This window comes from Citricoccus sp. SGAir0253, from assembly GCF_005877055.1.
GTDB lineage: Bacteria > Actinomycetota > Actinomycetes > Actinomycetales > Micrococcaceae > Citricoccus.
The window spans coordinates 2,621,640-2,679,310 of record NZ_CP039424.1; the positions used below are offsets into that span (position 1 = coordinate 2,621,640).

The 57,671-nt window shown below is 74.6% G+C and carries 45 protein-coding genes (2 of these 45 cut by a window edge); 22 read left to right on the plus strand and 23 right to left on the minus strand.

What is annotated here, in order from left to right:
• Together E7744_RS11500 and E7744_RS11505 are read left to right on the plus strand one after the other, a co-directional pair.
• On the plus strand, positions 1-1,086 hold the 3' portion of the coding sequence (locus E7744_RS11500; RefSeq protein ID WP_168199810.1) for an MFS transporter. 237 nt of this gene lie to the left of the window's left edge; only the last 1,086 of its 1,323 coding nucleotides appear in the window; its start codon lies off the left edge, out of view; it ends in the stop codon at positions 1,084-1,086.
• Entirely contained in the window at positions 1,083-2,672 is a 1,590-nt protein-coding gene (locus tag E7744_RS11505; RefSeq protein ID WP_168199701.1) for an MFS transporter, read from the plus strand. The genes E7744_RS11500 and E7744_RS11505 overlap by 4 nt, the downstream gene beginning before the upstream one ends.
• A 41-nt stretch (positions 2,673-2,713) precedes the next feature.
• Here the strand turns inward: E7744_RS11505 and E7744_RS16605 are convergent, their stop codons facing one another.
• Positions 2,714-4,603 carry an ABC transporter permease gene (locus E7744_RS16605; RefSeq protein WP_137774234.1) on the minus strand — a complete coding sequence of 630 codons (1,890 nt, stop codon included), beginning with the start codon at positions 4,601-4,603 and terminating at the stop codon, positions 2,714-2,716.
• On the minus strand, positions 4,596-5,762 hold the full coding sequence (locus E7744_RS11515) for an ABC transporter ATP-binding protein (RefSeq protein ID WP_246858425.1): 1,167 nt from the start codon (positions 5,760-5,762) through the stop codon (positions 4,596-4,598). Before E7744_RS11515 ends, E7744_RS16605 begins: the two co-directional genes overlap by 8 nt.
• Positions 5,763-5,904: 142 nt before the next feature.
• Here E7744_RS11515 and E7744_RS11520 point away from each other — a divergent pair, with 142 nt between their 5' ends.
• The gene (locus tag E7744_RS11520) at positions 5,905-7,311 is read left to right on the plus strand and encodes an MFS transporter (protein ID WP_137774235.1); all 1,407 of its coding nucleotides are present in this window, start codon (positions 5,905-5,907) and stop codon (positions 7,309-7,311) included.
• Positions 7,312-7,443: 132 nt separating this feature from the next.
• On the opposite strand, the gene E7744_RS11525 is transcribed toward E7744_RS11520, so the two are convergent.
• Both E7744_RS11525 and glyA read right to left on the minus strand, forming a co-directional pair.
• Complete coding sequence (locus E7744_RS11525; protein ID WP_137774236.1) at positions 7,444-8,343, minus strand: bifunctional methylenetetrahydrofolate dehydrogenase/methenyltetrahydrofolate cyclohydrolase; 900 nt, start codon at positions 8,341-8,343, stop codon at positions 7,444-7,446.
• A 69-nt stretch (positions 8,344-8,412) separates the two neighbouring features.
• Complete coding sequence (glyA, locus tag E7744_RS11530; protein WP_137774237.1) at positions 8,413-9,708, minus strand: serine hydroxymethyltransferase; 1,296 nt, start codon at positions 9,706-9,708, stop codon at positions 8,413-8,415.
• A gap of 214 nt (positions 9,709-9,922) precedes the next feature.
• Between glyA and E7744_RS11535 the strand changes: the two genes are divergently transcribed.
• The 3 genes from E7744_RS11535 (at position 9,923) to E7744_RS11545 (ending at position 13,460) form a co-directional block, all read left to right on the plus strand.
• Complete coding sequence (locus E7744_RS11535; RefSeq protein ID WP_246858426.1) at positions 9,923-11,170, plus strand: NAD(P)/FAD-dependent oxidoreductase; 1,248 nt, start codon at positions 9,923-9,925, stop codon at positions 11,168-11,170.
• 200 nt (positions 11,171-11,370) lie between these two features.
• Positions 11,371-11,901, plus strand: a complete 531-nt coding sequence (locus tag E7744_RS11540; protein WP_137774239.1) for a Fur family transcriptional regulator — start codon at positions 11,371-11,373, stop codon at positions 11,899-11,901.
• Positions 11,902-11,939: 38 nt separating this feature from the next.
• Entirely contained in the window at positions 11,940-13,460 is a 1,521-nt protein-coding gene (locus E7744_RS11545) for a catalase (protein WP_137774240.1), read from the plus strand.
• A gap of 101 nt (positions 13,461-13,561) precedes the next feature.
• Here E7744_RS11545 and E7744_RS11550 read toward each other — a convergent pair whose 3' ends face one another.
• Positions 13,562-14,491 carry a hypothetical protein gene (locus tag E7744_RS11550; protein WP_137774241.1) on the minus strand — a complete coding sequence of 310 codons (930 nt, stop codon included), beginning with the start codon at positions 14,489-14,491 and terminating at the stop codon, positions 13,562-13,564.
• 208 nt (positions 14,492-14,699) lie between these two features.
• On the opposite strand from E7744_RS11550, the gene purU reads away from it, so the two are divergent.
• Both purU and E7744_RS11560 read left to right on the plus strand, forming a co-directional pair.
• On the plus strand, positions 14,700-15,584 hold the full coding sequence (gene purU, locus E7744_RS11555) for a formyltetrahydrofolate deformylase (RefSeq protein ID WP_137774242.1): 885 nt from the start codon (positions 14,700-14,702) through the stop codon (positions 15,582-15,584).
• 158 nt (positions 15,585-15,742) lie between these two features.
• The gene (locus tag E7744_RS11560; RefSeq protein ID WP_137774243.1) at positions 15,743-16,261 is read left to right on the plus strand and encodes a gamma carbonic anhydrase family protein; all 519 of its coding nucleotides are present in this window, start codon (positions 15,743-15,745) and stop codon (positions 16,259-16,261) included.
• A 136-nt stretch (positions 16,262-16,397) separates the two neighbouring features.
• Here E7744_RS11560 and E7744_RS11565 read toward each other — a convergent pair whose 3' ends face one another.
• From E7744_RS11565 to E7744_RS11580, 4 genes are read right to left on the minus strand one after another with little or no spacing between them, the layout of a single operon-like run.
• Positions 16,398-17,666, minus strand: coding sequence for an ABC transporter ATP-binding protein (locus tag E7744_RS11565; protein WP_137774244.1), 1,269 nt, complete (start codon positions 17,664-17,666; stop codon positions 16,398-16,400).
• Positions 17,667-17,700: 34 nt separating this feature from the next.
• The gene (locus tag E7744_RS11570) at positions 17,701-18,645 is read right to left on the minus strand and encodes a carbohydrate ABC transporter permease (protein ID WP_246858427.1); all 945 of its coding nucleotides are present in this window, start codon (positions 18,643-18,645) and stop codon (positions 17,701-17,703) included.
• Positions 18,642-19,631: a carbohydrate ABC transporter permease gene (locus E7744_RS11575; protein ID WP_371415342.1), complete on the minus strand. Its 990-nt coding sequence runs from the start codon at positions 19,629-19,631 to the stop codon at positions 18,642-18,644. Before E7744_RS11575 ends, E7744_RS11570 begins: the two co-directional genes overlap by 4 nt.
• On the minus strand, positions 19,628-20,938 hold the full coding sequence (locus E7744_RS11580; protein WP_137774245.1) for an extracellular solute-binding protein: 1,311 nt from the start codon (positions 20,936-20,938) through the stop codon (positions 19,628-19,630). The genes E7744_RS11575 and E7744_RS11580 overlap by 4 nt, the downstream gene beginning before the upstream one ends.
• A gap of 208 nt (positions 20,939-21,146) precedes the next feature.
• Here E7744_RS11580 and E7744_RS11585 point away from each other — a divergent pair, with 208 nt between their 5' ends.
• A complete protein-coding gene (locus tag E7744_RS11585; protein WP_137774246.1) occupies positions 21,147-22,655 on the plus strand; it encodes a glutamate--cysteine ligase in 1,509 nt (502 codons plus the stop codon).
• Between the two features lie 87 nt (positions 22,656-22,742).
• On the opposite strand, the gene E7744_RS11590 is transcribed toward E7744_RS11585, so the two are convergent.
• Positions 22,743-23,585 (minus strand): PhzF family phenazine biosynthesis protein, encoded by an 843-nt coding sequence (locus E7744_RS11590; RefSeq protein ID WP_137774247.1) that lies wholly within the window; start codon positions 23,583-23,585, stop codon positions 22,743-22,745.
• Positions 23,586-23,624: 39 nt separating this feature from the next.
• Here E7744_RS11590 and E7744_RS11595 point away from each other — a divergent pair, with 39 nt between their 5' ends.
• Positions 23,625-24,146 carry a GNAT family N-acetyltransferase gene (locus E7744_RS11595; protein WP_137774248.1) on the plus strand — a complete coding sequence of 174 codons (522 nt, stop codon included), beginning with the start codon at positions 23,625-23,627 and terminating at the stop codon, positions 24,144-24,146.
• Between the two features lie 3 nt (positions 24,147-24,149).
• On the opposite strand, the gene E7744_RS11600 is transcribed toward E7744_RS11595, so the two are convergent.
• The 3 genes from E7744_RS11600 to E7744_RS11610 all read right to left on the minus strand — a co-directional run bounded on the left by E7744_RS11600 (position 24,150) and on the right by E7744_RS11610 (position 29,151).
• Positions 24,150-25,124, minus strand: coding sequence for an NAD(P)/FAD-dependent oxidoreductase (locus E7744_RS11600; RefSeq protein WP_137774249.1), 975 nt, complete (start codon positions 25,122-25,124; stop codon positions 24,150-24,152).
• A gap of 32 nt (positions 25,125-25,156) precedes the next feature.
• Entirely contained in the window at positions 25,157-28,153 is a 2,997-nt protein-coding gene (hrpB, locus tag E7744_RS11605; protein ID WP_137774250.1) for an ATP-dependent helicase HrpB, read from the minus strand.
• A 68-nt stretch (positions 28,154-28,221) separates the two neighbouring features.
• Positions 28,222-29,151 (minus strand): SDR family oxidoreductase, encoded by a 930-nt coding sequence (locus tag E7744_RS11610; protein WP_137774251.1) that lies wholly within the window; start codon positions 29,149-29,151, stop codon positions 28,222-28,224.
• A 71-nt stretch (positions 29,152-29,222) separates the two neighbouring features.
• On the opposite strand from E7744_RS11610, the gene E7744_RS16515 reads away from it, so the two are divergent.
• Both E7744_RS16515 and glsA read left to right on the plus strand, forming a co-directional pair.
• Positions 29,223-30,209: an NAD(P)-dependent oxidoreductase gene (locus E7744_RS16515; RefSeq protein ID WP_137774252.1), complete on the plus strand. Its 987-nt coding sequence runs from the start codon at positions 29,223-29,225 to the stop codon at positions 30,207-30,209.
• Positions 30,210-30,286: 77 nt separating this feature from the next.
• Complete coding sequence (gene glsA / locus E7744_RS11620) at positions 30,287-32,185, plus strand: glutaminase A (RefSeq protein WP_137774253.1); 1,899 nt, start codon at positions 30,287-30,289, stop codon at positions 32,183-32,185.
• Positions 32,186-32,199: 14 nt separating this feature from the next.
• Here glsA and E7744_RS11625 read toward each other — a convergent pair whose 3' ends face one another.
• Positions 32,200-34,131 (minus strand): heavy metal translocating P-type ATPase, encoded by a 1,932-nt coding sequence (locus E7744_RS11625; protein ID WP_137774254.1) that lies wholly within the window; start codon positions 34,129-34,131, stop codon positions 32,200-32,202.
• 322 nt (positions 34,132-34,453) lie between these two features.
• Between E7744_RS11625 and E7744_RS11630 the strand changes: the two genes are divergently transcribed.
• The gene (locus E7744_RS11630; RefSeq protein WP_137775022.1) at positions 34,454-34,948 is read left to right on the plus strand and encodes an Hsp20/alpha crystallin family protein; all 495 of its coding nucleotides are present in this window, start codon (positions 34,454-34,456) and stop codon (positions 34,946-34,948) included.
• Between the two features lie 152 nt (positions 34,949-35,100).
• Here the strand turns inward: E7744_RS11630 and E7744_RS11635 are convergent, their stop codons facing one another.
• From E7744_RS11635 to E7744_RS11650, 4 genes are all read right to left on the minus strand, one after another.
• Complete coding sequence (locus E7744_RS11635; protein ID WP_137774255.1) at positions 35,101-37,335, minus strand: NADP-dependent isocitrate dehydrogenase; 2,235 nt, start codon at positions 37,333-37,335, stop codon at positions 35,101-35,103.
• Positions 37,336-37,404: 69 nt separating this feature from the next.
• Positions 37,405-38,778 (minus strand): wax ester/triacylglycerol synthase domain-containing protein, encoded by a 1,374-nt coding sequence (locus E7744_RS11640; protein WP_137774256.1) that lies wholly within the window; start codon positions 38,776-38,778, stop codon positions 37,405-37,407.
• A gap of 100 nt (positions 38,779-38,878) precedes the next feature.
• Positions 38,879-40,657, minus strand: coding sequence for a bifunctional phosphoribosylaminoimidazolecarboxamide formyltransferase/IMP cyclohydrolase (gene purH / locus E7744_RS11645; RefSeq protein WP_137774257.1), 1,779 nt, complete (start codon positions 40,655-40,657; stop codon positions 38,879-38,881).
• 140 nt (positions 40,658-40,797) lie between these two features.
• On the minus strand, positions 40,798-42,528 hold the full coding sequence (locus E7744_RS11650; RefSeq protein WP_168199811.1) for a CYTH and CHAD domain-containing protein: 1,731 nt from the start codon (positions 42,526-42,528) through the stop codon (positions 40,798-40,800).
• 43 nt (positions 42,529-42,571) lie between these two features.
• Here E7744_RS11650 and E7744_RS11655 point away from each other — a divergent pair, with 43 nt between their 5' ends.
• The 3 genes from E7744_RS11655 to E7744_RS11665 all read left to right on the plus strand — a co-directional run bounded on the left by E7744_RS11655 (position 42,572) and on the right by E7744_RS11665 (position 46,758).
• Entirely contained in the window at positions 42,572-43,963 is a 1,392-nt protein-coding gene (locus tag E7744_RS11655; RefSeq protein ID WP_137774259.1) for an MFS transporter, read from the plus strand.
• Positions 43,964-44,246: 283 nt separating this feature from the next.
• Positions 44,247-46,109: a calcineurin-like phosphoesterase family protein gene (locus E7744_RS11660; RefSeq protein ID WP_137774260.1), complete on the plus strand. Its 1,863-nt coding sequence runs from the start codon at positions 44,247-44,249 to the stop codon at positions 46,107-46,109.
• Between the two features lie 289 nt (positions 46,110-46,398).
• Positions 46,399-46,758, plus strand: coding sequence for a universal stress protein (locus tag E7744_RS11665; protein ID WP_137774261.1), 360 nt, complete (start codon positions 46,399-46,401; stop codon positions 46,756-46,758).
• Here the strand turns inward: E7744_RS11665 and E7744_RS11670 are convergent, their stop codons facing one another.
• Both E7744_RS11670 and E7744_RS11675 read right to left on the minus strand, forming a co-directional pair.
• Complete coding sequence (locus E7744_RS11670) at positions 46,759-47,610, minus strand: SDR family oxidoreductase (protein WP_137774262.1); 852 nt, start codon at positions 47,608-47,610, stop codon at positions 46,759-46,761.
• Between the two features lie 81 nt (positions 47,611-47,691).
• Positions 47,692-48,351, minus strand: coding sequence for a metalloregulator ArsR/SmtB family transcription factor (locus E7744_RS11675; protein WP_137774263.1), 660 nt, complete (start codon positions 48,349-48,351; stop codon positions 47,692-47,694).
• 89 nt (positions 48,352-48,440) lie between these two features.
• On the opposite strand from E7744_RS11675, the gene E7744_RS11680 reads away from it, so the two are divergent.
• Together E7744_RS11680 and E7744_RS11685 are read left to right on the plus strand one after the other, a co-directional pair.
• Positions 48,441-48,887, plus strand: a complete 447-nt coding sequence (locus tag E7744_RS11680) for a hypothetical protein (protein ID WP_137774264.1) — start codon at positions 48,441-48,443, stop codon at positions 48,885-48,887.
• 113 nt (positions 48,888-49,000) lie between these two features.
• Positions 49,001-49,666, plus strand: coding sequence for an alpha/beta family hydrolase (locus tag E7744_RS11685; protein WP_137774265.1), 666 nt, complete (start codon positions 49,001-49,003; stop codon positions 49,664-49,666).
• Between the two features lie 43 nt (positions 49,667-49,709).
• Here the strand turns inward: E7744_RS11685 and E7744_RS11690 are convergent, their stop codons facing one another.
• Together E7744_RS11690 and E7744_RS11695 are read right to left on the minus strand one after the other, a co-directional pair.
• On the minus strand, positions 49,710-50,942 hold the full coding sequence (locus tag E7744_RS11690; protein ID WP_168199812.1) for a DUF418 domain-containing protein: 1,233 nt from the start codon (positions 50,940-50,942) through the stop codon (positions 49,710-49,712).
• Between the two features lie 5 nt (positions 50,943-50,947).
• The gene (locus E7744_RS11695) at positions 50,948-52,738 is read right to left on the minus strand and encodes a gamma-glutamyltransferase family protein (RefSeq protein ID WP_137774267.1); all 1,791 of its coding nucleotides are present in this window, start codon (positions 52,736-52,738) and stop codon (positions 50,948-50,950) included.
• 254 nt (positions 52,739-52,992) lie between these two features.
• Here E7744_RS11695 and E7744_RS11700 point away from each other — a divergent pair, with 254 nt between their 5' ends.
• From E7744_RS11700 to E7744_RS11710, 3 genes are all read left to right on the plus strand, one after another.
• Positions 52,993-54,972: a metallophosphoesterase family protein gene (locus E7744_RS11700; protein WP_246858430.1), complete on the plus strand. Its 1,980-nt coding sequence runs from the start codon at positions 52,993-52,995 to the stop codon at positions 54,970-54,972.
• 170 nt (positions 54,973-55,142) lie between these two features.
• On the plus strand, positions 55,143-55,589 hold the full coding sequence (locus E7744_RS11705; RefSeq protein ID WP_137774268.1) for an iron chaperone: 447 nt from the start codon (positions 55,143-55,145) through the stop codon (positions 55,587-55,589).
• A gap of 67 nt (positions 55,590-55,656) precedes the next feature.
• Positions 55,657-56,247: a cysteine hydrolase family protein gene (locus tag E7744_RS11710; RefSeq protein WP_137774269.1), complete on the plus strand. Its 591-nt coding sequence runs from the start codon at positions 55,657-55,659 to the stop codon at positions 56,245-56,247.
• 51 nt (positions 56,248-56,298) lie between these two features.
• Here E7744_RS11710 and E7744_RS11715 read toward each other — a convergent pair whose 3' ends face one another.
• Positions 56,299-57,195, minus strand: coding sequence for a LysR family transcriptional regulator (locus E7744_RS11715; protein WP_137774270.1), 897 nt, complete (start codon positions 57,193-57,195; stop codon positions 56,299-56,301).
• Positions 57,196-57,245: 50 nt separating this feature from the next.
• Between E7744_RS11715 and E7744_RS11720 the strand changes: the two genes are divergently transcribed.
• Positions 57,246-57,671 carry the 5' end (the start) of an MBL fold metallo-hydrolase gene (locus E7744_RS11720; RefSeq protein ID WP_246858431.1) on the plus strand. It continues 657 nt past the right edge of the window, so only the first 426 of its 1,083 coding nucleotides appear in the window; the start codon lies at positions 57,246-57,248; the stop codon falls past the right edge of the window.

Consider the following 57,671-nt stretch of genomic DNA (forward strand, 5'->3'; position numbering starts at 1 on the left):
TTCGCCGGCCCGCTCATCGAGCGCTTCGGGGCCCGGGCCCTGCTGCTCGTGGCCTTCGCGGCCTTCGTGGTGGCCCCGCTGCTGTACTGGGCCTCGGGCTCGGCGTGGACGCTGCTCGCGCTGCGGGCCGTGCACGGCATGGCCTTCGGCCTGGGCTCCACCGTCATCGTGGGCGCGGCCGTCGCCGGCCTGCCCGGCAGCCGGATCTCGGAGGGCACCAGCCACTACGCCTCCTCCACCCTCATCGGCGTCGCGGCGGGACCGCTGGTCGGCCTGGCCCTGTCCGGGACGGACTTCGGCGTCATCGCCGTCACGGCCTCGGCGGTCTCCCTGCTGGGCCTCGTGATCGCGCTGGCCCTGGACCTGCGCGCCCCGGGCCCGGTCCGGGCCCCCGGGCCCGCCGCGGGGGCCGCACCGGACCCCGGCGCCGCGGCGGGTGCCGTGCCGGGCACCTCGACGCGTGGCGTGCCGGGCGCCGCGCCGCGCCGCCGGGGGTGGGCGCGGTTCGTGGAGCCGACGGCGGTGCCCACGGCCGTCATCGGCCTGCTGTACTCCATCGGCTACGCGGGCATCGTCACGTTCCTGGCCGCCCTCGTGCTGGAGCGCGGCTTCGGCGCCGCGGCGGGCCTGTTCTTCGCCGTCTACGCCGCCACGGTGCTGCTGTCCCGGCTGGCCACCGGGACGCTCATGGACCGCCGCGGCGCCAACGTGGTGATGCTGCCGGCCTTCGTGCTCTTCGCGGCGGGCCTGGCCGCGATCGCCGCGGCCCCGGACGTGACGGTGCTGCTCGTGGCCGCCGTGCTGGTGGGCCTCGGCTACGGGCAGCTGCAGTCCGGCGGACAGGTCATCAGCGTCACGCGGGTCCCCCGCGAGCGCGCGGGCATGGGCGCCTCCACCTACTTCCTGGGCATCGACGCCGGCATGGGCCTGGGACCGCTGCTGGCCGGGGTGCTCGTCCAGGCCCACGGCACGGCCGTCCTGTACTGGTCCCTCGCCGGGTTCCTGCTCGCCCTCGTGCCGGTGTACTGGCTCGTCCAGGGCCGCGCGCTGCGCCGGGCCCCCGCGCGCGCCGGGGCGGCCGCGTGAGCCCGGCCCCGGCGCCGGGTCCCGCGAGCGCCGCCGGCTTCCCGCCCGGCGGGGCCCGCGTGCTCACCGTGCTGCTGGTGCCCCTGTTCCTGTCCCTCATGAGCGTGAGCATCGTCAACGTGGCGCTGCCCGCCATCCAGGCGGGCCTCGAGGCCACCTCCGCCGACCTCCAGTGGGTCCTGGCCGGCTACACGCTGTCCTTCGGCGTGGTCCTCGTGGCCGCGGGCCGGGCCGGGGACCTGTGGGGGCGCAAGGCGTTCTTCGTGGCCGGGATCCTGCTGTTCACCCTCGGGTCCCTCGTCTCCGGGCTGGCCGGCACCCCGCTGGTGCTCAACCTCGCCCGGCTGCTGACGGGCCTCGGCTCCGGGCTGCTGAACCCGCAGATCGTGGGGATCATCCAGAACGTCTTCCAGGGCCGGGCCCGGGGCCGGGCCTACGGGCTGTTCGGCACGGTCATCGGGCTCGGCGTGGCGGTCGGTCCCCTGCTGGGCGGCCTGCTGCTGGCCGGGATCGGCCCCGAGTGGGGCTGGCGGTGGACGTTCCTCATCAACGTCCCCATCGGGCTGCTGGCCGCCGTCCTGGCCGTGCGGTGGCTGCGCCCGCCGCGGCGGGACCCCGCCCGGGACACCCCCCGGTCGCTGGCCGCCCTGGACCTGGGCGGCGCGGGGCTGCTCGCGGCGGGCGTGCTGGCCGTCATGGTGCCGTTCATCGTGCCGGGGACGTGGCTGCTGCTGCTGCCCGCGGCGCTGGTGCTGTGGGCGTGGTGGCGCTGGGAGCGCCGCGTCAAGGAGCGCTCGGTCCCCCACGGTCCCGGCCCCATGGTGGACCCGGACCTGTTCCGGATCCCCTCGTTCACGTTCGGCACGGTCGTCTCCGCCCTGTTCCTGGCCACGATGCCCGGCGTGTGGGTCATCCAGGCGGTGTTCACGCAGCAGGGCCTCGGGCTGTCCGCCCTGGCGGCCGGGCTCGCCTCCCTGCCCTCCGCCGTGCTGGTCACCGTCCTGTCCCCGATCGCCGGGGCCCGGGTCCACCGCCGCGGACCGGTCTTCCTGGTGTGGGGCGCCGCGCTCTCCCTCGTGGCCCTGGCCGCGGTCGGCGTGAGCCTGGAGCTCATCGCCCGCGAGGACTGGCCTTTCTGGACGCTGGCCGCGGCCCTGGGACTGCTGGGCCCGGCGCAGGCCCTGCTGATGACCAGCGCCCAGGTGCTCACCATGCACGACGTCCCGGTGCGGGCGGCCGGGACCGCCGGTGGCGTGTCCCAGACCGCCCAGCGCGTGCTCACGGCCATCGGGCTCGCGGCCGTCACGGGGGTCTTCTACGGGGTCGTCGCCGGCGCTCCCGACGGCGACCGGGGCGCCGCCGCCGGGCCCGCCGGTGCGGGTGCCGGGGTGCAGGGCCCCGGCGGGGCAGGCCCGGCCGCGGTGCCCGGGGCGGGCGTGGACCAGCTCGGCCACCAGCTGGCCTACGCGAACGCGGCGCACGTCGCGCTCATCGTGGTGGCGGCGTCCTGGCTGCTCATGCTCTCGGCCGCCCTGCTCGACCTCCGCCGCCGCCACCGCGGCGGCTCGCTCACGCTCGAGGACTGAGGTCCCGGCCCGGCCCACCCCGGGTCGGGAGCCGGACCGGCTCAGCGCAGGAACAGCGCCCGGAGCCGGTGGGCGGTGAACAGCAACCCCAGCACGGTCATCACCGCGAAGTACAGCACGTGCACCGCCGTCCCCGCCGTGAACACCCCTGCCCCGACCTGCCGCAGCAGCTCCACGCCGTGCCACAGCGGCAGCGCCTGGATCACCCACTGCACCGGACCGGGGTACACGGACAACGGGTAGAAGGTCGCCGAGAACAGGAACATCGGCATCAGCACGAGCATGATCCAGTCCATCTGCTGGAACCGGTCCAGGTAGCTGGTGACGGCCATGCCCAGGGCCGCGAAGGCGAAGGCGATGAGCACCGCGGCCGGGACCAGCAGCACCGCCCACCAGCTCGTCACCAGCCCGAGCGCGGCGGTGACGGCCAGGAACGCCACCGCGTACAGTCCCCCGCGCATCAGCGCGAGCGTGATCTCGCCCAGCGCCACGTCCAGCGGCCCGAGCGAGGTGTTGAGCATGGACTGGTACACCTTGGACAGCTTCATCTTGAAGAACACGTTCCAGGTGGAGTCGTACACCGCGCCGTTCATCGCGGAGACGGCCAGCAGCGCCGGGGCGATGTACTCGCCGTAGCCCACCGGCCCCGCGGGGCCCTCCACCGTGCCCACGAGCGCGCCGAGGCCCAGGCCGAGGCTCATCAGGTACAGCACCGGCTCGAAGAAGCCGGACACGAACACGGCCCAGTTCGAGGTCCTCAGGGCCCGCAGACCGCGCTCGACGACCATCCGCACGCGGCCCGCGTACATCCCCGCCGCCACGCCCGTCCGGACGGTCACCGGGGGCATCGGCGGCACGACGGCGGCCGGTGCCGGCCCGGCGCCCGTCCCCGCGCCCGTCCCCGCAGCCCCCTCGTCCGGGGCCCCGGGACCGCGCCGCCGTCGGGCCCCGCGCCCGGCGGGCACCACGGCGTCCCGGTCCGGGGACCCGGGCACCCAGCCCAGGCGCCGCGTGTAGGCGCGCCGCGCGAGCGCCCAGCCCACGGCGGCCAGCACGGCGAGGTAGCCGACGTGCACCGCGGTCAGCCACGCGGGGTTCGCCATGCCGTAGGAGGCCACCCGGCCCAGCTGGGCGGCGTGCCACTGCGGGGAGATCCACCCGATCCAGTGCAGCCCGGCGGGCAGGGCGTCGAGGGGGTAGAACGTGGCCGAGAACAGGAACAGCGGCATGATGAGGAACCGCTGCAGCAGCGCGAACTGGCCCGCCTCGCGGCGCACGGTCGCCGCGAAGGCCATCACGGGCAGGCCGATGGCCAGCCCGCCGAGCGTGGCCGTGACGACCTGCAGCCACGCCCACGGGCTGGAGACGGCGCCGAAGGCGACCATGATGCCCAGGAACAGCGCCGACTGCACCACGAAGCGCAGGGTCACCGCCAGCACGTGCCCGCCCGCGACCTGGTGCGGCTGCAACGGGCTGGCCTGGGGCCCGTAGTAGATCCGGTGCCACTTGAACCCGTCCATCACCGGGTAGGTGAACTCCATCGAGGCGGCCATGAGCGTGCCGGCGGCCAGCAGGGCCGGGGCCACGAAGGCGAGGTAGTCCACGCCGAGGGCCTCCGGGCCGGCGTCGATCAGGGTGGCCAGCCCGAGGCCCATGGCGAGCAGGTAGACGAGCGGCTCGCCCACGGCGCCGACGACGATCACGGGGCCGTACCGGCGCATGCTGCGCAGGTAGTGCTCGGCGTAGTACCACGTGCCGTGCCGGCGGGCCCGGGCCGCCGCGACGGCCGGCGGGAACGGCACGGGCAGCCCCGGGGCCGCCTCCCCCGGCGCGGCGTCGGCGGGGCTGGCGGTGTCCACGGGCGCCTGCCCGGCGCCGCGCGCGCCCGGGGCGCCGGGGCCGTCGCCGGGACGGGCGTGTCCGTCAGTCAATGAGGCTCCGGCCCGTGAGGGTGAGGAACACGTCCTCCAGGGAGGACCGGCGCACGAGCGAGGTGATCGGCTGCAGGCCCAGGCCCGTGACCGCCTCGAGCGCGGCCTCGCCGTCCCCGGCGTAGACCAGCACGCGGTCCGGCAGTGCCTCGATCCGCTCGGCCAGCGGGGCCCCGGCGCCCGTGGTCCGCCCCGCGAGCTCCCGCTCGAGGCGGGCGGCCACGGCGGCGTTGCGGTCCGCGCCGAAGCGCACCTCGAGCACCTCCCGGCTGGAGTGCCGGCGGATCAGCTGCGCCGGGGACCCCTCCGCCATGATCCGGCCGCGGTCCACCACGATCAGCCGGTCGCACAGCTGCTCGGCCTCGTCCATGTAGTGGGTGGTCAGCACGAGCGTGGTGCCGCGCTCCTTGAGCCGGAACAGCCGGTCCCAGAGGATGTGCCGCGCCTGGGGGTCCAGCCCGGTCGTCGGCTCGTCCAGCATGAGGATGCCCGGGTCGTTGATGAGCGCCCGGGCGATCACCAGCCGGCGCTTCATGCCGCCGGAGAGGTCGTCCACCTTGGCGTCGGCCTTCTCGGTGAGCTGCGCGAACTCCAGCAGCTCGAGCGACTTGGGCCGCAGGTAGGAGAACGGCAGGCCGAAGTAGCGGCCGTAGACGATGAGGTTGTCCCGGACCGTGAGCTCCTCGTCCAGGTTGTCCTGCTGCGGCACCACGCCCAGGTGCGCGCGGACCTCGGGGCCGTGGCGCTCCGGGTCCAGGCCCATGATGGACAGCTGCCCCGCCGTGCGCTGGGAGACACCGCCGATCATCCGCATCGTGGTGGACTTGCCCGCGCCGTTCGGCCCGAGCAGGCCGAAGGACTCCCCCGGCCGCACCGCGAAGTCGATGCCGTCCACGGCCGCGAACTCCCCGTAGCGCTTGGTCAGCCCCCGGGCCTCGATGACCGGCGGCCCGGGCTCCCGACGGCGGCCGGCCGGCCGGCCGGAGGCGCCGGGGACGGGCGCCGGGGCGCCGTCGGGGACGGGGGCGCGACCGTCCGCGGCGGGGAGCCGCTCCCCCGCGCACACGTGATCCGTCCCACTGGAGTCCACCGGCGTGAGCCTAGTCCAGCCGCGGCGCCGCAGGTAGTCCCGGGGCAGCCCCGAGGTGACGGACGTCATGTGGTGGGCGTCTCAGCAGGGGCGGGAGAAATCATATACGATCCATGGAGCGGTGCGCTGGGTCACACGAGGCCCCCGCCGCGGGCCCCCGGCCCCACCGGACAGAACCGATCCCCCGACGACCCCGTAGAGGTACCCAGACGTGACGACACCCAGTACGACAGCCACGACGACAGCCAGGACGACGCAGGGCTCCCGGGCCAACCAGCGGCGCGTCGCCGCGGCCACCCTCGTGGGCACCACCATCGAGTGGTACGACTTCTTCATCTACGCCACGATCGCCGGGCTCGTGTTCCGCGACCTCTTCTTCGCCCCCGCCGGCGCGGGCTTCGCGCAGGTCGTCACCTTCGCCTCGGTCGGCATCTCCTTCCTGTTCCGCCCCCTCGGCGCGTTCCTCGCCGGTCACTACGGGGACAAGCTCGGCCGCCGCGTCATCCTCGTCGTCACGCTGGTGATGATGGGCGGGGCCACCACGCTCATCGGCGTGCTGCCCACCCACCAGTCGATCGGCCTCGCCGCCCCGCTGCTGCTGCTGGTGCTGCGCGTGCTGCAGGGCATCTCCGCCGGCGGCGAGTGGGGCGGCGCGGTGCTGATGGCCGTGGAGCACGCCGAGCCGCGCCGCCGCGGCCTGGCCGGCGCCTTCCCGCAGCTCGGCGTGCCGCTGGGCATGCTGCTGGCCACGGGCGTCACCGCCCTGATGACCGGCATCGTCTCCCCGGGCGAGGCCTTCGTCGAGTGGGGCTGGCGCGTGCCGTTCCTCGGCTCCATCGTGCTGATCGTCCTCGGCTACCTCGTGCGCATCGCCGTGGACGAGTCGCCGATCTTCCAGGAGATCGCCGAGGCCAAGGAGCGCGAGTCCGTCCCCGTGGTGGAGCTGTTCCGCAGGTACTGGGCGCTCGTCGTCCTGGCCGCCCTGGTCTTCGTGGGCAACAACGCGGTGGGCTACATGTCCACGGGCGGCTTCATCCCCGCCTACGCCACCGGCGAGGGGGTCGGCATGGAGCCGACCGCCGTGCTGGTGGCCATGACCTTCGGCGCGGCCGTGTGGTTCTGCTCCACGCTGGGCGCGGGCATCCTCTCGGACCGGATCGGCCGCAAGCCCACCTACCAGATCGGCTACGCGTGGCTCGCGCTGACCGTGTTCCCGCTGTTCTGGCTGATCGACACGGGCGAGATCGGCATGCTCTACCTCGCCCTGTTCCTCGTGTGCATCGGCACCGGGCTGACCTACGGCCCGCAGGCGGCGCTGTACTCGGAGCTGTTCCCGGCCTCCGTGCGCTTCTCCGGGGTCTCCATCTCCTACGCCATCGGGGCCATCCTGGGCGGTGCCTTCGCCCCGATGATCGCCCAGGCCCTGCTGGAGCGCACCGGTGGGTCCACGGCCATCTCGGCCTACCTGCTGGTCACGGTCGTCCTCGCGTTCGCGGCCGTCAGCCTGGTGCGGGACCGCCGCGGCATCGACCTGTCCATCCGCAACCAGGCCGAGCAGGAGACCGGCGCCACGGTGTTCGGCCCCGCCCGCCCGCGGCACGAGCGGGTCTCCGCCTGACCCCGACGCCCGGGCGTGCGCCTCGCTCCCGGCCGGGCGCCCGGGCAGGCTCCCCCTACGGCAGGAGGCCGGTCCACCCCGCGGGGTGGACCGGCCTCCTGCCGTTCCGTGCCGGGTGCGCCGGCGGGACGCTCAGGCCTGGGCGGCCTGGCGTCCGGCGGCCTGGCGCTCGGCGGCCTCGACGACGTTGGCCAGCAGCATGACGCGGGTCATGGGGCCCACGCCGCCCGGGTTCGGGGCCATCCAGGCGGCCTTCTCGGCCACCGCGGGGTCCACGTCGCCGGTGATGCGCGCCTTGCCGTCGGCGCCCTCCACGCGGGAGACGCCGACGTCGAGGACGACCACGCCCTCCTTGACGTCCTCCGGGGAGACCATGTGCGCCACGCCGGCCGCGGCGATGATGACGTCGGCCCGGGCCAGCTCGGCCTTGAGGTCCTTCGTCCCGGTGTGGGCCAGCACCACGGTGGCGTTGACGTCCCGGCGGGTCAGCACGAGCCCGGCCGGGCGGCCGATGGTCACGCCGCGGCCGATGACGAGGACGAGCTTGCCGTCGAGGTCGATCCCGTAGTGCCTCAGCAGCTCCACGCAGCCCTTGGGCGTGCACGGCAGCGGGGAGTCGAGCTCGCCGCCCACCGAGGCCACGAGGCGGCCCAGGTTCATCGGGTGCAGGCCGTCGGCGTCCTTGTCGGGGTCGATCGCCTCCAGCACGCGGTCCGTGTCGATGTGCTTGGGCAGCGGCAGCTGCACGATGTAGCCGGTGCAGGCCTCGTCCCGGTTGAGCTCGTCGATCACGGCGAGCAGCTCCTCCTCCGTGGTGGAGGCCGGCAGGTCCTTGCGGATCGAGGCGACGCCCACCTCGGCGCAGTCGCGGTGCTTGCCCGCCACGTACGACTGCGAGCCGGGGTCCTCGCCCACGAGGATGGTGCCGAGGCCGGGCACGATGCCCTGCCCGCGCAGCACCTCCACCCGGCGGGCGAGGTCCTGCTTGATGTCCGCGGCCGTGGCGCGGCCGTCGAGGGTCTGTGCGGTCATGGGGCGATCACGCTTCCTTGCGGGGGTGGGCGGGGAGGGTACCGGTCGTCGTGGGGGCCGCGGGCGCGGTCACCACTGCTCGAGGCCGTCGTAGAGCGGGAAGTCCTCGGCGAGCCTCTGCACGCGGGCCTTGAGGGCGTCCGCGTCCGGGGAGGGCTTCAGCGCGGTGGCGATGATGTCCGCCACCTCGGCGAACTCCGTGGCGCCGAAGCCGCGGGTGGCCAGCGCGGGGGTGCCGATGCGCAGGCCGGAGGTCGTCATCGGCGGGCGCGGGTCCCACGGGATGGAGTTGCGGTTCACCGTGATGCCGATCTCGTGCAGCAGGTCCTCGGCCTGGCGGCCGTCCAGCTCGGCGTTGCGCAGGTCCACCAGGATCAGGTGCACGTCCGTGCCGCCGGTCAGCACGGACACCCCGTGCTCGGCCACGTCCGCCGCGGTCAGCCGCTCGGCCAGGAGCTGGGCGCCCTCCACGGTGCGGCGCTGGCGCTCGGCGAACTCCTCGGAGGCGGCGATCCTGAACGCCACGGCCTTGCCCGCGATCGCGTGCATGAGGGGCCCGCCCTGCTGGCCGGGGAACACCGCCGAGTCGATCTTCTTGCGGTACTCGTCCTTGGAGAGGATGAAGCCCGAGCGCGGACCGGCGAGGGTCTTGTGCACGGTGGAGGTCACCACGTCGGCGTGCGGCACCGGGTTCGGGTGCAGCCCGGCGGCCACGAGGCCGGCGAAGTGCGCCATATCCACCCACAGCTTGGCGCCGACCTCGTCGGCGATCGAGCGGAAGGCGGCGAAGTCGAGCTGGCGGGTGTAGGCGGACCAGCCGGCCACGATGACGGCGGGCCGCTCCGCGAGGGCCTTCTCGCGGACCTTGTCCATGTCGATCCGGTAGGTGTCCGGCTCCACCTCGTAGGCAGCGATGTTGTAGGTCTTGCCGGAGAAGTTGAGCTTCATGCCGTGCGTCAGGTGCCCGCCGTGCGCCAGGGACAGGCCCATGAGGGTGTCGCCCGGCTGCATCAGGGCGGTCATCAGGGCCACGTTGGCCTGGGCGCCGGCGTGCGGCTGGACGTTGGCGTGCTCGGCGCCGAACAGGGACTTGGCGCGCTCGATGGCGAGGTTCTCCGCCACGTCCACGTACTCGCAGCCGCCGTAGTACCGCCGGCCCGGGTACCCCTCGGCGTACTTGTTGGTCAGCACGGAGCCCTGGGTCTCCAGGATGGCGCGCGGCACGAAGTTCTCCGAGGCGATCATCTCCAGGGTCCCCCGCTGGCGTCCGAGCTCCTGCTCGAGGACGGCGGCGATCTCCGGGTCGACATCGGCGAGCGGACGCACGTTGATGTTCTGGGACGTCGTGCTGGTGGGCTGGGTCACGGTGGCTCCTGCTGGCGTGGTCACGGATTCTTCACTGGCGGCCGGACCCAGGCGGACGGTCCGGCCACCGCCGGGCCGGTGCTGCCCGTGCCCGGGGGCGCCGCTTCCCGGTGGTGGTCCACCTGCGCCAGTCGCGGCCTGCGCCCATCGTAGCGCGGCGCCCGATGCCGCCCGTCACATGTTCCGGGACCGCCACGACTGCCATACTGCGGGCGTGAGCACCCCGCCGGACAGCGCCTCCTCCCCCGACCCCGCCGGGCCGCTGCTCGACGTCGTGGTGGTGGGGGCCGGCCAGGCCGGTCTCAGCGCGGCCGGGCAGCTGCTCCGCAAGGGACTGCCGCCCGGGTCCGGCTTCGTGGTGCTGGACGCCAATGACGGTCCCGGCGGGGCCTGGCGCCACCGCTGGGACTCCCTGACCTTCGACGCCGCCCACGGCATCCACGACCTGCCGGGTCTGCCCCTCGGTGCCCCCGACCCGGCCGAGCCCGCCAGCCGCGTGGTGTCCCGGTACTACGGGGAGTACGAGCGCCGGCTCGGGCTGCCGGTCGTGCGCCCGGTCGCCGTGGCGGCCGTGGACCACCGCGAGGGCGGCTTCACCGTCACCGCCGCGGACGGCCGGACATGGCGCGCCCGGGCCGTCATCAACGCCACCGGGACGTGGGACAGCCCGTACGTCCCCTACTACCCGGGCATCGCCGACTTCACCGGCCGGCAACTGCACACGCGGGGCTTCACCGCGGCGGGGGACTTCGCCGGCGAGCGCGTGCTCGTGGTCGGCGGCGGCACCTCGGCGCTGCAGTTCCTGCTGCAACTGCACGAGGCCGGCGCCCGCACCGTGTGGAGCACGCGCCGGGCCCCGGACTGGACGGACCGCTTCTTCGACGCCTCGTGGGGCGTGGACGTGGAGGCCTCCGTGTCCGCGCGCACCACCATGGGCCTGCCGCCCCTGTCCGTCGTGGCCGCCACGGGCCTGCCGGTCACGGAGCAGTACCTCGCCGGGCTGGTCTCCGGGATCCTCGTCAGCCGCGGCCCGCTGCGCCGCGTCACCCCCACGGGCGCGGTCCTGGACGGCCCCGGCCCCGACGGCGGCTCGGTCCCCTCCCAGGGGCACGTGGCCGACCGGCTCCTGGGCCCGGGCGGGCGGGCCGACGGCGGGCTGGAGCGGGTCCCCGCCCTGCCGGGGCGGGCGTGCACGGCGGTCTCCGCCGAGGACCCCCTGACCACGTGGGAGACGCCGCTGGACACCATCCTGTGGGCCACCGGCTTCCGCGCCTCGCTGGACCACCTCGCGCCGCTGCACGTGCGCGAGCGCGGCGGCGGGGTGCGGATGGACCGCGACGGGGTCGGCGTGGTGCGGATGCCCGGGCTGTTCCTCGTGGGCTACGGCGCCTCCGCCTCCACGATCGGGGCCACCCGGGCCGGTCGCCGGGCCGCCGTGCGGGCCGCGCAGTACGTGGCCTGAGGGTCCCCGGCCGGGAGCCGCCGCGGGGCCGCGCGCCGGGCGTCCTCGGGCCGGATCCGGGCGTCCTCGGGCCGGATCCGGACGTCACCGGGCTGGATCCGCTCCCTGCGGTGCCGGTCGCCGCCCCGCCCGGCACCGTTCACGCGCCGTTCCCCGGGGGGCTTGTTTTGAGTAACTCAGAATATGGCATACTGGCGAGCATGACCCACGTCACCGGCCCCGGGCCGGACCCCGAGCAGGAGCACGCGCCCGGCGCCGCCTCCCTGCCCTGGGCCGCCCGCCTGCGCGGCGCGGGACTGCGGGTCACCCGGCAGCGGCTGGCGGTGCTGGACGCCCTGGACCACTCCCCCCACGCCACCGCGGACCAGGTCCTGGAGCACGTCCGCCGCTCCCTGCCGGAGATCACGGTGCAGTCCGTCTACACCGTGCTGCACTCCCTCACGGACGCCGGACTGCTGCGCCAGCTGGACCTGGCCAACTCCCCCGCCCGGTACGAGACGCGCGTGGAGGACAACCACCACCACGCCGTCTGCACGGCCTGCGGCCGCATCGAGGACGTGGCCTGCGCCGTCGGGCACGCGCCCTGCCTGACCCCCGCGGAGACGCACGGGATGACCATCCGGGTCGCCGACGTCGTCTACCAGGGACTCTGCGCGGACTGCGCCCGCCGGCAGGCCGGGGACCACCCCGGCCCCGGCGCCCCCAGCCCCCGGGACGCCCACCAGGGCTGACCGGACCTTCCACCCCACCCCCGACCAAGGAGAACGTGATGACGGAAACCACTCCGCACGCCACCGGTTCGACCACGCAGGCCGGCATCCCGGCCGTCAGCGACCGCAACTCGCTGACCGTGGGCAACAACGGCCCCATCGTGCTGCACGACCACCACCTGGTGGAGACGCTGGCGCACTTCAACCGGATGAACGTCCCGGAGCGCCGTCCGCACGCCAAGGGCTCCGGCGCCTTCGGCACCTTCGAGGTCACCGAGGACATCTCGCAGTACACCAAGGCCGACTTCCTGCAGCCGGGCAAGAAGACCGACCTGCTGGCCCGCTTCTCCACCGTGGCCGGCGAGCTCGGCTCCCCGGACACCTGGCGGGACGTGCGCGGCTTCGCGCTGAAGTTCTACACCGAGGAGGGCAACTTCGACCTCGTCGGCAACAACACCCCGGTGTTCTTCGTGCGCGACCCCATGAAGTTCCCGCACTTCATCCGCTCGCAGAAGCGCCTGCCGGACTCCGGCCTGCGTGACGCCACCATGCAGTGGGACTTCTGGACCCAGAACCCCGAGTCCGCGCACCAGGTGACCTACCTGATGGGCCCGCGCGGCCTGCCGAAGACCTGGCGCCACATGAACGGCTACTCCTCCCACACCTACTCCCTGGTCAACGCCGAGGGCGAGCGGTTCTGGGTCAAGTGGGCCTTCAAGTCCCGGCAGGGCGTCGAGTTCCTCTCCAACGAGGAGGCCCAGGAGCTGGCCGGCGCCAACGCCGAGTACCACCGCCAGGACCTGTTCGAGGCCATCGGCCGCGGCGAGTTCCCGGTCTGGGACGCCTACCTGCAGGTCATGCCGTACGAGGAGGCCAAGACCTACCGGTTCAACCCCTTCGACCTGACCAAGGTCTGGTCCAAGAAGGACTACCCGCGCATCAAGGTCGGCACCATGACCCTGAACCGCAACCCGGAGAACTTCTTCGCCGAGATCGAGCAGTCCGCCTTCTCCCCGGCCAACATGGTCCCGGGCACCGGCAACTCCCCGGACAAGATGCTGCTGGGCCGCAACTTCGCCTACGCGGACGCCCAGCGCTACCGCATCGGCACCAACTTCCAGCAGCTGCCGGTCAACAAGCCGATCAACGAGGTGCACACCTACAACTTCGAGGGCAACATGTGGTACGAGCACACCGGTGCCCGCTCCGTGTACGCCCCGAACTCCTTCGGTGACTCCTGGTCGGACCAGACCGGCCCGGTGGACAACGGCTGGGAGGCCGACGGCGAGCTGGTCCGCAGCTCCTACGACCTGCACGCCGAGGACGACGACTTCGGCCAGGCCGGCACCCTCGTGCGCGAGGTGTTCTCGGACGCCCAGCGCGACGAGTTCGTGCGGACCGTCGCCGGCGCCCTGGACGGCGTCAAGGAGCCGGTGCTGTCCCGCGCCTTCCAGTACTGGAAGAACGTGGACGCCACCATCGGCCAGCGCATCGAGGACGCCGTGAAGTCCGCCGCCGAGGGCGCCTCCGTGCCCGGCATGGGCGCGGACGAGGGCGAGACCGTCGGCGTGGGCCGCTGATCGCCTGAGGTCCTGACGACGGGGCCCGCACCTGCCGACGGCAGGTGCGGGCCCCGTCCCGTTCCCGGGCGGCGCCGGGCCGGACCGGCCCAGGCGCCCCCTCAGGCGCCCCGGTGGCTGCCCGTCGGGCCGTCCTCGTCCGCCGGCCGGTCGACGACGGTCTCGCCGTCGCCCGCGGTCCACGAGTCCACGTCCTGCACCACGTCCGGCTGCGCCTGGGTCGGGCGCTCCCCCGCCACCGGTGCCGCGTGGCGGCCGCGCGGGCCGCGGTCGTCGGGCCCGCCGAGGCCGTCCGCGTCCGTCCGGTCGCCCCGGAGGTCCCCGGCCAGGCCGCTCGCGCGCCGGTCCCCGCGGTCCTCGCGGCGGTCCGGCACGCCGTCGCCGTCGCGGTCCCGTTCCGTCCAGTCCTCGTCCTCCGGGGCACCCTCCCGGCGGTCGGCGACGCCGTCGCCGTCGCGGTCGCGCCCGGTCCACCCGTTCCCCGTCGAGGTCCCCTCGCGGCGGTCCGGCACGCCGTCGCCGTCGCGGTCCCGTTCCGTCCAGTCCTCGTCCTCCGGGGCACCCTCCCGGCGGTCGGCGACGCCGTCGCCGTCCCGGTCGCGCACCCCGGCGCCGGCGACGCCGTGGCGGCGGTCCTCCTGGAGGGTCTCCAGCGGGTCGGAGCCGTCCCGGCGCCGCCCGTCCCGGTCCGTGTCCACGGTGGGATCCTTGCGGTCGGCCTCGCGCAGCTGCGCCTCCAGGGCACTGGCCGAGGTCTGGGCCTCCTGCCGCCGGCCCTCCGCGGCGGCGCGGAGCTGGCGGGCCCGCTCCTCGGCGGCGGCGGCCTCCTGCTGGGCGGCCGCGGCGGCCCGGGACTCGGCCTCCAGGCGCTCCTGCTGCCGGGCCGCGTCCTGGCGCAGGCGCTCGGCCTCGAGGCGGTCCGCCTCCCGCCGGCGGGCCCGACGACGGCTGCCGACGACGAGGGCGATCACCACCAGGATGACGATCACCACGATCGCGATGATGAGCCAGAGGATCTGCTGGTCGGTCATGACGTGTCCTTTGCGGTTGCCGGGTCCACGCCGGGCCGCTGGCCGCCCCGGCGGGCGCCGCCGCGGTGGGTACCGGCGGCGACCTCACGTCGCCCACTGTGCCACAGGGAGCACGCCCGTCCCATGGCTGGGAGCGCTCCCGTCACCCGGGCGGCCACATTACGGTCATGATGTACGTCACTATGGCCAGAGATATAGGATCGCCCCCATGAGCGCTTCCCCGTCGACCGCGAACCAGACCAAGATGGTCCTGTCCCTGTCCTGCACCAATGCCCGTGGGATCGTCCACGCCGTCTCGGGCGCCCTCCTGTCCGTGGAGGGGGACATCACCGAGTCCAAGCAGTTCGACTCCCCCGAGTCGGGCAACTTCTTCATGCGGGTGGAGTTCGTGACCCCGCAGCCGCTGGAGCGCGTCCGCGAGGCGCTGGAGCCGGTGGAGGAGGAGTTCGGCATGGAGATCGGCCTGTGGGAGGCCTCCCGCAAGACCCGGGCCCTGATCATGTGCTCCAAGGACGGACGCACCCTGAACGACCTGCTGTTCCAGCAGCGCGCCGGCACCCTGCCCATCGACATCCCCGTCATCGTCTCCAACCACCTCGAGCTGCAGCCGATGGCCTACTTCTACGGCATCCCCTTCGTGCACATCCCCCTGATCAAGCGCCCCGACGGCACCGACAACAAGGCCGAGGCCGAGGCCCGGCTGATGGAACTGGTCAACGAGTACGACATCGAACTGGTCGTGCTGGCCCGCTACATGCAGGTCCTCTCCGATGACCTGTGCCGCAAGCTCGGGGGCCGGGCCATCAACATCCACCACTCCTTCCTACCCTCCTTCAAGGGCGCCAAGCCCTACCACCAGGCCCACGAGCGCGGGGTCAAGCTCATCGGCGCCACCGCCCACTACGTCACCCCGGACCTGGACGAGGGCCCGATCATCGACCAGACCGTCCAGCGCGTCACCCACGCCCAGTCCGCCCGGGACTTCGTCAACATGGGCCGCGAGGTCGAGGGCTCCACCCTGTGCCGGGCCGTGCGCTGGCACGCCGAGCACCGGGTGCTGCTCGACGGCAACCGCACCGTCGTCTTCGACTGACCCACCACCCCCCCTCGCGCGCACGCAGCGCGCGCACCAGGGCCCGGCCGGCCCCGGACCCCCGCCCCCCGGCGGGGCCCGGACCCGGCCGGGCCCCGCCGCGTCCACCCCCCGGCCGGCCACTGGGCGCCGGTCCGCCGCGCCCCTAGTCTGGTGACATGGCACACCTGATCACCATCGCCGGCGCCACGCCGTCCGTCCACGAGTCCGTCTTCCTGGCCCCCACCGCGACCCTGTCCGGGGATGTCGCGCTCGGCGCCGAGTCCTCCGCGTTCTACGGCGTCTCCGTGCGCGGGGACAGCGCCCCCATCCGGGTCGGGGAGCGCACGAACCTCCAGGACAACGTCGTCCTCCACGCCGATGCGGGCTTCCCCTGCACGCTGGGGCAGGACATCTCGGTGGGCCACTCCGCCGTGGTCCACGGCGCCACGGTGGAGGACGGCTGCCTCGTGGGCATGTCCGCCACGATCATGAACGGGTCGGTCATCGGCGCCCGGTCGCTCGTCGCCGCCGGGGCGCTGGTGCTCGAGGGCACCGTCGTCCCGCCGCGCTCCCTCGTCGCCGGGGTCCCCGCCAAGGTGCGCCGGGAGCTCACCGACGAGGAGGTCGCCTCCCTCGCCAGCAACTCCTCGCACTACGTGGAACTGGCCGCCGCGCACCGCGCCGCCACCTCCTGAGCCGGGGTCGGGCGCCGGCACGCCGCCGACCCCGGCCCCTCTACGGGCCGGCGCCCTGCGGGCCGGACGGTCGATGCCGTCCCGCCCGCAGGGCGCCGTGTCCGACCGACTGCCGGGCCGGAGCGGCCAGTGGCGGTCAGGCGCGCTGGGTGTCCCGCTCCCGCGCGACCGCCAGTTCCCGCTCACGTTCCTCGGCGGCCATCCGGGTCAGTTCGGCGCCGGCCTCCGCATCCCGCGTGAGGTTCTCCCCCGACTCGGGATCGAAGATGTGGATCCGCGAGGTGTCCACCCACAGGTCCACCGGTTGGCCCGGACGCACGCGGGACTCGGCCGAGAGCGTGGTGACGACCTGGGGCCGCAGCTCGTCGGCGTCCATCTCCGCGGCCAGTGTCGAGAGCAGGCCACGGGTCCGCTCGTCCGGCTCGAACTCGATGTAGCCGTACTGCTCGTGGCCCAGCCACTCCAGGTGCGAGAGCTGGGCGCTGAAGACCGAGCCCTTGGAGCGCTTGGACTCGTCCACGAGGGAGGCGTCCTCGAAGAACTCCGGACGCAGGCCGACGAACACCAGGTCCTTGCCCCGCGCCACGGCAGCGCGCTCGGCCGGGACCGGGATGTCCCCGATCGGAGAGGACAGCACGGCCCCGCCCCCGTCCTCCCGCAGGTGGGCCGGCAGGAAGTTCATGGACGGGGAGCCGATGAAGCCGGCCACGAACAGGTTGACGGGCTGTTCGTAGAGCTCCCGGGGGCTGGCCACCTGCTGCAGGATCCCCTTCTTGAGCACCGCCACCCGGTCCCCGAGGGTCATGGCCTCGGTCTGGTCGTGGGTGACGTAGACGCTGGTGACCCCGAGCCGGCGCTGGAGCTGGGCGATCTCCGCGCGCATCTGGCCGCGCAGCTTGGCGTCCAGGTTGGACAGGGGCTCGTCGAAGAGGAACGCGTCCGCGTGGCGGACGATCGCCCGGCCCATGGCCACGCGCTGGCGCTGGCCGCCGGAGAGGTTGGCCGGCTTGCGGTCCAGGTGCTCCGTCAGCTCGAGCAGCCGGGCGGCGTTCTGCACCTTCTCGTCCACCGAGCCGTTGCCGCCGCCGTCCTTGGCCAGCCGCAGGGGGAAGGCGATGTTCTCGTACACCGTCAGGTGCGGGTACAGCGCGTAGTTCTGGAACACCATCGCCAGGTTGCGGTCCTTGGGGGCCGCCTCGTTCATGCGCTTGCCGTTGATGAGCAGTTCCCCGGAGGTGATGTCCTCCAGGCCGACGATCATCCGCAGCAGCGTGGACTTGCCGCAGCCGGAGGGACCCACGAGGATGACGAACTCCCCGTCGGCGATGTCCAGGGAGACGTTGTTCACCGCCGGGAAGCCGTCGTCGTACTTCTTGACGATGTTGTTCAGCGTGATGGAGGCCATGAGGGATTGCCTTTCGTTCTCGTGCTGGCTGCGCTCAGCCCTTGACCGCGCCAGAGGTCAGGCCGGCGACGATCTGCTTCTGGAAGAGCATGACCAGCAGCACCACGGGGATGGTGACGATGATCGCTGCGGCCGAGATCGCCCCCGTGGGCGACTCGAACTGGGAGGCGCCCGTGAAGAACGCCAGGGCTGCGGGGACCGGCCGGGCGGCCTCGGTGGATGTCAGGGAGATGCCGTACACGAAGTCGTTCCACGCGATGAAGAAGGCGATGATCGCCGTCGTGAAGACACCGGGCGCGGCCAGCGGCACGATCGCCTTGCGGAACGCCTGCAGCGGGGTGGCCCCGTCCACCTGCGCGGCCTGCTCCAGCTCCCAGGGGATCTGCTGGAAGAAGGCCGCCAGCGTCCAGATGGAGATCGGCAGCGTCAGGGACAGGTACGGGATGATCAGCCCGGGCCAGGTGTCGTAGAGCCCGATCGTGCGCCACATGTTGAACAGCGGGGTCACGAGCGAGATGACCGGGAACATGGACACCATGAGCGAGACCGTCAGCACGATCTTCTTGCCCGGGAAGTCGAGCCGGGCGATCGCGTAGGCGCACAGGGTGGCCAGGACCACGGCGATCGCCGTGGCGATCAGGGAGATCCCGATCGAGTTCCACAGGGCGGTCAGGAAGAGCTCCTGGGAGTCGCCCACGAAGATCTCCTGGTAGTTGACCCCGGACCACGTGGTGGGCAGGAACTTCCCGTTCGACAGGTCGGCCGGCGTCTTGAAGCTGGTGGCCAGGATGGAGGCCACGGGGAACAGGCACCACACGGCGACCAGGATGGTGATCACCCACCAGCCGATGGTCGTGTTCCGCTTGGCCCGCCGGGCCTTGTTCTGTCCCTCCACCTCCTCCGGGGTGAGGGTCTCGGCGCCCGCGGCGCCGCCGGCTCCAGCGGGGCGTGCGCCCCGGGCAGTGCTCACGGTGCTCATTTGCGTCCTCCCCGTCCGCCGGCCAGGTCCACGTTGAAGACCTTGACCGCGATCAGTGCGATGATGCCCACGCACAGGAACAGCACGACCGAGACGGCCGAGCCGAGCCCGATCTCGAGTCGCCCGATCGAGGTGCGGTAGGCCAGCAGCGACAGCACCTCGGTGCCGTAGGCGCCGTTGGTCATGATGAAGACCGAGTCGAAGACGCGGAAGGCGTCCAGGGCCCGGAAGAGGACGGCCACCATGATGGCCGCCTTCATGTTCGGCAGGATGACCCGCCACAGCCGCTGCCACCAGTTCGCCCCGTCCACGGCCGCCGCCTCGGACAGGTCGTCGGGGACCTGGGCGAGCCCGGCGAGCAGCAGCAGGGAGATGAAGGGGGTGGTCTTCCAGATCTCCGAGAACATGATCACCAGCAGGGCCGTGCTGCCCTGGGCGAACCAGTTCAGCTCGGCGTCGATCCCGGGCAACCAGCTGAACCAGTTGTTGATGAAGCCGGAGTCGATGCTGAACATGTAGTACCAGGAGAAGGCCGAGACCACGGTGATGATCCCGTAGGGCACGAGGATCACCGTGCGGACCAGCCCCCGGGTGGCCTTGATCGCCTTGTGCATGATCATCGCCAGCGCGAAGCCGAGGATCAGCTCCACGAACACCGTGACCACGGTGATCAGCGCGGTCACGCCCAGCGCGCTCCAGAACACCCCGTCGGCGAGGATGGTGGCGTAGTTCTGCAGGCCGATGAACTCCCGCTCGTCCGGGGCGGTGAGGCGGTAGTTGAACAGCGAGTCCCACAGGGCCTGGAGCACGGGGTAGAAGATGACGGCGACCATGATGATGAACGCCGGTCCCGCCAGCCACCAGCCCAGCCGCGCCTCGGCCCTGGACCGCTCCGAGCGGGGCGCCCTGCGGCGTCCGCGCCGGGCGGACGGATCCTCGGCCGCGTCGGGATCGACGGCCGGCACATTCGTCGGAACAGAGGTCACAGCAGCGACTCCCCTCGCAGCACTTCCTGGATGAACTGGCCGGTCTCGGCCGGAGTGGTCTCGGGGTTCACGCTCGACGGCGGGGTGAACCGCTGCTGGATCGCGGTGGAGACCTCGTTGTAGTACGGCGTCTGGGGCCGCGGCTTGGCCAGGTCGAGGGAGTCACGGATGACCGGGGCCATCGGGAACTTCTCCTCGACGCTGGGATCATCGAAGGCACTCGCGCTCGAGGGCGGGTTGCCGTTGGTGACGAAGTACTGGGTCTGGTGCTCCGGGGTCACGATGCACTGCACCGCGTCCCACGCCAGGTCCTGGTGCTCGGAGGCCGCCCCCACGCCCAGGTTGATGCCGCCGAGCGGCGGGGCCGGGTCCTTGCCCTCCTCCATGGCCGGGTACAGGCCCCAGCCGATGTCATCCGGCAGGTCCGCAGGCAGGGCCCCGTCCTCCACGGCGCCGTTGGTGGCCGGCCAGACGAAGGGCCAGTTGACCATGAACGAGCCCGAGTCGCCCTGGAACAGCAGCATCGACTCGTTCTCCGCCTGGGTGGCCAGGCCGGCGCTGCCCAGGCCCTCCTGGCCGATCGTGGAGATGACCCCGGCCGCGGCGCGGCCGGCATCCGTGTCCAGCCCCAGCCGGACCTCGTCCGCCGAGGCCTCGGGGTTCTCCAGGATGTGGCCGCCGGCCGACTCGATGAGGGCGTTGAGCCACACGGTCATGGACTCGGCCCGCGCCCCCTGGACGCCGATCTCCTTGTCCTGGTCCGCTGCCGCCTCGATGAGCTGGTCCCACGTGACCTGCCCCTCCATGTCCAGCCCGGCCTCCTGGGCCACCGACTTGCGGTACCAGAGCAGCTGGGTATTGGCCCAGAACGGGACGGTGACGACCGTGTCCTTCCAGGTGGCGCCGGCCAGGGCGCCCTCCAGGGTGTCCTTCGTGGTCGCCTCGACCACGTCCGACGGCGGCACGGCCAGGAAGCCGGGCTCGGCCAGTTCGGGGATGAACGGCGGGTCGAGGGACATGATGTCCATGGACGTGTCCCCGGCCGCCAGCCGGCGGGTGAGCTGCTCGCGCTGGGAGGCCGCCTCGTTCGGGAGGACGGACGTCTCGATCCGGTAGGCGCCCTCGGCCTGCTCGGTGCACTGCTGGGCGATCTCGGCCTGGCCGCCGTCGTCCGGGTTCGTGTACCAGGTCAGCACGGGGGTGTCGTCGGCCGGGGCGCACCCGGCGATCACCAGGGCCGCCGTGGCGGTGACCGCCACCCCAGCCCACCGGCGCGCGCTGCCCCCACTCCGTCGGAATTGCCTCATCAGTCGCGTACCTCCGGTCCGGTTCCCACTCCACGGCGCCCTGGCTGCCGGCCGCCGGGTCCCCCGAGGGAGCCGGTCCCACCGTGTCACGGGTCACCGTCTGGGGGGAAGCCTATGCCTGAAGTGGACGTTTCCCAAGGGGCGGCCCCCGCCCCCTCGTCCTCGTCGCCCGGACCACCGCGGCCCGCCCATGGCCTACGCTCGATCCATGGGCACCGAGGTCGAGTCGAGCACGTACACCCGCTCCGAGCGCACCCGCTACCGGGAACGGCTGGAGGCCTCCCTGGAGGAACTGAAGGCCTACCTCGCCGCGGGGGAGTTCTCCGACGCGGGACGGATCGGCCTCGAGCTCGAGCTGAACCTCGTGGACGAGGACCACCAGCCGGCCCCGCTCAACCACGAGGTGCTCGCCGCGATCGACGACCCGGCGTTCCAGACCGAGCTGGGCCGGTACAACATCGAGCTGAACCACCCCTCGCTGACCATCCACGGCCACGGGCTGAAGGACCTCGAGGAGTCGCTGCGCGCCGAACTGGACCGGGCGGACGACCGGGCCGTGCGCGCCGGGGCGCACCTGTACGCCGTCGGGATCCTGCCGACCCTGGACGGGGAGGACCTGGCCGGGGAGGGCTGGATCAGCGAGGGCAACCGCTACGCCGCCCTGAACACGGCCGTGCTCGAGGCCCGCGGGGAGGACATCCTCATCGACATCGAGGGGCCCGAGCACCTGTCCTACTACGCCAAGGACATCGCCCCGGAGTCCACGTGCACCTCGATGCAGCTGCACCTGGAGGTGTCCCGGGAGCGGTTCGGGCCGGTGTGGAACGCCGCGCAGTCGATCGCCGGCCCCCAGGTGGCGCTGTCCGCGAACTCGCCGATGTTCCTGGGGGCGCGGCTGTGGGCCGAGACGCGCATCCCGGTGTTCCAGCAGGCCGTGGACACCCGCGGGCCCGAGCTGGCCCGCCAGGGAGTACGGCCCCGCGTGTGGTTCGGCGAGCGCTGGATCCAGGGCATCGAGGACCTGTTCGAGGAGAACATCGCCTTCTTCCCGGCGCTGCTGCCGGAGCGGCCCTCCCCCGAGGCCGCGGCGCCGCGGGCCTCGGGCGCGCCGGCCCTGCCCGAGCTGCTGCTGCACAACGGCACCGTCTACCGCTGGAACCGCCCCATCTTCGACCCGGGACGGGACGAGCGGACCACGGAGACGGGCACCATCCCGGCCCTGCCGGCCAACCTGCGGGTGGAGAACCGGCTGCTGCCCGCGGGGCCCACCGTGGTGGACATGGTGGCCAACGCGGCGTTCTTCTTCGGCCTGGTGCGGTACCTCGTGGACCGGGAGGAGAACCCGTGGGAGCGGATGTCCTTCGCGGTGGCCCGCACGAACTTCTACGAGTGCGCCCGGCACGGGCTCAACGCCTCGGTCTACTGGCCCGGCTACGGCGACCTGCCCGTCACCGAGCTGCTGGACCGGCACCTGCTGCCCGCCGCGCGGCACGGCCTGGAGCTGCTGGACGTGGACGACGCCGTCGCGGACGGCTACCTGGACGTGCTGACCGGCCGCACCCGGACCGGCCAGAACGGCTCCACGTGGATGACCCGCTCCCTGGCCCGGCTGGAGGACGCCGGGCTGTCCCGCGGCCGGGCGCTGGCCCGGCTGGTGCGGGACTACGGCGAGCACATGCGCTCCGGTGAGCCGGTACACACCTGGCCCCTGCCGTAGCCGGTCCCGGCCGGTCACGTGCACGACGCGCGTCGCGACACGCCGCGCCGGACCCCATGCAGCGTGTACGTGACGGAGCGGGCGGGCTCAGGCCAGGGCGGTGCCCCGGAAGCACGTCACGGTGGCGCCGCCGACCCAGACCTCCCCGTCCTCGGTGCACGTGATCGTCACCTCGCCGGTGCGGCCCAGCCGGGTGCCCTGCGCGACGCGGTACCGGCCGGACACGGCACCCGTGCGCAGCATCCACTGGGCCACGGAGGCGTTGAGGCTGCCGGTGACGGGGTCCTCGGGCACGCCGATGCCGGGGATGAAGGCCCGGATCTCGAAGGCGGGGTCCGCCCCGTCCGGGTGGGCGCCGATCGCCCCGACCGGCAGGTCCGGCAGCAGCGACATGTCCGGCTCGAGCTCCAGCACGGCCCGGGCGTCGGGCAGCACGACGGCGGCCCAGCCCGGCCCGTTGTCCACCCACTGGTGGGCGAGGATCCGGTCCCGGGGCACGCCGAGGGCGGCCGCGACGCGCTCGACGTCGCCGGGGTCCAGGTCCCCCGAGCGGACGGTGGGCGGGGCCTGGAAGTGGAGGGCGCCGTCGTCGTGGCGGAGCGTCACCAGCCCGGCCGCGCACTCCTGGACGATGCGCCCCTCGCGCCGGGGGCGGCCGCCGGCCTCGAGCCAGGCGTGCGCCGAGCCGAGCGTGGGGTGCCCGGCGAACGGCAGCTCTCCGCCGGGGGTGAAGATCCGCAACCGGTAGTCCGCGGCGTCCGTGGTCGGGGGCAGCACGAAGGTGGTCTCCGAGAGGTTGGTCCACCGCGCGATGCGGGCCATGTCCTCGTCCGCGATCCCCTCGGCCCCCAGCAGGACCGCCACGGGATTGCCCCCGTAGGCGGTGGCGGAGAAGACGTCGACCTGGGCGAACGGGCGGGAGCGGGGCATGGGGCGAGTGTAGTGCGCGCCCGGTGGGAGAATCGGACCATGCCCCTGATCCTGCGCCCGCCGCGAGCCGAGGACGAGGCCGCCCTGCGGCGGATGCACGAGCAGCTGCTGGCCGACCGGTTCGAGGTCCTGCTCGTGGACGGCACGTGGGAGGAGGTGCTGGAGACGCTGCGCCGGGAGGCGGCCGGGGTGGACCTGCGGCCGGGCTGGGTGCGCTCGGACTTCCTCGTGGCCGAGGTGGACGGGATCCCGGTGGGCCGCGTGTCCATCCGGCACGAGCTCAACGAGCAGCTGCTGCAGGTCAACGGGCACGTGGGCTACGCGGTGGCCCCGGAGCACCGCCGGCGCGGCCACGCCACCGAGATCCTCCGGCAGTCCGTGGCCCGGCTGGCGGCCCTGGGGGTGGAGCGGGTGCTCGTGACGTGCGACGAGGACAACGCCGGCTCCGCAGCGGTGATCGAGGCCAACGGCGGGGTGCTCGAGGACGTCCGCACGGTTGGCGAGCGGCGCGTCCGCCGGTACTGGATCGACGCCGGCGCCCCGGCCCCGCGCACCGGGTAGGGGCTACCGGCCGGCGGCGAAGCGGCTCGTGGGCGGTGCCGGGCGCGGCGCGCTCCCGGTCGAGCGGCCGCCGCGCAGGGAGGTGGCGCAGGCGATGCCCGCGGCCACGCCCTGGCCCATGGCGATGGCCACGAGCTGCAGGCCCGGGGCCAGGTCACCGGCCGCGTAGACCCCGGGCACGCTCGTGAGCTGGAAGCCGTCCACGAGCACTTGCCCGTCCTCGTCCAGGTCGCAGCCGAGCGCGCGGGCCAGCGCGTTCGCCGGCCGGTGCGCATAGGAGAAGAACACGGCGGCCCCCGGCACCACCGTCCCGTCCGCGAGCACCACCCCGGACAGCTCACCGGGTGCGCCCGCCAGGGCCGCGGCCCGGCCGTCCACGACCTCGATGCCGTGCTCGGCCAGCGTCCGACGCTGCCCCTCCTCGAACGCGGCCCCGGCGGCGTCCGTGACGATGCGCACGGTGGCCGCCCAGTCCAGCAACTCCGAGGCGAACGCCGGGACCTGCGGGCCGTCCCCGAGGACGACGACGTCCCGGCCGCGGACCTCGAAGCCGTCGCACGCGGGGCAGTGGTGGACGTCGAGCCCGTAGTGCGCCGAGAGTCCCTCGAGCCCGGGCAGCCGGTCCCCCACGCCGGTGGCGATCACCACGCGGGCCGCGGCGACCTCGTGCCGGCCGTCCACGACGGCGGTGAACCCCCGCTCCACGTCCCCGCACACCTCGGTCACGGTGCCGGCGGCCAGCCGGACGTCCGGATAGGGCTCGAGCCCCGCGCGGAGGTCCGCGAGCAGTTCCGCCGGGGGGACGGGGTCCCGGCCGGGCACCCCGTGGGCCAGGGCCGCGGGGAGGTTGCGCTGGTGGCCGGAGTCCACCACGAGGGTGTGGCGCCGGTACCGCCCGAGCCACAGGGCCGCGGACAAACCCGCGGGGCCGCCCCCGATCACGAGGGCGTCGACGGCGGCGGGCAGTTCCTGGTCCACACGGCACACCGTACGCCACCGGCGGCCGGGGCTCAGCGCCGGGGGCGCGTCCGGGCGGTGGCGGGGGCGGTCCAGGGGTCCTCCGGCCACGGATGCCTGGGGTACCGGCCGCGCATCTCCGCGCGCACCTGGGCGTAGGGCCCGGACCAGAAGGAGGCCAGGTCGCCCGTCACGGCCAGCGGACGGCCGGCCGGGGAGAGCAGGTGGAAGAGCACCGGCACGCGGCCGTCCACGAGCCGCGGGGTCTCGGCCAGTCCGAAGCACTCCTGGAGCTTGACCGCGACGACGGGCGTCCCGGCCTCGTCCCCCGGCCTCCCGTCCCCCGGTCCGCCGGCCGTCCCGTCCTCGGCGGCGCCGGCCCCGCCGCGGTCCCCGCCCGGTCCCACCGCGGGGTACTGCACGGCGGCGGTGCGGCCGCTGGGCACGGGGAGCCGCTCGGGGACGAGCTCGTCCAGGCGCACGGCCTCAGGCCAGGGCAGCAGCCGCCGCAGCGCCCCGGCCACGTCCACCGACCCCGCCCTCGCCCCGGTGGCCAGGCGTTCCACCTCGGGGGCGAACCAGTCCTCCCAGCGCTCGGCGAGCGCGGCGTCGGACACGTCCGGCCACGGCTCCCCCAGCGTCCGGTGCAGCAGGGCCAGCCGGCACCGCAGGGAGTCCGCGGCCGCGGTGACCCCGAGCGGGGCCAGGCCCTCGGCGCGCAGCATCCCCACGACGGCGGCCCGGCCCGGTCCCGGCGCCGGCGGCTCCGGGGTCTCGGAGAGCACGATGGCCCCGAGGGCCCGCCGGGCGCGGCCGACCACGCGGCCGTCCTGCCAGTGGGCCGTGCGCTCCTCCACGAGCAGCGGCCCGGCCAGGTGCTGGGCCAGTCCGGCGTCCACGGGCGCGGCCGCACGGATCACCGCCCCGGTGCCGGCGGCGGCCCGGCCCTCGGCGCGGGAGACGTCCGCGACCGCGAGCCACTCGGCCCCGGCCAGCCCGCTGCCGGGCGGCAGGGCGGCCCGGGTGCCGGAGGCCAGCAGGTAGACCTCCGCACCGGCCCCCGCCCCGCGCCCCCCGGCGGACGGGGATCCCGCCGGCGCCCCGGCGGGGCCCGGTGGCGTCACCCGCCGCGCGAGCCGCTCGGGCCACGCGAGCCCGACGACGGCCCCCACCGCCAGCGCGTCCGGCACCCGGTCGAGGTGGGCGCCGGGGGTGGGGCGGGCGTCGGGGTCGGGACGGGCGCCGGGGTCGGGACGGGCGCCGGGGCCCGGGGCGGCCGACGTCGCGAGGTCCTCGAACCGGCGGGCCTCCTGGGCCCAGCGCCGCGCGTCGCCGTCCCGGCCGGGACCGCCGGGGCGGTCCGTCGCCCGGCCGCCCCCGGAGCGCGGCGCCGCCGCCCGCACGGTGGAGAGCGCGGCGGTGAGGTCGGCCCCGTCCGGGCGGAGGTCGGACCCGACCAGCGCGACGACCTCGGCGGCCGTGTGCGCCCCGACGAGCGCCACCCCGTCCAGCAGGGCGCGGGCGAGCCGGGGCTCGGCGGGGATCGCCGCGAGCCGGCGGCCGTGGTCGGTGGCCCGGCCCGCCCCGTCCACCGCGTCCAGCGCGCGCAGGGTCGCCACCGCCTCGGCGAGAGGGGCCTCCGGCAGCGGGTCCGGCAGCACGAGGCCCTCGCCGCCGGGGGCGCCCCAGCACGCCAGCACCAGGGCGGCGCCGGCGAGGTCGGCGACGGCGGCCGCGGGCAGCGGGTGCGCCGGGGCGGCGCCCAGCGTGGAGCGCTCGTAGCAGCGCACCACGGTGCCGGGCCCGAGGCGGCCGGCGCGGCCGGCGCGCTGCTCGGCGGAGGACCGGGCGCACGCCACGGTCACGAGGCCGGTCATGCCGCGGCCGGTGTCCCGCCGGGGCTCGCGGGCCAGGCCCGAGTCCACCACGAGCCGCACGCCCGGGACCGTCAGGGAGGACTCCGCCAGCGAGGTGGAGACGATGATCCGGGGCGGGTCCCCGGGGCCGCGGCCGCCGACCGCCCGGTCCTGGGCGGCGGCGCCGAGCCGGCCGTGCAGGGGCAGCACCTCGGTGCCCGGGGCCAGCCGCTCGAGCGCGGCGCACGTCTCGGTGACCTCGCGGGCACCGGGCACGAACACCAGCGCGTCCGTGCCCGGGTCCTCCGCCAGCGCGGCCGCGTGGGCCTCGGCCGCGCAGCGGGCCACGTGGTCCAGGAACGCGCGCGTCACCCCGCGGGCGTCCTGCCGGGGTCCGGGCGCCGGGCGGTAGGAGACGTCCAGGGGGTACAGGGCGGAGGGGCAGTCGACCACGGGGGCGGGGGCGTCCCGCCCCGTGCCCTCCCCCAACCGGGCGGCGAACCGCTCGGCGTCCAGCGTGGCGGACATCGCCACGAGCAGCAGGTCCGGGCGCAGCTGGGCGACCTCGCCGAGCATGCCGAACAGCAGGTCCGTCTCCAGGTCCCGCTCGTGCACCTCGTCCAGGACCACCGCCCCGGTGCCGGCCAGTTCCGGGTCGGCCAGGAGCCGGTTGACCAGGACGCCGGGGGTCACGAACTCGACCAGCGTCCCCGGTCCCGTCCGGCGCTCCCCGCGCACGGTGTACCCGGCGCGGGTCCCCGGTCCGGTGCCGTCCAGGGCGGCGAGCCGGCGGGCGGCCGCGCGGGCCGCCACGCGGCGCGGCTGGGTCACCACCACGCGGAGCGGGCGCCCCGGGCGGCGGGCTCCGCCTTCGTCGGCCCGGCCCGCGGGGCCGGCGGGGCCGTCGTCGTCCGCCGCGGACCGGGCCAGCAGGACGGCCGCCGCCGGGGGGACCAGCGTGGTCTTGCCCGTGCCGGGCGGGGCCTGGACCACCGCGATCCGCTCGCGGACCAGCGCCCGCTCGAGGGCCGGGAGGGAGTCGGCGAACACGAGCCCGGCGCCGAGCCGCCCGAGGTCGAACGGCGCGGCGCCGTGCACCGCCGCGGGACCGGGGACGTTGGCCGGACCGGGGACGGCGGGGGCGTCGCCGGGGGCGGGCACGGGGGCGGGGGCGTCGTCGGGGGCGGGGGGCATCTCCCCATTGTCCCGGACGGGCCCGGCACCGCCACGGCCGGCCCGGGTCCCGCCCCGGCCCGCTCCCGTCAGGGGGTGGGGGTGCCCCCGTTGGCGTTGAGGGTCTCCCCGCTGACGTAGCTGGACTCCGGGGAGGCCAGGAACACGTAGGCCGGGGCCATCTCCACCGGCTGGCCCGCCCGCCCCAGCGGGGTGTTCTGGCCGAAGACCGGCAGCTTGTCCTTCGGCTGGCCGGCGGTCACCTGCAGCACGGTCCACACCGGCCCCGGGGCCACGGCGTTGACGCGGATCCCGCGCTCGGCCACCTGCTGGGCCAGGCCCTTGGTGAAGTTGTTGATCGCGGCCTTCGTGGAGGCGTAGTCCAGCAGCATCGGGTTGGGCTCGTAGGCCTGGACGGAGGTGGTGTTGATGATCGTGGAGCCCGGGCCCATGTGCCGCAGGGCGGCCCGGCACAGGGTGAACATGGACTTGATGTTGACCTGGAAGGTCTGGTCCACCTGCTCGTCCGTCAGGTCCTCGAGCCTCTCGCGGATGACCTGCTTGCCCGCGTTGTTGACGAGGATGTCCAGCCCGCCGAGGCCCTCGGCGGCGGCGTCCACCAGCCCCGTGCGGTACTCGGCGTCCATGAGGTCCCCGGGCAGGGCGACGGCGGTCCGGCCGGCCTCCTCGATGGCCCGCACCACGCGCCGGGCGTCCTCCTCCTCGTCCGGCAGGTAGGCGATGGCCACGTCCGCGCCCTCGCGGGCGAAGGCGATGGCGACGGCGGCGCCGATGCCCGAGTCGCCGCCCGTCACCAGGGCCCTGCGGCCCTCGAGGCGGCCGAGGCCGCGGTAGGTCTCCAGGCCGATGTCCGGCACCGGCTCGGTCCGCACGTCCAGTCCGGGCTCGGGCTGGTGCTGCTCCGGCGGCGAGACCTTGGGGAACGCCGTGGTCGGGTCACCGCCCGCCAGCTGGTCGGTCTGGGGAACTCCAGTGCTGTTCTTCTCGGTGTCCGTCATGCCCCGACCCTAGGGAGGCCCGGGCGGGCATGACAAGGCGGGGGCGGACACCGCCATGACAGCATGGCCCCATGAGCACCACCGCCACCACCGACCGCCTCCTCGTCCTGCCGCCCGCCGACCGCCGGGCCGGCACACCCTACGCCCGGGCCCACGAGGGCCCGGCCGGCGCCGTGGCGCAGCACGGCGGGACGGTCGTGGAGAACGCCGACGCCTCCCCCGCCGGGGACGGCACCGCCACGGCCCTGGTCCTCGTCCACCCCGTGCCGGTGGAGCAGGTCGAGCAGGCGCTCGCGGCCAACCCCGACGTCACCTGGGTGCAGCTGCCCTTCGCCGGGATCGAGCCGTACGTGCCGCTCATCCGCTCCCGGCCGGACGTCGCATGGACCTCCGCCAAGGGCACCTACGCCCGGCCCGTGGCCGAGCACGCCCTCCTGCTCACCCTCGCCCTGCTGCGCGACCTGCCCGGCCGGCTGCGCGCCACCGGGTGGGGGACGCCCGGCGGCCGCACCCTGGACGGGATGGAGTGCGTGGTGGTCGGCGGGGGCGGGATCGCCCGCGAGTACGTGCGCCTGCTGCGCTCCTGGGACACGCGCGTGACGGCCGTGCGCCGCCGGGCCGGGGACGTGCCCGGCGCGGACCGGACCGTCACCCAGGACCGGCTCGACGAGGTGCTGCCCGGGGCCGGCGTCGTGATGCTGGCCGCCGCCTCCACCGACCTGACCCGGGGGATGATCGGGGCACGCCAGCTGGAGCTGATGTCCCCGGAGGCGGTGCTCGTCAACGTCGCCCGGGGCACCCTCGTGGACACCGGGGCGCTCGTGGACGCCCTCGCCGCCGGCTCGATCCACGGGGCGGGGCTGGACGTCACCGAGCCGGAACCGCTGCCGGACGGACACCCGCTGTGGAGCGAGCCGCGCTGCATCGTCACGCCGCACACCGCGGACACCCCGGAGATGTGCATCCCGCTGCTGGACGCCCGCATCCGGCGCAACCTCGCCGCGCGCGCCGGCGGCGGGGAACTCGAGGGCCTCGTGGACGTGGAGGGCGGGTACTGAACCACCCGCGGCCACCGGCGCGGACACCGGGCGCAGACCGGGATCCGCGCGGTCCCGCGCGGCATAGGCTGGGAGCCATGAGATCACCGGTGCAGGACTACCTCGAGCGGCTGCTGGACGAGCTCCGCCCCCAGGACGGCGGACAGCCCCACCAGGCGATCCCCGCCACGGCGGACATGGACCCGGAGCTGTACGGCGTGGCCCTCACCACGGTGGACGGGGACTCCTACGCCGCCGGGGACACCGAGCAGGCGTTCTCCCTGCAGTCGATCTCCAAGGCGTTCACCTACGCCATGGCCCTCGAGGACCTGGGGCCGGAGAGGGTGCAGGAGAAGATCGACGTGGAGCCCTCGGGCGATCCGTTCAACGAGATCTCGCTGCAGGCCGGCACCGGGCGCCCGGACAACCCGATGATCAACGCCGGGGCGATCGCCACGACCTCCCTCATCAAGGGGCGCGGGGGCCGCGACCGGATGGGCCGGATCCTCAATACGTTCTCCGAGGCCGCCGGCCGGGAGCTGAAGGTCTCCGAGGGGGTGTTCCGCTCCGAGGACCGCACCGGGCACCGCAACCGGGCGCTGTCCTGGCTGCTGCGCTCCTTCGGGATCATCGAGTCCGATCCCGAGCCCGTGGTGCAGGACTACTTCCGGCAGTGCTCGGTGCTCGTGACCGTGCGGGACCTGTCCGTCATGGCGGCCACCCTGGCCAACCAGGGCGTCAACCCGGTGACCGGCGAGCGCGTGTTCGCCCCGCGCACGGTGCGCTGGGTGCTGTCCGTGCTGTCCACGTGCGGGATGTACGACGACGCCGGCACGTGGGCGATCGAGGTCGGCCTGCCCAGCAAGTCCGGCGTGGGCGGCGGGCTGCTCGTGGTGGTGCCCGGCCAGCTGGGCATCGGCGTGTTCTCCCCGTCGCTGGACGCGCACGGCACCTCCGTGCGCGGGGCCGCCACCGTCAAGCGCCTGGCCACGGACCTGGGCCTGCACTACGGCGACGCCCCGCCCGTGGGCCGCTCCGTCATCCGCGCCTCCTACGACCTGTCCGAGGCCCCCTCCGGGGTGCCCCGCAGCACCGAGGCCCTGCAGGTGATCGAGGCCCACGGCGCCGAGTGCCGCATCGTGGAGATCGGCGGGGACATCGGCTTCTCGGAGGCCGAGACGCTGGCCCGGCTCACCACCGAGCTGCCGGAGTCGGTCCGCACCCTCATGGTGGACGTGTCCAAGGTGGACGACTTCGGCCGCGCGGCCGTGCGCATCCTCAACCAGGTGGTCCGCCTGTTCATCGCGGACGGCCGGGACCTGCTCCTCGTCGACGACGACCGGCGGCTCACCGAGACGATGGTCGAGTCCGCCGAGGGCTCCCCGTACGGGGCCCTGCCCAACCCCTTCGAGGCCGAGGGGGACCGGGAGGCGCGCGCCCGGGACGGGGCCGACGACGCGCCCGCCTTCCGGCTGTTCCTGTCCCGGTCCCTCGCGGTGGAGTGGGTGGAGCAGCGGCTGCTGAACCGGCACGCCCCCGGGCTGCTCCCGGTCGGGCGGCAGGACCCGGCCCGGTCGCCCCTGCTGGAGCTGTTCACGGCGGCGGACGCGCGGACCCTGGCCGACTTCATGGAGACGCGCGACTACCGGCCCGGGCAGGTCATCCGCCGGGCCGGGCAGCCCTTCGGGGGGATCTACTTCATCACCTCGGGCCAGGTGGAGCTCACCGCCCAGGGCTCCGGCGGGCGCCGCTACCGGCAGGTGTTCCTCTCCCCCGGGATGATCTTCGGCGAGATCGCGCTGGGCCAGGCCGGGCGGCAGGTCACCACCGTGCGCGCCGTGGGCCCGGTCACCACGCAGGTGCTCACCGCCCAGGTGATCTCGGCCCTGGAGGAGTCCGACCCCCGGCTGGCCATCAAGCTGTGGTCCGCGCTCGCCCGGGACGCCTACACGACCGTGGAGCAGATGATCCGGGAGACCGGCGCGCGCAGCGACTGACCGGCGGCCGGGCCTCAGCCGGCCCGGGCGTCCGCCGGCTCGGCGGCGGTGCGGTCCACCAGGACGCCGGCGTCGACGCCCTCGTGGCGGCCGGGCCGCATGGCCCGCAGCGAGTTCAGGATCGCCACGGCGTCCACGAGCTCCTGGGACAGCGCGCCGGCGACGGCCGGGATGAGGCCGAACGCGGCGACCACCATGAGCACCAGGGACAGGGCGATGCCCGTCCAGATCGACTCGCGGGCCACCCGCAGGGTCCGCCGGCCCACCGCGACGGCGACCGCCACCCGGGAGACGTCGTCCCGGATGACCACGACGTCGGCCGTCTCGGAGGCGGCGGTCGACCCGCGCGCGCCCATGGCGACCCCGACGTCGGCGACCGCCAGCACCGGGGCGTCGTTGACGCCGTCGCCCACCATCATGACCGGACCGGGGGCGGCCTGCCGCACGATCCGGACCTTGTCCTCGGGCAGCAGCTCGGCGTGCACCTCGGTGATCCCGGCCTGGTCGGCCACGTACCGGGCCGTGGCCTCGGCGTCCCCGGTGAGCATCATCCGGCTGTGCACGCCCAGCCGGTCCAGCGCGGCCAGCGTGGCCGGGGCGTTGGCGCGCAGCCGGTCGGAGAGGATGAGCGTGCCCGCGAAGACGCCGTCCACCCCCACGTAGACGGCGGACTCGCCCGGCCGCAGCTCGGCCGGGACCAGGCCCGGGGCGTGCCGGCGCACGTAGGCGGGCTTGCCCACGATGACCCGCCGGCCCCCGAGCAGGGCCGTGACCCCGTGCGTGGCGACCTCGCCGGCCTCCGTGGCGGTGAGCAGCCCGAGCCCGCCGTCCTCCGCGGCGGCACGGATCGAGTCGGCGAGCACGTGCACGGAGTACTGCTCGGCGGAGCCGGCCAGCCGGAGCAGCTCCCGGGCGGTGAGGACCTCCCCGCCCGCCGGGGTGCGGGCCGGGCGCACGTCCAGCAGCTCGGGGCGGCCGTAGGTCAGGGTCCCCGTCTTGTCGAAGGCCACCGTGCGGGCGGAGCCGAGGGCCTCGATGGTGCCGCCGGACTTGACGATCACGCCGTTGCGCGCGGCCCGTGACATGCCGCCGAGGAACGCGACGGGGGCCGCGATGAGCAGGGGGCACGGGGTGGCGACCACGAGGACCTCGGCGAAGCGGACGGGGTCCCCGGAGGCCCACCACGCGATGCCGCCGATGAGGTAGGCCACCACCGTGAACGGCACGGCGTACCGGTCCGCCAGCCGCACGAGCGGGGCGCGCGAGCCGGCGGCCTCCTGGACGAGCGCCAGGATCCGGGCGTACTGGGAGTCCGCCGGGCGCGCGGTGGCCTCCAGGACCACGGCCTGCTGGCCGTTGAGCGCCCCGGAGAGGACCTCGTCCCCGCTGCGGCGGAGCACGGGCAGGGACTCCCCGGTGAGCGAGGACTCGTCGAACTCCGCCTCGACCACCCGCCCGTCGGGGCCGGGGGCCAGCAGCCCGTCCACCGGGACGACCTCGGCGGGGCGCACGAGCAGGCGGTCGCCGACCTCGACGGCCTCGAGGGGGACGTCCTCCGCGGCGCCGTCCGGCAGCAGCCGGTGGGCAGCCTGCGGGGCCCGCTCCAGCAGGGCGGAGAGGTTCTTCCGGGCCCGGCCGGCGGCGAAGTCCTCGAGCGCCTCGCCCCCGGTGATCATCAGGCACACCACGAGCGCGGCGATGTACTCCCCGACCAGGAGGGTGGCCGCGATGGCGGTGACGGCCAGGACGTCCACGCCCCAGTGCCCGCGCAGCAGGTCCCGCACCATGCCCACGGAGACCCAGAGCCCGACGGCGGCCCCGAAGGCCGTCGCGACCCAGCGTGCGGGCCCGGACTGGCCCGAGGACTCGAGCGCGAGCACCACGGCCAGCGCGAGCAGCGTGAGCGAGACCCACGGGTAGGACCGGATGGCTCCCCACGTCTTCATGGCCCTCCTCGGCTCCCCCGGCGCCGTCGACGGCGTCCCTCGGCCCCATTCTCCTCGCGGGAGGGGGGTGGTTCCAGCACGCCGAGGCCACCCCGTCCCGGGGCGGCGGATCCTTGCCCCCGCCGGGGCGCCACGGCACGCTGGCGGTGGGCGCCGGACCGGGGCGGGACCGGGGACTCGGCGTCAGAAGCTGGGAGTTTCCTGAGATTCACAGACTTGAGTGAATAGCACTCAGGTCTCTCGTGTTGTACTGGGTGCACGGTCCGGAGACGGGCCGTCCACCTACCTTGTCCGCCCGTGAGCAACGAACCAGGAGAGCATGATGGCCACTCGAATCGATCCCTTCCGCGAACTCGACCGCCTGGCCGGGCAGCTGCTGACCAGCGGCCGGGGCCTGCGCCAGATGGCGATGGACCTCTACAAGGACGGCGACACCTACGTCGTGGAGGCCGACCTGCCCGGCGTCGATCCCTCGTCCGTGGACGTGGACGTGGACGGGCAGCTGCTGACCATCCGCGCGGAGCGCAAGCCCGTGGTCAACGACCGCGAGGGCGTCCAGTGGATCACCCGTGAGCGCGAGTACGGCAGCTACGTCCGCCAACTGAACCTCGGCCAGGACGTGGACCTGGACAACATCGCGGCCACCTACGACCACGGCGTCCTGAAGGTGTCCATCCCGATGTCCCCGAAGGCCCACCCGCGCAAGATCAAGGTCGCCACCGGCAACGGCAGCGAGTCCATCCGGGCGAGGCACTCCGAGGACACCGTCCAGGGCCAGGTCGAGCAGGGCGGCCCGCAGGTCGACCCGAACGGCTGACCCCTCCCTGCCCGAGCGTCGTCCCGGCGCCGGGACGACGAATGCCCCGTGGGGCCCGGGTCCGGGCCCCACGGGGCATCCTCTGGGGTGTCCGGCCCAGCGGCCGGCCGCCCGTGCGCCGGTCCCCGCACGCTGCGGGGACCGGCCGCGCATCACACGGCCAGCCGGTCCACGATCTCCTGGACGATGCCGTTCAGCGTGGCCGAGGGGCGCATGGCCTCGGACACCTTCTCGCGGGACGGGCTGTAGTAGCCCTCGATGTCCACCGGCGCGCCCTGGACCGAGTTCAGCTCCTCCATGATGCGCTGCTCGTTCTCGGCGAGCTTCGCGGCGATGTCCCGGAAGCTGGCCGCGAGGTCCGCGTCCTCGGACTGGCGGGCGAGCTCCTGGGCCCAGTACAGCGCCAGGTAGAAGTGCGAGCCGCGGTTGTCGATCTCCCCGACCTTGCGCGAGGGATTGCGGCCCTCCTCCAGGAACGTTCCGGTGGCGCGGTCCAGGGTGTCGGCCAGGACCTGGGCGCGGGCGTTGCCGTTGGCCACGGCCTCGTGCTCGAAGGACACGGCCAGCGCGAGGAACTCGCCCAGGGAGTCCCAGCGCAGGTGGTTCTCGGCGAGGAACTGCTGGACGTGCTTCGGGGCGGAGCCGCCGGCGCCGGTCTCGAACAGCCCACCGCCGTTGATCAGCGGCACGATCGAGAGCATCTTGGCGGAGGTGCCCAGCTCGAGGATCGGGAACAGGTCGGTCAGGTAGTCGCGCAGGACGTTGCCGGTCACGGAGATGGTGTCCTGGCCGCGGCGCAGGCGGTCGATGGTGAAGTGCGTGGCCTCCGGGGGGGCCATGATCTCGATCTGCAGCCCCACGGTGTCGTGCTCCGTGAGGTACTGCCGGACCTTGGCGATGAGGTTCGCGTCGTGGGCGCGGTTCTCGTCCAGCCAGAACACGGCCGGGGTCTGGGAGGCGCGGGCACGGGTGACGGCCAGCTTGACCCAGTCGCGCACCGGCACGTCCTTGGTCTGGCAGGCGCGCCAGATGTCACCGGCCTCGACCCGGTGCTCGATCAGCACGGCGCCCGAGCCGTCCACCACCTGGACGGTGCCGGCCTCCTCGAGGATGAAGGTCTTGTCGTGCGAGCCGTACTCCTCGGCCTTCTGGGCCATCAGGCCCACGTTCGGCACGGTCCCCATGGTGGTCGGGTCGTAGGCGCCGTTGGCCTTGCAGTCGTCGATGACCACCTGGTAGATGCCCGCGTAGGAGGGGTCCGGCAGCACCGCGAGGGTGTCCTGCTCCTGGCCGTCCTTGTTCCACATGTGCCCGGAGGAGCGGATCATCGCCGGCATGGAGGCGTCCACGATCACGTCCGAGGGCACGTGCAGGTTGGTGATGCCCTTGTCCGAGTTGACCATGGCCAGGTCCGGGCCGTTGGCGTAGCCGGCCTCGATCTCGGCGCGCACGCCCTCGGCCACCTGCGGGTCCAGGGCGTCCAGTCCGGAGAGGATGGCAGCGAGCCCGTCATTGGCGCTCAGTCCGGCGGCGGCGAGCTCGGCGCCGTACTTCTCGAACACGCTCGGGAAGTAGGCCTTCACCACGTGGCCGAAGATCACCGGGTCGGAGACCTTCATCATGGTGGCCTTCAGGTGGGTGGAGAACAGCACGCCCTCCTCCTTGGCGCGCTTGACCTGCGCGGCCAGGAACTCGTCCAGGGCCTTGGCGGACATGAAGGTGCCGTCCACGATCTCCCCGGCCAGCACCGGGAAGTCGTCCTTGAGCACGGTGGTCTCGCCGGAGCCGTCCACGAACTGGATGCGGATGGTCCCGTCCTCGGGGATCACCACGGACTTCTCGTTGTGGAAGAAGGCGTCGCGCTTCATGTAGGCGACCGTGGTCTTGGAGTCGGCCGACCAGGCGCCCATGGAGTGGGGGTGCTTGCGCGCGAAGTTCTTCACGGACTGGGGCGCGCGGCGGTCGGAGTTGCCCTCGCGCAGCACGGGGTTCACGGCCGAGCCCTTGACCTTGTCGTAGCGGGCGCGGGCGTCCTTCTGCTCCGGGGTGGCCGCCTCGTCCGGGTAGTCCGGCAGGGCGTAGCCGTCGGCCTGCAGCTCGGCGATCGCGGCCTTGAGCTGCGGCACGGAGGCGGAGATGTTCGGCAGCTTGATGACGTTGGCGTCGTCGGTCTTGACCAGCTCACCCAGCTCGGCGAGGGCGTCCTCCACGCGCTGGTCCTCGGGCAGCACGTCGTTGAACGCGGCCAGGATGCGCCCGGCCAGCGAGATGTCGCGCGTCTCCATCTCCACGCCGGCGGTGGAGGCGAAGGCCTGGACCAGCGGGAGCAACGAACCGGTGGCCAGCATGGGGGCCTCGTCGGTGAAGGTGTAGATGATCTTCGACATGAAGCGTGGTCTCCTCCGGGGCGCGCGGATGGGCGCAGCCCACTGTCGTACTGATGGGTCAATCCGGCCCTAATCTACCGGACCGGCCCCCGGCGACCGTCCCGGTGACCCCGTCCCGGCGGGGCCCGCCCCCGTCCCGTCCCAGCGCGCCAGCTCGCCCGCCATGGCGCGGACCACGGCATCGACGGGGACGTGGTCCGCGTCGGCGTGGACGCTGCAGGACAGCCGGCCGGCATAGGACAGCGCCCCCACCGCGACCCGCACGTTGCCGGACAGCGCCGGCACGGGCCACAACCGGGTCACGGGGGCACCGGCCAGCCGCAGCGCCCGGGACGGGCCGGGGACGTTGGTCACGAAGCCGGCCACCAGGCGCTGGCGCCGGGCCAGGCGGTCCATGACGCGGGCTCCCAGCGGCCCGCGCATGAATTCCAGGGTCCCCTGCTCCCGGGCCGCCGCCTTCGCCACCCGGGTCTGCGCGGCGACCAGGCCCAGCCGCCGCGCCGGCTCCATCCGCCCCAGCGGCAGCCGGACGAGCATGACCCCCACCTGGTTGCGCGCGGGTCCGTGGCGGTGCAGCGCCACGGGAACGGACACCGGCAACCGGTCCGGGATCCGCTCCCCGGCCTCGGCCAGCGCCGCGCGGAGCCCGACCGCGACGGCGGACAGCAGGACGTCGTTCACGGTCGCGCCGGCCGCGCGGGCGGCGGCCAGGAGTCCGGCGAGGTCGGCCTCGAGGAACGCGACGGCCGGCCGGGGGCCCCGCGCCCCGAGGAGCAGGGTGGGGCCCACCCCGCGGGCGGCCAGGGTCCGTCCCGTGCGGACGAGGCCGCGCAGGCACCTCGCGAGGGCCCGTCCCGGGCGGCGACGCGGCGCTGCCCCGGCCACCGGGCCCGGCCCCGGACCGCCGCGCCCCATGGTGCGCTCCACCGGAGAACCGGCCGCCGGCGGCGCGTCCGCCGGGGGCTGCGGGGGGTCGAACAATCGGTGCGCGATCGCCACGGCGCCCATCCCGTCGGCCACCGCATGGTGGATGCGCAGCACGGCCGCCGCGCGCCCCGCCGCCACGCCGGCGACCAGGAGGACCTCCCACGGGGGCCGGTCCCGCACGAGGGGCGTGGCCATGAGGTCCCCGCACAGCGCCTCCAGGCCCGCCCGTCCGTGGACCGGCGCCAGCAGCCGGACATGGTGCTCGAGGTCGGGGTCGACCGGCCGCCAGTGGTGGTGACGCCCGGTGCGCACGAGGGCGCGGCCCAGTTCGGGGATCCCGGCCACCCGCTCCGCGAGGACGGCGCGGACCGCCGCCGGGTCCGGGGTGCCGTCGCCGCGAACGGCCCCGCCGGGGCCCAGCTCGACGGCCACGAGGAAGACGTTGACCTGTCCGGGGTGGTCGAGGACGAGGTTCGCCTCGTCGGCCGGGGCCAGGCGGGCGTCGGTGGCGCGCATGGCCACACGCTAACGGGGCACGCCCGCCGCGTCGCCGTCCGGCGGACGGCGACGCGGGACCGGCGGCCGGGCCGGCAACGGCCCCACCGCGGGGGAGGGCTCAGCCGTGGAAGAAGTGCCGCGCCCCCGTGAGGTACATCGTGATCCCGGCGGCCTCGGCCGCGGCCACGACCTCCTCGTCGCGGATCGAGCCGCCCGGCTGCACGACCGCGCGGACGCCGGCGTCGATGAGGATCTGCAGGCCGTCCGCGAACGGGAAGAACGCGTCCGAGGCGGCCACGGCCCCGCGGGCGCGCTCCGGCGCCCCGGTGCCGGAGACGTTCTCCGCCCCGCCCGCCGTCGTGATCTCCGCCCCGCCGGCGCCGACCTCCTGCGCCCCGGTGGAGGCGGCGCCGAGGGTGTTGGCGCGCTCGACCGCCAGGCGGCACGAGTCCAGGCGGTTGACCTGGCCCATCCCGACGCCCACGGTCGCCCCGCCGGAGGCCAGCAGGACGGCGTTGGACTTGGCGGCGCGCACGGCCCGCCACGCGAAGGCGAGGTCGGCCAGGGTGGCCTCGTCCGCGGCCGGGCCGGCGGCGAGGGTCCACGTGGCCGGGTCGTCGCCGGCGGCGTCGAGGGCGTCCCGGGACTGCAGCAGCATGCCGCCGGAGACCTGCTTGTACTCCACGGCGTCGCGCGCGTAGCCCTCCGGCAGGCGCAGCAGGCGCAGGTTCTTCTTCGCGGACAGGATCTCCACGGCCTCGGCGGAGAACGAGGGGGCGATGACCACCTCGGTGAAGATGTCCTTGACGGTGGCGGCCATGCCGGCGCTCACCTCGCGGTTGGCGGCGATGACCCCGCCGAACGCGGAGACCGGGTCGCACGCGTGGGCCTTGCGGTGCGCCTCGGCGATCGGGTCGTTCCCCTCGCCGACCGGGCCCGGGGCCTCGGCGGCCACGGCCACGCCGCACGGGTTGGCGTGCTTGACGATCGCCACGGCCGGCTGGTCGAAGTCGTAGGCGGCACGCAGGGCGGCGTCCGCGTCCGCGTAGTTGTTGTAGCTCATCGGCTTGCCGTGCAGCAGCTCGGCCTGGGCGATGCCGGGGGCCGCGCCGTCCTCGACGTAGAGGGCGGCCTTCTGGTGCGGGTTCTCGCCGTAGCGCAGGGTCTCGGCCCGCTGCAGGGTCACCCCGGCGTAGGGCGGGAAGACCGGGGCGCCGGGCGTCACGGCGGGGCTCCCGGCGGCCTGCTCGGCGGCGGCGACGGCGTCACCGGCGGAGGCCGGCTGGTCCTCGCCCTCGAACTGGGCGGCCGTCCAGGAGGCGACCGCGTTGTCGTAGGCGGCGGTGTGGGCGAAGGCCAGGGCCGCGAGCCGGCGCCGCGTCCGGAGGTCGAAGCCGCCCGACTGCGCGGCGGAGACGACCTCCCCGTACTTCGCCGGGTCCACGACGACGGCGACGGAGGGGTGGTTCTTGGCGGCGGCGCGGACCATGGACGGGCCGCCGATGTCGATCTGCTCGACGACCTCGTCCTGCCCGGCCCCGGAGCGCACGGTCTCCACGAACGGGTACAGGTTCACGACCACCAGGTCGAAGGGCTGGACCTCGAGCTGCTCGAGCTGGGCCACGTGGTCCTCGCGGCGGCGGTCGGCGAGGATGCCGGCGTGGACCATGGGATGCAGGGTCTTCACGCGCCCGTCGAGGCACTCCTGGAAGCCGGTCACCTCGGACACCTCGGTCACCGGGACGCCGGCGGCGGCGATGCGCTGGGCCGTGGACCCCGTGGAGACGATCTGCACGCCGGCGGAGTGCAGCCCGGTGGCCAGCTCCTCCAGCCCGGTCTTGTCGTAGACGGAGATGAGGGCCCGCTTGAGCGGGACCCGGTCGAGCTGGATGGTCACTGGCGTGCTCCTGGGGGCGTCGGGCCGGCGTGCCGGGGGTGTGCGGGACGGCGCCGGCCGGGCCGGACGCCGCATCCAGTGTAGGGCGGGACGTGCGGGGACCGGCCGGGATGACGGCCGCGGCGCTCCCCCGGCCGGGGTCAGTCCCCGGGCGCCTGCGAGAGCCGCTCCACGAGCTTCCGGGCCTTCTTCTCGGCACGCCGCTGCGGCCCGAGCTCGGCGGCGTACAGCACCCCGTAGCCGAAGGTGTCCTCCCCCGCCCGCTTCGCCCGCTTCCGGGTGGCCAGCACGTGCTCCTGGAACATGAGGGAGTCCCGGTGCGTCCCGAGGGCCTCCTGGAGCTTGCGCGCGGTCCTCATCCGCGACCCGAGGTGGGCGCCGAGGTCCAGCCCGGTCGCGTCCTGCACCGCCGTGACGGCGTAGCGCAGGCGCTTGGCCTCCTTGCGCACCTCGTGCAGCAGCTCGATCCGCTGTGCGGGGTCCTCCTCGGCCGCCGCGCGGGCGGCGAGCGCCAGCACGGCGTCCACCTGCTCGGCGGCCAGCGGCTCCAGGGTGCCCGCGGCGTCGGCGGCGCGCGCCGCGTCCAGGCCCGGGCGCAGCGGGACCTCGCGGGCGAAGGCGTCCAGGCGGTCCAGCACGCCGAAGTACCAGGGGGTGCGCAGGCGCTTCAGCAGCCGGGCGTGTGCGGCGGCGTACTCCTCGGCCTTGGCGCGGCGCAGGCGCTTCACGGCCCTGGCCGGCACCAGGGACGCCACCGGCCCCGACGCCCCGCCGGGCAGTGCCGCCATCCGCTCGTCGACCTGGTCCCGGACCACCTCGGCGTCCCGCGCCACGGACAGCAGCCGGCCCAGGTCCCGCAGGTCCCGGTCCACCGCCGCCGTGGCCTCGGGATCGAGCAGCGGGGCGTACGCCTGCAGGGTCGAGCGCAGGGTGCGGCAGACCACGCGGAACTGGTGGACGGCGTCCTCCACGTCCCGGCGCACGAGCGGGTCCCAGCCCTTGAGCACCCGCAACTGCGTGCGCACCGTCCCGGTGAGCACGGCCTGCAGCCCGGGGGCGGTCCCGTCCGGTGCGTCCGCGCCGTGCGGGTCCAGCGGGTCGGCCACCCGGCCGACCACCTTCTCCACCTTGGACCCGGACGGCGAGGGCCGGGCGCCGGCCTCCCGCAGGACGGTCCCGACGGCGTCCAGGAACGTCGTGGCCCCCGGGGCCGCCTCGGCCGCGGGGCGGGCGGCGGTCCCGGCGTCCGTCCCCGCGCCGGGGGCGCCCTCCCGGGCGGCCTCGTCGGCGGGGGCGGCGACCTCGCGGGGCTGCAGGGCGGAGTCCAGCAGGGCGGCGTCCACCACCTCGACCTCCCACTCGCGCCAGTGCTGCACCCGGGACTCGGCGCGGAACCCGACCGCCATGGCGGCCACCTGGTCGTCGCAGACCTCCGCGAGCCGCCGGCCGCGGCCGTCCACGAGGTCCACCACCGAGCGCAGGGTGTTGAGCCGGGCGATCGGCACGAGCACCCGGCCGCGCACGTGCACGCGGACGAGGTCCAGGATGTGCTCGGGGACCTCCACCGACTCCGGCGTGGACAGGTCCGCACCGCGGTCGTCCGGGCCCAGCGGCGAGTGCAGCTCCAGCCGGTGCTCGCCGGACTTCACCTTGACGTGCCAGCCGGCGTCCGGCCCGCCCGTGCGGCGGCGCAGCGTCACGCGGTTGGCCGCCAGGGCCCGGTCCGCCGTGTCGAAGTAGACGGCCTCCAGGGCCACCGGCGGACGGTACCGGACCTGGGCCACGCCGGCCACGCCATTGAGCCGGGGCAGGGAGACCTGCCCGTCGACGTCGTACTTCCGCTCGATCTCCACGTGGACGCCATTGCTCATGGGACCATGATCCCAGACACGGCGTCCCGGCCAGGAAGAGACGATGAGCCCCAGCAGCATCCCCGGCACCAGCCCGGCCCCCACCCTGCCCACGGGCGAGGAGATCGTCCAGGACCTGCCCTGGCGGTGGAACACCCAGGGCCGGGTGTTCCTGGTCGGCGGGCTCGGGTTCATGTTCGACGCGTGGGACGTCTCCCTCAACGGCGTGCTCATCCCGCTGCTGCGTGAGGAGTGGGGCCTCTCCGCGGGCCAGGCGGCGTGGATCGGCACCGCGAACCTCATCGGCATGGCGCTCGGCGCGTTCGTCTGGGGCACCGTCGCGGACCGGATCGGCCGCAAGCGGGCGTTCGCCGCGACCCTGCTCGTCTTCTCCCTGTTCACCCTGGCCGGCGCGCTGACCGGGGACATCGGCTGGTTCGTGCTGTTCCGGTTCCTCGCCGGCTTCGGCCTGGGCGGCTGCATCCCGGTGGACTACGCGCTCGTGGGCGAGTTCACCCCCCGCCGGCACCGCGGCACCGTGCTGACCGCGATGGACGGCTGGTGGCCCATCGGGGCGGCGGCCTGCGGCTTCCTGTCCGCGTGGCTGGTGGCCACGTGGGGCGACTGGCGCCTGCCCCTGCTGGCCATGGTGCTGCCGGCCCTGCTGGTGTTCCTCGTCCGCCTCCTGGTGCCGGAGTCCCCCCTGTTCCTCATCCAGCAGGGCCGCGAGGCCGAGGCGCGGGCGGTGATCGACGAGATGGTCCGGCGCACCGGGGAGCCGGTGCGCGACTACGTGCTGCCGCCCGTCCCGGCCCCGCGGCCGCTGACCGTCGCCGCGCTCGGGGAGCAGCTCACGGCGCTGTGGCGGTACTCGTGGCGGGTCACCGTGGTGGCGTGGGGCCTGTTCTTCACGATCATGCTCGTCTACTACATCGCCCTGCAGTGGCTGCCGACCTTCCTCATCGACGCGGGCTACGAGCAATCCCGGGCCTTCATCATGACCGGGGCCATGGCGGCGGTCGGCCTGCTCGGGGTGGTCGTGGCCGCCTGGCTGGTGGAGCGCACCGGCCGCAAGTGGCTGCTGGGGCTGACCGCCGCCGTCGCCTCCTTCCTGCTGGCCGTCCTCGCCGCGCTGCTCGGCGTGCCGCCGGCCGTGCTGCCGCTCGTGCTGGCCTTCGGCTTCGTGGTCCAGGTGGCCATCCCGGTGCTCTACGCCTACGTCTCCGAGCTCTACCCCACCGAGCTGCGCGGCTCGGGCTTCGGCTGGGCCTCCGCGGTGTCCCGGATCGCCGCCGGGGTGGGACCGCTGCTGTTCGTCGCCTGGCTCGTGCCGGCGCTGGGCCTGGTCTGGTCGTTCGTGGTGACGGGCGTGCTCGTGGTGGGCGCCGTGGCGGTGATGGCGGCCATGGCCCCGGAGACGAAGGGGCGCGAGCTGGAGGTCACGGAGGCCTCCTGACCTCGCGACGCTCTCGCCCCGCGGGGACCGGGACGTCCCCATGCCGGTGCCCCCCCCCCGCTTCGAGGGCAATACCCACCGGTGGTTAGTGCCCGCAAAGCGGGGTGCGGGGTGCGGGGCGACGGGGAGAGGTTGAGTGGTCAACCATCCGTGGGCGTGGCGTCGCCCGGGGAACCCCCGGCGGACACCTGGGCGTGGCCTCGGGGAAACCCGGATCCCGGAGGGTGGGACGGTCCGGCCGAGCCGCGGCCGGGCTCCATCACACCACCCAGGAGGGGTCCTGATGAACCACCAGCAGAGGAAGCGGGCCCGGCTGACCGCCGGCACCCTCGCCATCGTCGCCGCCGCCACCCTCGGCGCGAGCGCCGCGACGGCCGCGCCGTCGTCGTCCACCGGGGCAGGGCAGGTCCCCGCCCAGCCGGCCGCCCAGCGCGCCGCCCAGCAGGACGGGGCCACCTGGCAGGAGACCGCGTACCGCGGCGAGGTCGAGGTCGTCCGCGACGGCCGCACCGACCGCGAGACCATCTCCGGCGCCGTCTTCGACGACAAGGACCGCGACTCGACCCAGGACGCCGGCGAGCCGGGCGTGCCCGGGGTGAAGGTCTCCAACGGCCGCGAGGTCGTCACCACGGACGGCCAGGGCCGCTACGAGCTGCCGGTCGAGGACAACATGACCGTGTTCGTCACCCAGCCCCGCGGCTACCAGGTCCCGGTGGACGAGGACAACGTGGCCCAGTTCTCCTACAACCACCTGCCCCAGGGCTCCCCGGAGCTGAAGTTCGGCGGCATCGACCCGACCGGCGCCGTGCCGGCCGCGCTGAACTTCCCGCTGGCCCAGAGCGGGCTGACCCAGGACCCCGAGCAGTCCTGCGTCATCGGCGGTGACGTCCAGACCTACACCGAGCAGCAGGTGGAGTTCGCCCGCGCCGGCGTGTTCTCCGACCTCGCCGCGCGGACGGACTACGCCGGCTGCGGCGCCCTGTTCATCGGCGACGTGGTGGGCGACGACCTCTCCCTGTACCCGAAGACCCGCGAGCTGGCCTCCATGCTCAACGGCCCCGCCCGCTTCCTGCCGGGCAACCACGACATGGACTTCGACGCCACCGAGCGCGAGCACTCCACGGACACCTTCCGCGCGAACCTGGGCCCGTCCTACTACTCCTACGACTCCGGCAAGGCCCACGTGGTGGCCCTGAGCACCGTGGACTTCCCCGTGAAGGAGAACGCCCGCCCGGGTGACTACAACGGCAGCATCGATGCCCGCCAGCTGGAGTGGCTGCGCGAGGACATCGCCAACACCCCGGAGAACAAGGTGATCGTGCTCGCCGGCCACGTGCCGCTGCTGGACTTCGCCGACCAGGCGAGCCAGAAGCACCAGATCGACCAGGTGAAGGAGGTCTACGAGATCCTCGAGGGCCGTGAGGTCATCGCCCTGGGCGGCCACACCCACTCGCTGGAGAACCTGCGCGCCGGGGACTCCATGGAGGGCTGGCAGGAGCTGTTCGGCGTCGAGGAGCTGCCGTTCACCCACATCACCGCGGGTGCCATCTCCGGCGACTGGTACAACGGCCGGCTGCTCGAGGGCGGCTACCCCGAGGCCGTGCAGCGCGACGGCGCCATGCCCGGCGTGCTGACCCTGGACATCAAGAACACCGAGGTCACCGAGCGCTTCACCGTGCGCGGCGACGACGGCTCGGACCAGATGTCCCTGTCCGTGAACACCCCCCGGTACCGCGAGTGGTACGAGCAGTACCGGACCGATCGCGGCGAGGCCCCGGCGTTCGAGGACCCGCTGCAGGTCTCCCGCGCCGACCTGGCGGACACCACGTGGCTGACCACCAACTTCTGGATGGGCTCCACCGGCTCGGCCGTGGAGGTCTCGATCGACGGCGGCGAGGCCACCACGGCGACCCGCACCCAGCCCCTCGAGGGCGAGGGCGCGCTCGTGGGCGCGGAGTACTCCGACCCGGCCGCGGTCCAGCAGCAGCTGGTCCACGGCGGCTCGCTCGCGGACCGCTCGATGCACCTGTGGCAGCTCGAGCTGCCGGAGGACCTCGCGGTCGGCGAGCACACCGCCGAGGTGACCGCAACGGACGTGCACGGCCGCGAGTACACCGAGACCCTCACCTTCGAGGTCACGGAGTGATCCGCTGAGCACCTGACGTCGGGTCCCCGGGACCGTCCCGCCCTGTGGGGGCGGCGCCCGGGGCCCGACGCCGGACGGGCGCGGTGGCAGGTCGGCCTGCCACCGCGCCCGCGCCGTTCCCCCGCCGTGCCGTCCCCGCACCGCGCGGCAGCCCTCGGGCGCCGGTGGGCCATCGCGTAGTATCGGCGCTCAACGCCCCGGCGGGCCACGCCGGGGCGGTGGAGCGCCGCCCGGGGCCGCCGGGACGGGCACGACGGGACACGGGACGACGGGACGGGGAGGACCACGGATGTCGGTACTGGCAGGCCGCAGCGGGACCGCGGAGGGACAGGCGGCGGTCGAGGCCGCGGTCGAGGAGGCCAGGCGCCGCGGCGAGGACCTCGTCGTCTTCGACCTGGACGCCGACCACGGCGGACGGTTCCCCCAGGAGATCGACGGCGTCCCGGTCACCTACCGCGAGCAGAACCCCCGCACGCGCGACCCCGCCGGCGACCTGCTGGACCTCGCCGAGGCCGGCGGCGTCTCCGTGATCGTCATCGGCATCCGGCACCGCAGCCCGGTCGGCAAGCTCCTGTTGGGCTCGGTGGCCCAGGAGATCCTGCTGGGCGCGAACGTGCCGGTGATCGCGGTCAAGGCGCGCAAGCGGTAGTCACCGGCGGGCGGCCAGGTACTCCCGGAACGTCATCGGCGCGGTCCCGGTGAGCGCCTCGATGTCCCCGCTGACCACGTCCAGCTCCCCCGCGGCGATCGCCGTGTAGGTGGACACCCAGGCCTCGGCCTGCCACGGCGGCGGGTCCCACGCCCGGCGCGAGGCGTAGGCCTCCTCCACCGTCTCCTCCTCGTAGCGCGCCTCGATCCCCTCGACCTCGGAGACGGTCCGGGCCACCTCCTCCAGGGTGAGGGCCTCGGGCCCGGTGAGGAGGTAGGCCCGCCCGGCGTGCGGTGCCGGGTCGCGCAGCACGAGCGCGGCGGTGCGGGCGATGTCGTCGTGGGCCACGAAGGCGCACCGGCCCCGGCCCGCCGGGCCGCGGATCACCCCGTCCTCCCCGACGATCGCCCGGGCCAGGTCCATGTAGAAGCTGTCCCGCAGGAACGTGTACCCCATCCCGGAGGCGGCCAGGTCCGCCTCGGTGCGCGCGTGGGTGCGCGCGAGCGTGAAGGTCGCGTCCGGCGCCGCACCGAGGAAGGACGTGTAGACCACGTGCCGGACCCCGGCGCCCGCCGCGGCCGCCACGAACTCCTCGTGCTGGGCCGCGCGGTCCTCCGACTCGGCGGCGGAGACCATGAACAGCACCTCCACCCCGTCCAACGCCTCCCCCACCGCCCCGGCGTCCGCGTACGGGGCCACGTGGACGGTGGCCCCCGGCAGGCCCGGCGCCCGCCGCGGGTCCCGCACCAGCAGGCGCAGTGGAGTGCCGGCGTCGGCCAGCAGGCGGGCCACGCGGCCGCCGAGCCTGCCGGTGGCCCCGGTGACGGCGACCGGGGTGGTGGGACCCGCCATGGTGCTGCTCCCGTCCTGGGCCCGGCCCGGGCGGCCGGGGTTCCCCTCCAGCGTGGCACCCGCGCGCGGACCCGTCACCGGTCAGTCGCCGGGGACGGCCGGATGGACGACGACGCAGCACCGGCCCGGCGCCGGGGCCAGCTCGGCGCGGTCCGCGTCCTCGCCCCGGCCGGCGAGGACGCCCCGCACCAGCGCGTGGTTGACCGCGCACACCAGGGGGCCGTTGGCCTCGGCGAGACGGTGGAACGGGCAGTTGCGCATCTCGACGTCCCCGCCGTCCGCGAGGACCGGCTCATACCCCCGGCTGCGCAGCGCGTCCACCAGCTCGGCGGGGCCGGTCCCGGCGGCCCGGCCCTCCTCCTCGGCCAGGGCCAGTACCCGGGCACGCAGTTCCGGGGACCCGGCGGCGTCCACGGCCCCGACGAACAACCGGGCCATGAGCCCGTAGTCCCGCGGCGGGACGGACACCACCACCTCGTCCCGGAGCGCCCAGTACCGCTTGGCCGGGCGGCCGGCGCCCGGTCCCCCGCGCCCGGCCGGCCGGGCGTAGTCCACGCGCAGGAGCCCGGCGGCCACCAGGCGGTCGAGATGGTAGGCCGCCAGGGTCCGGCTGATCCCCGCGGCCCCCGCCGCGCCGTCCCTCGTGGTCCCGGGCGCACCGCGGACATGGTCGTACAGCCGCCGCCGCACCGGGTCCGAGAGCACGGAGGCGTCCACGGGCGTCGCTCGGTGTTCCTGCATGCCCCCTTTCTATCACCAACAACCATTGACAAACACCCCCGGGCGGAGGACTCTAAAAACGTCATGGTTGTTTCTAGAAGGAGGTCGTCATGACTGCCGACGCCGTGGCCGCGGGTCCCCGCTCCGCGGTCCGGGCCCCGGGGCGCCCCGCGTACGTGGCGTTCTGGATCCTGCGGATCGGGTTCGTGGTCCTGCCGCTGTGGATGGGGATCGACAAGTTCACCAACACGCTGACCGACTGGCCGCACTACCTGGCCCCGTGGATCCCGGCCCTGCTCTCCCTTCCCGCCCAGACCGTCATGTACGTGGTGGGCGTGGTGGAGGTCGTCGCCGCCGCCGGGGTCGCCCTCCGGCCCCGGTTCGCCGCCTACGTGGTGGCCGCCTGGCTCGCCGGGATCATCGTCAACCTGCTCACGGTGCCGGGCTTCTTCGACGTCGCCCTGCGCGACGCCGGCCTGCTCGCCGCCGCCCTGGCCCTGGCCGCACTGTCGGCCGAGTACGACCGCGGCGGGCCCGCCCTCCGCCGTCGCCGCTGATCCTCCGCCCCCTCCACCCGGGGACGGCCCCCGGTGCACCCCGGACGGAGGATCACCCCCGCCGGGCCCCGGCACGTCGCCGGGGCCCTGCGGCCTGCCGGTAGATTGACGGCATGACCGCACCGGAAGAGCACCTCGCCGTGCCCGTGGGCGAGGGCACCGTGACCGCCGTCCACGCCCGCCCGGACTCCCCTGCGGCCACCGTGGTCGTGGCCCACGGTGCGGGGGCCGGCATGGACCATCCCTTCCTCACCGGCTTCACTGGTGCACTGAACGACGCCGGCCTGGCCACGTGGCGCTTCAACTTCCCCTACACCGAGGCCGGCCGCCGCGCCCCGGACCGGGCCCCCAGGGCGATCGCGACGTGGCGGGCCGTGATGGAGGCCGCCCGCGAGCGTGCCGGCGGCGGCCCGCTGTGGGCCGCAGGGAAGTCCTTCGGCGGCCGGATGGCCTCGATGGCCGTGGCCGAGGGCATGGCGGCCTCCGGCCTCGTCTTCCTCGGCTACCCGCTGCACCCGCCGGGCAAGCCCGAGCGGCTGCGGGACGCGCACCTGTACGGGCTCCGGCAGCCGATGCTGTTCCTCCAGGGCACGCGGGACCCGTTCGCCCGGCCGGGCGAGCTGGAACCGGTGGCCGAGCGCATCGGGTCCCACGCCGTCGTGCAGCGGGTGGAGGGCGGGGACCACTCCTTCGCGGTCCTGCGGGACCGGCGGGAGCCGGAGCAGGTCGGCGCGGAGCTCGCCGCGCCGGTCGCGGCGTTCATCGCCCCCCACCGCTGACCGGCGGTGTCCCGGGAGTCCTCCGGAGCCCCTCCGTCCGCTACTACCGCCGGCCCGGCGCCCGCAGCAGCGCCTCGAGCGGTCCCGTGCGGAACCGCCGGGACCACAGCCAGGCGAAGACCAGCGAGCCCACGCACAGCACGGTGGTGACGAGATAGCCCCCGGCGAGGGATTCGGGCCCGGGGCGCACGATCGCGGCCAGGGCCAGCAGGTGCCCCACGTAGACGGTCAGGGACAACCGGCCCATCGCCGCCAGTGCCGGGGCCCGGCGAACGAGGAACGGCTCGGCGAGCAGGCAGGCGCCGAGCACGAACAGCGCGGCCCCGGTGCTGGAGACCAGCCACAGCGGCATCTGGGAGTGGGCGGTCCCCGAGACGAGCCGGTCCCAGCCGACGGTCCGCCCCGGCTCCCCGTAGGCGAGCAGGAGCAGGTGCGAGGCGGCATAGGCCCCGACGGCGGCCGCGGCCCCGCCCCAGGCCAGCCCCCGCTGCAGCCGGCGGTCGCGCAGGTCGAGCCGGCCGAGCGCCATCCCGAGGAGGAAGGGTGCGATCCAGACGACCGCGGGATAGGACCCGGAGAAGAGGATGTCGTCGAGGATCTCTCCCGGCGGGTCCAGCAGGGTGGGTTCCTTGATGGTGAAGGCGTCCTGGCCGGCGCGCACGGCCAGCCAGGCCAGCGGGCCGCCGACGGCGAACAACCCCGCCAGGGCGGTGACCAGCCACGTGGGGGCCCTCAGCACCGGCAGGCACACGAGGAACAGCAGCCCGTACAGCGGCAGGATGACGCTCGCCTCGTGCCCGGCCATCTGCAGCGCCAGCCCGCCCACGAGCAACAGGACGGCCCGCCACAGCACGGTGCGCCATGGCAGCGGCGCCGCCCCCGGCCCGCGCGAGGACCGGGTGAGGATGGACATCCCCACCCCCGCCAGGAGCATGAACAGCACGGAGGACCGGCCCAGCGGCACGTCGTACAGGGTGCCGAGCAGTCCCGGTTCGCCCCGGGGCCCCACGTTGACGGCGACCATGCCGATGATCGCCAGCGCGCGGGCCACGTCGAGCCCGACGATGCGGCCGCCGCGCCCACCGGCCGGGGCGCCGGTCCCGCCGCCGGCGGCGGGGCGCATCCCGGCGGAGACGCGCTCGGCACGCACCGTGCGGCCCCTCGATCCCCCGGGGCGCCGCGTGGCCCGTCCGGCGCGGCGGGAGCGCCCGGCGCGGTGCCGGGCGGACCGGTCGTCGCCGGACGGGGAGGAGGACGAGGAGGGGACGGTGCCCATGACGGTCATCCTTCCCCCTCGGAAGCCTGCACGTCAGCGATCGCGACGTCGGCCTCCCGCCGGGCGTCGGTGGCACCGGTGATCCGGCCGGTCTCATAGTCGACCTCGAGGGCCTGCACGGACCCGAAGACCGCCTCCTCGCGCTCGGTGCGCTGGACCTCCCAGTCGCGCTCCTCGATGAGCCGGGCCAGGTCCCCGGAGGGCTCCTGCTCCACGGCGAGCACGCCGTCCTGGAGGTGGTACCGCGGGGCGTCGACCGCCTCCTGCAGCGGGGCGTCCTGCAGCCCCCACGCCACGAGGACCCCGGAGAGGATGTTGGGGATCTGGTGGCCTCCCGGGCTGCCCAGGCCCAGGACCGGCCGGCCCTCGGCGTCGAGCACCATGCTCGGGGCGGACCAGCTCACGGACTTGCGGCCCGGCGCGGGCCGGTTCGCCTCCGAGGCCTCGCTCTCGAAGCGGGAGAGCTGGTTGTTGAGGAAGAACCCGCCCACGTGCTCGGACTCGGCCCCGCCCCAGAAGCTGGTCAGCGTGTTGGTCATGGAGACGGTGAACCCCGTCTCGTCCACCACGGTCAGGTGCGTGGTGTTGCCGGCCTCCACCGGCCCGTCCCCGCCCGCGCCGTCGGCCGCCCGGGCCACGGCCCCGCCGTCCCCGTCCGCCCCGTCGGCGCCCGCCCCGCCGGACAGCAGGGTCACCCGGTCGGCGATCTCGGCGTTGCGCCCCGGGTCGGTGAGCTGCTCGACGGGCACGTCGACGAAGTCGGGGTCGCCCAGGAAGTGGGTGGCCGATCCCTCCGCGGCGATCCACGCCTCGGCGAGCCGGTCCACGTATCCGGCGGTGCCCGGGGCGTGCCCGGCCACCCCGAGGGCCTCGGCGACCTGGAGCTGCTGGAGGAGGACCGCGCCCGGCAGCGGCGGCGCCGCGGAGAGCACCTCGTGGTCCCCGAACTCCCCGGCCACGGGCTCCACCTCCTCGGGCTCGTAGGCGGCGAGCGTGCCGGCGTCCAGCCCGTCGACCGTGCTGAGCTCCTCCGCGATGCCGCCGGTGTAGAAGGCCTCCGGGCCCTGCTCGGCGATCGTGTCCAGGGTGCGGGCCAGGTCCTCCTGCACGAGGGTCTCCCCGGCCGCGAGCGGCTCGCCGGAGGCGGAGTGGTAGTGCTCCAGGCCCTCGATGGACGCCGGACCGAAGTCCGCCCGCATCCGCTGGGCAAGGAAGTCCGAGACGGGGAAGCCGTCCCGCGCCAGGTCGATCGCCGGCTCCAGCAGTTGCTCCCACTCCAGGTCCCCGTGCTCGGCGTGGATCCGTCCGAGCCCCGCGACGAGTCCGGGGACGCCGGTGCCGGAGTCCGGGATCCGCCCGTCCTGGGCCACGACCTCGCGGTAGTCGTAGGCGGTGGGCTCCTGGCCGGGCGCGGCCAGCAGGGCAGACCCGCCGCCGCCGATGCCGGAGGCGTAGGGCTCCACGACGCCCACCGCGAAGGCCGTGGCCACCGCGGCGTCGGCGGCGTTGCCGCCCTGCTGCAGGACCTCCATGCCGGCCTCGACCGCGGCGGGATGGGCGGCGCTCACGGCGTGCTGGTCCAGCACCACCTCCCGAGCGGGGTCCGAAGGCGCGGCGCTCGAGGACGAGGCGCTCGCGGGCGCGCTGGGCGGGGTGGTCCCGGCCGCCGGCGACGACGGCGCGGACGCCGGGGCGGTCGGCTCCGCCGGCCGCTCGGGGGCGGGGGCCTGGCAGGCGGCCAGGGCCAGTGCGGCGGCCAGGACGGGGGCCGCCCGGAGGGCGGGGTGCTTCTTCACGGGTCTCCTAGGCGACCGGCCGGTGGTCCGGCGAAGATCACGGTTTCATCACGACGAGGGCTCCCCCGACTATCCCACATCCGCGCGCCCGACCCGCCCGCAGGGCCCGGCGCGGCCCCGCGGTGTGGCACACGTCGCACGGACCGTTCACCGTCCCGCCGCACCACGTCCACGCGCGGGCCATGCCCCGCTGCCACACTCCTCGGCGTTCGCGAGCACCCTCGCGCACCCCTCGCACCGAAGGTTGGACCCCCATGGCACCCGTACCGATGACACCCGGACCGAAGACGACCCGAGCGACGGCACACCGCCCCGCTGCCGCCCTGGCCGCCGCCGTCCTGCTCCCCCTGCTGGCGGCCCCGCCCGCCGCGGCCCAGCCCGGGACCGCCCCGGTCGCGACCGCCGCGGTGCCCGCCGCCGTCGGCGCTCCCGCCGCCCGGGCGCCGGAGCCGGGCTTCCGCGTCCTGCCCTACCTGCAGGCGCCCACCGCCACGTCCATGACCGTCACCTGGATCAGCGAGACGGACGAGCCCGGCACCGTGACCGTCCGGGGGCCGGGGCTCGGCTCGCCCCGCGGGGCGGGCGCGGGCAACACCGCCACCCTCACCAGCGACCCCGAGTACCTGGACCTCATGGAGTACACCCGCGCCGAGCTGGAGCAGGAGATCCCGGGGCTGGAGCAGGGGTCTTGGCTGGAGTCCAACGCCAACCACAAGCACTCCGTGGTGCTGGAGGGCCTCAAGCCGGGCAAGGAGTACACCTACACGGTGCGCCAGGGCGGCGAGGAGCACACCGCCTCCTTCACCACCGCACCGCGGGGCGAGGACTGGAAGCACGTGCGCATCATCGCGATGTCCGACGCGGAGACGGAGCCGCGCGGACGCACCGAGCACCGCGAGTGGGAGGTCTCCCCCGTCAACGGCGCCACGGAGGACTCCCTGCCCCGGCCGGGCGCCGGTTCGGCCTTCGCCGAGCGGTTCGGCACCACCACGCGGTACGGCCAGCCGACCCTGCGCTACCCGCTGGACCAGTCCACGGCCTTCATCGAGAACCTGGGCCACGTGGACGCCGCGGACCCGGACCTGCTCCTGATGCCCGGGGACCTCACCCAGGGCTCGGGCTACCAGCCGGCCTGGGACGAGTTCTTCCGCCACGTGGCCGGTGAGCACTCGGACCTGGCCTCCCGCGTGCCCCTGCTGCCGGCCCTGGGCAACTGGGAGACCTATGCCGCCCTCAACGGCGGCTACGGCACGGACGAGGACCGCACCCCGGCCGTCATCTCCCGCAACCGCTTCCTGGACTACTTCTCGCTGCCGCAGGATCCCGCGAACCCCCAGCACAAGGGCTCCTACTACCGGGTGGACCACGGCCCGGTGACCGTCCTGACGCTGGACTCCACCAACGGCCGCCCGGACGAGGACACCCGGACCGGCACCCTCTCCGGTGAGGTGTTCTCCGGGGACGACACGGACCTCACCGCGGCGAACCTGTCCACGGACACCCAGGGCGAGTTCACGTACGGGTCCTACGTGCGCGGCTTCCTCGACCTGTTCGAGGGCTCCACCGAGGCGGACGTGGACCTGCCGAACATGGACCGGGCCTCGGCCCAGTGGGCCTGGGCCGAGCAACAGCTGGCCGAGGCGCGGGAGCAGGGGCAGATCGTCCTCGTGCAGTTCCACCACGCCGCCTACTCCAACGGGGTGCACGGCACCCCGCCGAACCACGAGCACGCCGACAACCAGTCCGGCACCGCCATGCGGGCCTACTCGCCGATGTTCGAGGAGTACGGCGTGACCGCCGTGCTCTCCGGCCACGACGAGATGTTCGAGCGGTCCTGGGTGGACGAGGACGGCGACGGCCGGGGCTTCCACTCCTACGACGTGGGCGTGGCCGCCGACGGCCTGCGCGGCGAGCAGCTGGTGCGTGACGACGAGGGGGAGTACGAGCCGCTGCGCTTCAACACCCACTCCGAGTGGTCGGCCCCCGCGGACCAGCCCGAGACCTGGGCGGAGGACGAGAACGGCGTGCCGCAGCTCGTCTCGGGCGGCCTGCACTACGGCCACCTGCAGATCGACGTGGCCAACACCGCGCGCGGCGCCGAGGTCACCCTCACCCCGGTCCACGTCTTCCCCGTCCTGGACTCCCAGTACCGGCTCGAGCGCACCGAGCGGCGGGCCTACGACGACGTGGTGACGCTCCGGGTCGGCGCGGACGGGGCGCCCCTGGCGCGCTGAGGGCCCGCTGGCCGCCGCGCGGCCAATCCCCACCCGGCGCACAGCCGGTGCCAAGGAACCGCCCGTAGCGTCGGGGACGTCACAAGGTGCGAGTGATGATGACAGAAGGCCCCAGCCCTCCCCTCGGCTGGGGCCTTCGTCATGGGCGGCGCACGGCCTACGCTGTCCCCATGAGCGGCTCCGACTCCCCCACCGGCCCCGGTCACTCCCCCGAGCCGGGGCCCGACGCCGGCCGCGGCGCCAGCGCCGCCGGCGGCGGCGGCGTGGAGGCCTACCTGGCGCGGTTCCCCCGCCTGGCCCGCTCCGTGCTGCAGGAACTGCGCGACCTGGCCCGCGCCGCGGTCCCGCAGGCCGCGGAGACGATGCGGTGGGAGGCCCCCGCGTACGTCCACGCGGACGGCACGGTGCTGTTCCAGCTCGAGGGACACCAGGCCCACGCCAGCGTGGTGTTCACCCCCGGCGTGCTGGCGGCCTTCGAGGACGAGCTCGTCAACCACGAGACCGGGCGGGAGTCGGTCAAGGTGTTCTACGGCCAGCCGGCCCCGCACGACCTGCTGGAGCGCATGATGCTCGCCCGGCTGCGCGAGGTGGAGGACGAGGGCCACGAGGCGCCGTAGCCGGGTCGGGGGCGCGATGGGTCCGCCGTCCGTCCGCCGCCGGGCGCGTCCGGCATAGACTGCGCGCATGGCCGACCCCACCGCCCTGCCGGACCCGTCCGTACCGACCGCCGTCGTCTTCATCGACCTGCAGAAGGGCTTCTTCGAGGATCCCGGCACCGCCGACGACCGGGACCTGCTGGTCCGCGAGTGCAACTGGCTCGCCGAACGGGCGCACGCCGGGGGGCACCCGGTGTTCGTGGTCAGCACCGTGCACCAGGAGGACAAGTCCACCTGGACCCTGAAGATGCTGGAGGACGACCAGGGCTTCAACTTCGCCGGCACCGACCAGGCCGGGCTGCTCGACGGCCTGGACCTCGGCGAGGCCGTCCACCTGGAGAAGACCCGGGACAGTGCCTTCTTCGGCACGGACCTGCTGGACCGGCTGCGGGCCGCCGGGGTCCGCCGGGTGGTGCTCGCCGGCGTGACCGCGGAGTCCTGCGTCTCGGCGACCGGCCGGGACGCGTTCGCCCACGACCTCGAGGTCGTCTACGCCCGCCCGGCGATCGCCTCCTCCGACTCCGGGCGCGGGTGGACCGATCTGGAGAACGTCAGCGCCGACTTCCGGCAGACGGTCCTGGACCGGCCGGACGTCGAGCGACTGCTGGCCGGGCGGTGACGTCGGCGGCCGTCCCGCCCGGCCGGCGCCCTGGCCCGGGAGCCCCCGCCCTCACCCCTCGGCGCCGCGCACCAGGTCGATGACCGCCCGGACCCGGCGCGGCACGCGCCCCGGCAGGGTCACGGCGACGATCGAGTTCTGCGGGATGTCGTCGGCGACCGGCCGGTAGACCACCGAGCCCCCGGAGAACGCCGCCCCCGTGGCCGGGATGCTGTTGGCGAAGGAGTAGCCCAGGCCGGCCGCCACGAGGGAGCGGATCGTGTCCATGTTCGCACTGCGCCAGCGCACGTCCAGGCGCAGGCCGACCGACTCGACGATCGCGGACACGCTCTCCACGGTCGGCGGGATGTCCAGCAGGATCGCCGGTTCCCCCACCACGTCCGCCAGGTGCACCCCGGCCTCCCCCGCCAGGCGGTGGTCCGCCGGCAGCATGACGTGCAGCCGCACGGGGGCCAGCTCCGTGACGGCCAGCGCGATCGAGCCCGCCTGCTGGCGGTAGAGGAGCGCGACGTCGAGCCGGCCGCCCAGCACCGCGTCCTCGAGCTCCGGCGGGGACGTCTCGGACAGGTGCAGGGCAAGCCGCGGGTGGTGCTCGGTGAAGTGGGCCACGATGCCGGGCACCAGCCGGGGCGAGAGCGTCTGGCCCACCCCGATCTGCAGGGTGCCCCGCAGTTCCTCCAGGCTCTCCGAGACCGCGTCCCGCGCCTCCTCGGCGCGCTCCAGCAGGGACCGGGCCGGGCCCAGGAAGTCCCGGCCGGCCGGCGTCGGGACGACCGCGCGCGACCCGTTGCGCACGAGCAGCCGGGCCCCCACCGCCTTCTCGAGCTGGGCGATGGCCATCGAGGCCGCGCCCTGGGAGGCATGGCACCGCCGGGCCGCGGCGGTCACGGAGCCCGTCTCGACCGCGGCCACGAAGTACTCGAGTTGCCGCAACGTGAAGTCGACCATCAGCCCTCCTGATGCCAACCATCGAATCTATTCGCTTCTCATGATACGTGATGCGCGCCACACTTGAGGAAATCAACGATCGAGAGGCAGTTACCATGGACCCGGAGAACGCACCGCGCATCGTCACCCTCGGCACCGCCGGGGGCCCCCGCTGGTGGAACCAGGGGGAGCCCACCCGCCGCACCGGTATCGCGACCGCCGTCGTGGTCGGCGAGTCCTACTACCTCGTGGACTGCGGGCACGGCGTGGGCCGCCGGCTGAACGAGGCCGGGCTGCCGCTGCGGAACCTGCGCGGCATCTTCCTCACCCACCTGCACTCGGACCACACCATCGACCTCGCCTCGCTCGCGGTCTTCGGCCTCTACGAGCTCGTCGGCCGGCAGGGCGACCCGGTCCGCATCATCGGCCCGGGCGACCGCGGCGTGCTGCCCCCGGCCTCGCCCCGCGCGGTGGTCCCGCCGCGGCCGATCGCCCCG

Bases quoted from the DNA above. Each gene is read 5' to 3' on its own strand.
- E7744_RS11515 (WP_246858425.1), bottom strand. From the start codon at position 5,762: ATGACGTCCGTCACCTCGGGGCTGCCCCGGGACTACCTGCGGCGCCGC.
- E7744_RS11525 (WP_137774236.1), bottom strand. From the start codon at position 8,343: ATGACCGCACAGACCCTCGACGGCCGCGCCACGGCCGCGGACATCAAG.
- E7744_RS11540 (WP_137774239.1), top strand. From the start codon at position 11,371: ATGACCCACGTCACCGGCCCCGGGCCGGACCCCGAGCAGGAGCACGCG.
- E7744_RS11545 (WP_137774240.1), top strand. From the start codon at position 11,940: ATGACGGAAACCACTCCGCACGCCACCGGTTCGACCACGCAGGCCGGC.
- E7744_RS11550 (WP_137774241.1), bottom strand. From the start codon at position 14,491: ATGACCGACCAGCAGATCCTCTGGCTCATCATCGCGATCGTGGTGATC.
- purU (WP_137774242.1), top strand. From the start codon at position 14,700: ATGAGCGCTTCCCCGTCGACCGCGAACCAGACCAAGATGGTCCTGTCC.
- E7744_RS11560 (WP_137774243.1), top strand. From the start codon at position 15,743: ATGGCACACCTGATCACCATCGCCGGCGCCACGCCGTCCGTCCACGAG.
- E7744_RS11565 (WP_137774244.1), bottom strand. From the start codon at position 17,666: ATGGCCTCCATCACGCTGAACAACATCGTCAAGAAGTACGACGACGGC.
- E7744_RS11570 (WP_246858427.1), bottom strand. From the start codon at position 18,645: ATGAGCACCGTGAGCACTGCCCGGGGCGCACGCCCCGCTGGAGCCGGC.
- E7744_RS11580 (WP_137774245.1), bottom strand. From the start codon at position 20,938: ATGAGGCAATTCCGACGGAGTGGGGGCAGCGCGCGCCGGTGGGCTGGG.
- E7744_RS11585 (WP_137774246.1), top strand. From the start codon at position 21,147: ATGGGCACCGAGGTCGAGTCGAGCACGTACACCCGCTCCGAGCGCACC.
- E7744_RS11590 (WP_137774247.1), bottom strand. From the start codon at position 23,585: ATGCCCCGCTCCCGCCCGTTCGCCCAGGTCGACGTCTTCTCCGCCACC.
- E7744_RS11595 (WP_137774248.1), top strand. From the start codon at position 23,625: ATGCCCCTGATCCTGCGCCCGCCGCGAGCCGAGGACGAGGCCGCCCTG.
- hrpB (WP_137774250.1), bottom strand. From the start codon at position 28,153: ATGCCCCCCGCCCCCGACGACGCCCCCGCCCCCGTGCCCGCCCCCGGC.
- E7744_RS11610 (WP_137774251.1), bottom strand. From the start codon at position 29,151: ATGACGGACACCGAGAAGAACAGCACTGGAGTTCCCCAGACCGACCAG.
- E7744_RS16515 (WP_137774252.1), top strand. From the start codon at position 29,223: ATGAGCACCACCGCCACCACCGACCGCCTCCTCGTCCTGCCGCCCGCC.
- glsA (WP_137774253.1), top strand. From the start codon at position 30,287: ATGAGATCACCGGTGCAGGACTACCTCGAGCGGCTGCTGGACGAGCTC.
- E7744_RS11625 (WP_137774254.1), bottom strand. From the start codon at position 34,131: ATGAAGACGTGGGGAGCCATCCGGTCCTACCCGTGGGTCTCGCTCACG.
- E7744_RS11630 (WP_137775022.1), top strand. From the start codon at position 34,454: ATGGCCACTCGAATCGATCCCTTCCGCGAACTCGACCGCCTGGCCGGG.
- E7744_RS11635 (WP_137774255.1), bottom strand. From the start codon at position 37,335: ATGTCGAAGATCATCTACACCTTCACCGACGAGGCCCCCATGCTGGCC.
- E7744_RS11640 (WP_137774256.1), bottom strand. From the start codon at position 38,778: ATGCGCGCCACCGACGCCCGCCTGGCCCCGGCCGACGAGGCGAACCTC.
- E7744_RS11650 (WP_168199811.1), bottom strand. From the start codon at position 42,528: ATGAGCAATGGCGTCCACGTGGAGATCGAGCGGAAGTACGACGTCGAC.
- E7744_RS11655 (WP_137774259.1), top strand. From the start codon at position 42,572: ATGAGCCCCAGCAGCATCCCCGGCACCAGCCCGGCCCCCACCCTGCCC.
- E7744_RS11660 (WP_137774260.1), top strand. From the start codon at position 44,247: ATGAACCACCAGCAGAGGAAGCGGGCCCGGCTGACCGCCGGCACCCTC.
- E7744_RS11665 (WP_137774261.1), top strand. From the start codon at position 46,399: ATGTCGGTACTGGCAGGCCGCAGCGGGACCGCGGAGGGACAGGCGGCG.
- E7744_RS11670 (WP_137774262.1), bottom strand. From the start codon at position 47,610: ATGGCGGGTCCCACCACCCCGGTCGCCGTCACCGGGGCCACCGGCAGG.
- E7744_RS11675 (WP_137774263.1), bottom strand. From the start codon at position 48,351: ATGCAGGAACACCGAGCGACGCCCGTGGACGCCTCCGTGCTCTCGGAC.
- E7744_RS11680 (WP_137774264.1), top strand. From the start codon at position 48,441: ATGACTGCCGACGCCGTGGCCGCGGGTCCCCGCTCCGCGGTCCGGGCC.
- E7744_RS11685 (WP_137774265.1), top strand. From the start codon at position 49,001: ATGACCGCACCGGAAGAGCACCTCGCCGTGCCCGTGGGCGAGGGCACC.
- E7744_RS11690 (WP_168199812.1), bottom strand. From the start codon at position 50,942: ATGGGCACCGTCCCCTCCTCGTCCTCCTCCCCGTCCGGCGACGACCGG.
- E7744_RS11700 (WP_246858430.1), top strand. From the start codon at position 52,993: ATGGCACCCGTACCGATGACACCCGGACCGAAGACGACCCGAGCGACG.
- E7744_RS11705 (WP_137774268.1), top strand. From the start codon at position 55,143: ATGAGCGGCTCCGACTCCCCCACCGGCCCCGGTCACTCCCCCGAGCCG.
- E7744_RS11710 (WP_137774269.1), top strand. From the start codon at position 55,657: ATGGCCGACCCCACCGCCCTGCCGGACCCGTCCGTACCGACCGCCGTC.
- E7744_RS11715 (WP_137774270.1), bottom strand. From the start codon at position 57,195: ATGGTCGACTTCACGTTGCGGCAACTCGAGTACTTCGTGGCCGCGGTC.